Origin of the sequence: Actinomadura parmotrematis (assembly GCF_019458805.1) — a bacterium.
GTDB classification, from domain to species: domain Bacteria; phylum Actinomycetota; class Actinomycetes; order Streptosporangiales; family Streptosporangiaceae; genus Spirillospora; species Spirillospora parmotrematis.
The window spans coordinates 112,250-167,830 of sequence record NZ_JAIBOA010000013.1; the positions used below are offsets into that span (position 1 = coordinate 112,250).

A 55,581-nucleotide genomic window follows, 5' to 3' on the forward strand; every position below is an offset into this window, starting at 1 on the left:
GCGACGCGCCCTCGCGTGCGCCGTCACGATCGGCGGTGTGCTGCTGACGACGGCGCCCGCCGGCCACGCCGACCCCTACGCGGCCCCCGGCCCGGCGCCGTCCTTCTCCGCGGCGACGCTCGGCGCCCGCTACCAGGCCGAGCGCGCGGCCATCCGCGAGGCCCTGCGCACCGCCGGCGAGGTCGGCGACACCGGCCGCGCCAGAGCGCTCACCTCCTTCCTCGGCCCCTCCCGCCACTTCCTGTACTTCGACGCGCGCGGCCGCGGCCAGGCCGTCGAGGTCATCGGCGACCTCGCGCACGCCCGCCGCATCGCCGTCCTCGTGCCCGGCGCCGACTCCACCCTCGCAGACTTCGACCGCCGCGCCGGCACCGCCTACGCCACGCCCGGCGGCGGCGCCCGCGCCGTCTACGCGCAGGCCGCCCGCGACGGCGCGGCCGGCGGCCTCGCCGTCGTCGCCTGGCTCGGCTACGCCGCCCCGAAGACGATCAGCAGCGAGGTCCTCACCGCCGAGCGCGCCGACCAGGGCGCCGTCCAGCTCCAGCGGTTCCTGGCCAAGGTGCACCGCGCCAACGCCGGCGCCGGCATCGCCCTGCTCTGCCACAGCTACGGCTCGGTCGTCTGCGGCCGCACCGCCCTCGCCGCGGCGGGCGCGGCGGGGGCGGACGCCGCCGGCTGGCGCGCCGTCACCGACATCGCCCTGTTCGGCAGCCCCGGCACCACCGCCTGGTCGGCCGCCGCGCTCGGCGGCGGCGCCCGCGTCTGGGCGGGCCGCGGCGCCACCGACTGGATGGAGGACGTCCCGCACGTCCGCATCCTCGGCCTCGGCCTCGGCCCCGACCCGGTGTCGCGCCGCTTCGGCGCCCGCGTCTTCGACGCCGGGCACGGCGGGCACAGCGACTACCTGAAGCCCGGATCGGTGCCGCTGCGCAACCTGACCGGCATCGCCCTCGGACATGACTCGGCGGTCACGTCCGCCTGACCCCGCCCCCGGCCGCTAGTGGCCGTTTCCGGCGCCCCTACCAGCGGGTACGCGGCGGGGGGACGGTCCGGGCACCGCCGCCGGGGTGGCACCCTGGTCGGGTGGACACCCCGAGCGACGCCGAGCTCCGCGAGCAGACGACCGAGCGCCTGGAGAAGGCGATGGGCACCTTCGGGACGGCGGCGCTCGCCTCCATGGAGGAGCAGCTCCCCTGGTTCCGGCGGATGCCGCCCGACCAGCGCTCGTGGATCGGGCTGGTCGCCCAGGCCGGGATCGCCGCGTTCGTGGAGTGGTTCAAGAGCGCCGAGCAGTCCAGGCCCGCCATCGCCGGGGAGGTGTTCGGCACCGCGCCCCGCGAGCTGCTGCGCGCGATCAAGCTGCGGCACACCATCGACATGGTCCGGGTGATCATCGATGTGGTGGAGACCCGGCTGGACGAGCTCGCCGCGCCCGGCGGCGTCCCCCAGCTCCGCGAGGCGATCCTGCGCTACACCCGCGACGTGGCGTTCGGCGCCGCGCAGGTCTACGCGCAGGCCGCCGAGACCCGCGCCGCCTGGGACGCCCGGCTGGAGGCCCTGGTCGTCAACGCCGTCATGCGCGGCGAGGTCGACGACGGCATGCACTCGTGGGCGGCCGCGCTCGGCTGGACGTCCAAGCCCGTCACGGTCATCGCCGGCTACCAGCCCGAGGACGAGGACCCCGAGGTCACCATCGACCAGATGCAGCTCGCCGCCCGCCGCGCCCGCGTGGACGTGCTCGCCGGCGTGCAGGGCACCCGCGTCATCGTGATCGTCGGCGGCGCCGAGGACCCGCTGGAGGCGGCCCGCCCGATCGCCGCCAAGTGCGGCCCCGGCCCCGTCGTCATCGGCCCGCCCGTCGACGACCTGTACGACTCCACGACCTCGGCGCGCGCCGCCCTCGCCGGGCTGCGCGCCGCGGCGGGCTGGCCGGACGCCCCCCGCCCCGTGCAGGCGATCGAGCTGCTGCCCGAGCGGGCCCTGGACGGCGACGACGCGGCCCGCCGCCACCTCACCGAGCAGGTCTACAACCCGATGCTGGCGGCGGGCGCGCCGCTGCTGGACACCCTCGCCACCTACCTGGAGCAGGGCTCCTCGCTGGAGGCGACCGCGCGGCTGCTGTTCGTCCACCCCAACACCGTCCGCTACCGGCTGCGGCGCGTCACCGAGCTGACCGGCCTCGCCCCGACCGACGGCCGCAACGCCTTCACCCTGCGCATCGCGCTCGTCCTCGGCCGCTTCAGCGCCCGCTCCGCGCGGCTCTGAACGCGGGGACGCCCGTTATCGGGCCTTGTGGCCCTTGTAGGTGTCGTACAAACCCCCACGACCAAACTTCGTGCCGATCCGCATCGGCAGGCGATACCCGCAGCGGGCAGGCTTGGCGTGTGATTCTCCTCGCATCGCCCGGCCAGGGCGCCCAGTCCCCCGGATTCCTGCGGCCATGGCTCGAGGTCCCCGGTGTCGCTGACCGCCTGGCCTGGTGGTCGGCCGTCACGGGCCTGGACCTGGTCCGCTACGGGACCACCGCCGACGCCGAGGAGATCCGCGACACCGCCGTCGCCCAACCGCTGCTGGTCGCCGCGGCGCTCGCCGCCTACGAGGCCCTGTACGAGGTGTCCCCCGACGGCGGCGCCCCCGCCCGCCCCGCCGCCGTCGCCGGGCACAGCGTCGGCGAGCTCGCCGCCGCCGCGATCGCCGGCGCCCTGACCCCCGAGACCGCCCTCGTGCTGGTCCGCGAGCGCGGCCGCGCCATGGCCGACGCCGCCGCCGTCACCGAGACCGGCATGACCGCCGTCCTCGGCGGCGACCGCGACGAGGTGCTCGCCGCCATCGAGGCCGCCGGCCTCACCCCCGCCAACGTCAACGGCGCCGGCCAGATCGTCGCGGCCGGCACCGCCGAGCGGCTCGCCGCCTTCGCCGAGCAGCCGCCCGCCAAGGCCCGGCTGCGGCCCCTCGCGGTCGCCGGCGCCTTCCACACCGAGCACATGGCGCCCGCCGCCGACGTGCTGCGCCGCCTCGCGCAGGGCGCGCCCGTCACCGACCCGGCCGCCCGGCTGCTGTCCAACAAGGACGGCGCGGTCGTCGACTCCGGCCGCGAGTACCTGGCGCGCCTCGCCGAGCAGGTGAGCGCCCCCGTCCGCTGGGACGCCTGCATGGACACCATGCGGGAGCTCGGCGTCACCGCGATCATCGAGCTGCCGCCGGCCGGGACGCTGACGGGCCTCGCCCGCCGCGAGCTGAAGGGGATCGAGCTGCTCTCCCTGAAGACCCCCGACGACCTCGCCCAGGCCCGCGAGCTCATCAAGGCGCACGCGTGAGCGGGCCGGTCGCGCTGCGCCTGCCGCCGCTCGTCGCCGGGTCGCGCGTCCTGGCGTTCGGCGACTACCAGCCCGCGCGCGTCGTCACCAACGACGAGATCGCCGAGACCGTCGACACCGACGACGAGTGGATCCGCAGCCGCGTCGGCATCGTCGAGCGCCGCATCGCCGCGCCGGACGAGACCATCGTCGACATGGCCGCGCACGCCGGCGGCAAGGCCCTCGCCGCGAGCGGCCTCGCCCCCGGCGACATCGACCTGGTGATCGTGGCGACCTGCTCGGCGGAGACGCCGATGCCCGCGCACGCCGCGTCCGTCGCGCACCGCCTCGGCATCGCCGCCCCCGGCGCCTACGACCTGAACGCCGCCTGCTCGGGGTTCTGCTACGCCCTCGCCAGCGCCGACGCGGCGGTGCGGACCGGCATGGCCCGCCACGTCCTCGTCGTCGGCGCCGAGAAGATGTCGCAGTGGATCGACTGGACCGACCGCTCCACCTGCATCATCTTCGCCGACGGCGCGGGCGCCGCGGTCGTCGGCCCGAGCGAGGCCCCCGGCATCGGCCCGGTGGTGTGGGGCAGCGACGGCGGCGCCGCCGACCACATCATGATCGAGGACCGGCGGTCGTTCATCCGCCAGGAGGGCCAGTCGGTGTTCCGCTGGGCGACCAGCGCGGTCGCGCCGGTGGCGCTGGCGGCCTGCGAGCGCGCCGGGGTCCGCCCCGACGAGCTCGCCGCGGTCGTCCCGCACCAGGCCAACCTGCGGATCATCGACGCGATCGCCCGGAAGGTGAAGGCGACCAACGCCGTCGTCGCGCACGACATCACCCACACGGGCAACACCTCGGGCGCCTCGATCCCGCTGGCCCTGTCCCACATGCTGGGCCGCGGCGACCTGCCGTCCGGTGCCCCGGCCCTGCTCATCGGGTTCGGCGCCGGATTGGCCTACGCTGCCCAAGTCATCCAGATCCCGTAGGCAGGTTCTGCCCGCCCGCACGTTCTGGACCAACCCACGAAGGAGATCCACACCACCATGGCTGAAGTCGCCACCGAGCAGCAGATCCTCGACGGCCTCGCCGAGATCATCGACGACATCGTCGGCATCGACAAGTCCGAGGTGACCCCGGAGAAGAACTTCATCGACGACCTCGACATCGACTCGCTGTCGATGGTAGAGATCGCGGTGGCCGCCCAGGACCAGTTCGGCGTCGAGATCCCCGACGACGAGCTGCGCAACCTGAAGACGGTCAAGGACGTGATCAACTTCGTCCAGAACCTTCAGCAGCAGCAGGGCTGAGCAGCCGGCCGCGGCGCGCCGCCGTCCCCCGCCACGGCACGGCGGCGCGCCGCATCGCCACCCCCACTCGCGAGGAGCACTCGATCATGAGTAAGAGCCAGACCACCGTCGTCGTGACCGGGCTCGGCGCGACGACACCGCTCGGCGGCGACGTCGCGTCGACCTGGTCCGCGCTGCTCGCCGGCGAATCCGGGGTGCGCAGGCTGGACTGGGACAACGTGGACGAGCTGCCGGTGCAGTTCGCCGCGCAGGTCGCCGTCGACCCGGCCGAGGTGCTGCCGAAGCAGCGGCTGCGCCGGCTGGACCGCAACCAGGCGCTCGCGCTGATCGCCGCGCGCGAGGCGTGGCTGCACGCGGGCTACGCGCCGCCGCTGGAGAAGGGCGACGACCCCGGCGCCGAGCGCGCCGGCGACGTCGTGGACGGCGACCGCCTCGGCGTGGTGCTGTCCAGCGGCATCGGCGGCCTGCACACCGCGCTGAACAGCTACGACGTGTTCCGCGAGAAGGGCTGGAAGCGCGTCTCGCCGTTCACCGTGCCGATGCTGATGCCGAACGGCGCCTCCGGGCACGTCGGCATCGAGTACGGCGCGATGGCCGGCTCGCACGCCCTGGTCAGCGCGTGCGCGTCGAGCGGCGAGGCCGTCGGCTACGCCATCGACATGATCCGCGCGGGCCGCGCCGACGTCGTCATCTGCGGCGGCACCGAGTCGTGCATCCACCCGCTGCAGATGGCCTCCTTCGGGTCGATGCGGGCGATGTCGACCCGCAACGACGAGCCCGAGCGCGCGTCCCGCCCCTACGACAAGAACCGCGACGGGTTCGTGCTCGGCGAGGGCTCCGCCGTCATGATCCTGGAGTCGGAGGAGCACGCCCGCGCCCGCGGCGCGCGCATCCACGCCATCGCGTCCGGCGCCGGGTACTCCGGCGACGCCTACGACATCGTGCTGCCCGACCCGTCGGGCGGCGGCCAGGCCAAGGCGATGCGCCGCGCGCTCGCCGACGCCGGGCTGGAGCCGGCCGACATCGTGCACGTCAACGCGCACGCCACCTCGACGCCCGCCGGCGACGTCGCCGAGCTGAACTCGATCAAGGTGGCGCTCGGCGAGGACGTCGCCCGCCGGCTCACCGTCACCGCGACCAAGTCGATGACCGGCCACCTGCTCGGCGGCGCCGGCGCGCTGGAGTCGGTGATCACCATCCTGACGCTGCGGGAGGGCCTCGTCCCGCCCGTCGCCAACCTGGAGGACCCCGACGACGACGTCGACCTCGACATCGTCCGCGGCGAGCCGCGCAAGCTGGCGGACGGCCCGGCCGCCGCCATCAACAACTCGTTCGGCTTCGGCGGCCACAACGTGTCCGTCATCTTCCAGCGCGCCGAGTAGCGCGCGCCCGCGCGGTGCGGGGCGGGACCGGGTCGCCGGTCCCGCCCCGCCGCGCGTTCAGGGCAGGAGGGTGTCGAGGAAGGTGTTGCTGAAGACCCGGTAGGGGTCGTAGGCGTCGAGCTTGGCGACGCCCGCGTCGAAGTCGTCGCCGGCGGGCTGGCCGGCGTTCATCGCGGCGCGGTAGGCCGCCATCCGGGCGGTGTCGGTCCACACGCCGCCGGGCGCGCAGGCCCAGCCCTTGGACCACTCGGGCCGGACGGTGGCGTAGGAGCCGGTGTAGTTGGCCAGGATCCACGCCTCCATCTCGGCGTAGAATTCGTCGCAGTGCGGGGTGCCGGGGACGGTGCCCATGTCGAGCCAGACGCAGGTGTCCCACTCGGGGTGGTCGGGGCGGGGCCGGAGCGAGGAGAGCTGCGGGCTGACGGCGCCCGCGACGCCGTCCACCTCGCCCGGCTTGTCGAGGCCGTTCACGCGGATCTCGAACGGCATGTTCATCGGGTAGTTCCCGTTCGCCTTGTAGGCGTTGATCGTCGCCATGTACCGGGTGTAGAACTCGCTGACGACGCGCTGGACGTTCGCGCGGGCGGTGATGACGGCGAAACCGGTCTCCACGATCCGCAGCGTCGACCGCTCGACCCACAGCCACACGTTCTTGGACTTGCCCCAGATGTCCCAGGTGCCGGTCGCGATGAGGCCGGAGCCGATGACGGCCATCTGCCCGTTGGTGTAGGTCGGGGTGCCGGACACGTTGCCGCGCACGATCTGCGAGACGAAGTCCGACTGGTCCTGGTTCACGAAGTTGACGAAGTCGAAGTTGTAGGGCGCGGTGACCTTCTTCGACAGCAGCGGCTTGCTCGGCGCCACCGACCACATCTTGATCCACGGGACCGTGGTGAACGGGAAGTACAGCACCTCGATCCGCCCGTACCTGTCGACGAGCCTGGCGAAGGACGAGGAGCCCGCGCTCGCCGGGGGCGCGAACACGTCCGTCACCTGCGTGCTGTACCAGGACTGGCAGCGCACGTTCTGGTTCGCGCCGACCTGGAGCGTCACGTCGGTGACGAACGCCCGCCCGAGGTGCGACAGGAACGGCGCGATGTCGGGGTCGGTGCGCTGGAAGGTCTTCAGGACGTAGGCGCCGCCGTTCCACACGACGGCGGTGAGCGCCCGGATGCTGTTGCTCATCGACCCGTAGGACATCCCGGCGGGGCGGCTCTCCCCCGTCGCCGGGACGCACGAGCCGTGCGCGTTGATCGCCAGGACGCCGCCGACGGTGATGCCGCCGGGGAAGGGGATGCTGAGGAAGCCGAGGCCGGCGTCCTCCAGCGTCTGCACGAGGCTGTCCATGAGGCAGCCGGTCTGCACGGTGACGGTGCGGGGGCTGCCCGCGTTGACGGTCGCCCTGGTGAGGTGCTGGGTGGTGTCGACGAAGATCATCTTGTCGACGTTCGCGCCGTCCGGCACGAGCAGCGGCGACCAGTTGTGCCCCATGCCGCGGGCCCGGACGCGGTAGCCGTTCGCGCGCGCCCAGTTGGCGACGGTGACGACGTCGGCGGGGGTCTGCGGCGCGCAGGTCCAGGCCGCCTCGATCCTGATCTCCTCGGACCAGTTCTCGAACGCCTGCTGGTAGAGGGCGAGGCCGGCCGGGAAGCCGGGCGGGGCGGGCAGCGTCGCGGCGGCCGAGGCGGCCGGGACGCGGAACGCCGGGGTCCAGCCGAGCGCGGCGCCGAGGGCGCCGGCGCTCGCGGCGGCGAGCAGGCCGCGGCGGGACAGGCCGGCGGGGGCGCGCTCGCCGGGGTGGTTCTCGGCGGGCCGGTCGGGGTGGTGGTCGGGGTGGTGCGTCGACGGGTTCGTCATACCCGGTTCCCTGCTTTCGTGCTGACAGGGTCCGGGGTGGCTCGCGCCTTGAAATGCCGCCCAGGACGTGACGAGACATCGGTTCGGCAGGGCGCGCCGGCGCGCCGTGCGGGGGGTGGGACGGCCGCGCCGCGGGCGCGGCCGCAGGATGCTGCGACGTCTAGGAGGGTTATATGACCTGTCTCACATCCGGTCAAGCATTTGCTTGGCCGACCCGTCCCGCACCGGCCGCGGGCGGGCGGCGGCGCGGCCGGGCGGGGCGGTCGGACGGCGCGGGCGGGCGGGCGGGGCGGTCAGACGGCGGCGTGCAGCCAGCGGACGGGGGCGCCGTCGCCGGCCCGGCGGAAGGGCTCGAGCTCGTTGTCCCAGGGCGTGCCGAGCAGCCGGTCGAGCTCGATCTCCAGGGTGGTCTTGCCGACGGCGGCGTTGGCCATGACGGCGCGCAGCCGATCCTCAGGGATCATGATGTCGCCGCTGGCGCCGATGACGCCGCTGAACACCCCGAGGGTGGGCGTGAAGCTGTACCGGACGCCGTCGCACCCGGGGGTCGGGTCCTCGGTGACCTCGAACCGGGCGAGCTTCCAGTTGCGCAGCGCGGAAGTGATCCCGGCGGCGACACCGGCCCGGCCCTCCCAGTGCAGCTCGGCGCGGAGCGTCCCCGGAGCGGCCGGCTGATCGGCCCATTCCAGGGAGACGGGCACGCCGAGGACACCTGCGGCCGCCCACTCGATGTGCGGGCTCAGCGCAGGTGGCGCGGAGTGGACGTAAAAAACGCCACGTGCGGTCACCGGACCTCCAGGATCTGTACTGAGGCTCGTCTTCCCCTACGGCCTCGTACGCCTCAAGGCAGCGTCCGCGTGACTCATTCTGCATCATCGACACGGAACGCACCACTGCGCGAGCGCTGTTTGCCGAACCATTGCCCCGGCGCCCTACCCCCTGCGGGCGCCTTTCGTGCCGCCCGACAATGATCTTTGTAGATTTCGACGAACCCGGCGAAGCGGGAATTCCACCTCCGGTGGGGGGCGAGCCGACCTGCCGGAACGTCCGGGCCGGGGACGCGCGGCGGACCCGCCGTCCCGATTGCGCGATTGTCCGGCCGCCCCTTCGCGGGACCTACCCGATCCCCTTTTCCGGGCCGAACAGAACCCGTCAGGTGCGGACGCCGGCGCGCCGGGCCGGTCCCCCGCCGCCCGCCGGGGCGGCCCGTCCGCGCGTCCGGCGGGGCTCCGGAAATGGCTTTGCCGCTCGCGCCCTCTGGGGCGCGAGCGGCAAAGGTGCTCAAGGGGGGCGGCGGGGCCCTGTCTGTGCAGCGGGGTTCGTTGTCAGGATTCCCAGGGTCGGCGTCCCGTAATCATCAGGGATCGGAAACAACCTGGACGCGAACGGGTAACCGCGCCTTCACGTTCCGTGCCCGGAGCGCTAGTTTGCAGGTGGCGGGGCCCGCGAAGGAGACTTCGTTGGCCGAAGAAGGACGGGACTCCGGCGAGCTGGTGCGCCGGGCGCGCGCCGGCGACGGCGGCGCCTGGACCGAGCTCGTCGAGCGGTACAGCGCGCTGCTCTGGTCGATCGCGCGCGGGCACGGGCTGCGCGACGCCGACTGCGGCGACGTCGTGCAGATCACCTGGCTGCGGCTGGTGGAGCGGCTGGACGCGCTCGACGCCCCGGCCGCCGTCGGCGGCTGGCTCGCGACGACGGCGCGCCGCGAGAGCCTCCGGCAGGCGCGGCTCGGCGACCGCGAGGCGCCGGGCCCGGCGCCGGACGCGGCGGGCGCGTCGTCCGCCGCGCCGGTCGAGCAGGTCGTCGCCGGGCGCGAGCGGCTCTGCCGGGTCGGGGCCGCCCTCCAGGACCTTCCCCGCCGCTGCCAGCACCTGCTGCGCCTGGTCGCGCTCGCGCCGGGCCAGGCGGAGCTGGCGGCGGCCCTGGACATGCCCGTCGGCAGCCTCGGCCCGACCCGCGTGCGCTGCCTGGCCCACCTGCGGCGGAGGCTCGCCCCGTGAGCGGGCCCGCGGACGAGGCCGAGCTGGCCGCCGGCATCCGCGCCGCGTTCCTCGCCGCCGACCCGGTGCCCGAGGGGGTGCTGGCGGCGGCGCGGGCCGCGCTCGCCCTCCGGCTGCCCGGCGCGGCTCTCGCCGGCCTCGCCGCCGACGACGCGTCCGCGCCCGCCGGCGCCCGCGCGACAACCGCCACGCGCACGCTGACCTTCACCGGCGGCGGCGTGACGGTGGAGCTGGAGGCGTCCGGCGACGGGGAGGTCACCGGACGGCTGACCCCGCCGTCGCCCGCCCGGGTCCGGCTGCGGCGCCCCGCGCACGCCGACCGCACCGCCCTCGCCGACGAGGAGGGCTGCTTCGCCCTGCCCTGCGTGGGCGAGGGCCCGGTCAGCCTGGTGGTCGAGCCACCGGGCGGAGACGCGGTGGTGACGAGCTGGATCCGGCTCTGACGCGCGCGGCGCTCGCCGACCCCGGCGCCGTCCACCGCCGCTGCCGTCCGGGCGGCGCCGCACCCGACCCGTTCGCGGCCGGCCTGGCCGCCCGCGAACTGGCCCGCCCGGCCGAAGCCGCCGCCCTCCTACGGGCGGCGGCCGAGAACACGCCGTCCGCAGCCCCGCATCTGGCGGCCGCGCTCGCCGACCTGGGCGAGGTCGATGAGGCACTGCGGGTCGCGGACGCCGCCCGCGCCGCCCTCACCGGCCATGATGCTGACCGGCTGGTGGCTGTGGTGGCGCGGGTTCATGCTCGTGCTGGGCGGCTTGTGGAGGCGCGGAGGGTTGCCGAGCGTGTTCTGCCTCGCCTGCGCGACGACCCGGCCGCGCTCGCCGACCTCGCTGACGCCTACCGGGGCGCCGCCGCCGCCCGGGTTCTGCGGCGGGCGATCGAGGTGGCCGACGGTGCCGGACTGCGGCACCTCGCGGCGTCCTGCCGGGCGCGGCTCGCCGCCGTTCTTGCGGCGGAGGGCGACGTCCCGGGCGCGCTCGCGCTGTACGCCGAGGCCGAGCGCGGCCTGGCGGGCGAGCGCCGCGCGCTCTGCCGGACGGGACGCGCCGGGGCGCTCCTCGCCGCCGGGCTCCCCCGCGAGGCCCGCGACCTGCTCACCACGGCGGACGGAGGTGACGACCTGCTGCTCCTCGCGCACGCCGAGTTCGCCGACGACGAACCGCTGCGGGCGGCGTCCACCGCCGAACGCGCCCGTGCGGTCTTCGCCGGCCAGGGACGCGCCGGCTGGGCCCTCGCCGCGTCCGCGCTGGCCGTGCGCGGCCGCTGGGCCGGCGGGGAGCGCTCGCCGGAGCTGGCCGGCGCCGCCCGCGCCCTGATCGGACCGCTGGAAGGCGCGGGCTGGGACGCCGCCGAGGCGCGCATCGTCGCGGCCCGGCTCGCCCTGCACCTGGGGCATCCCGCCGGGCCGCTCCTCGCCCCCGTCCTCGCGGCGCGCGGGCCGGGCGCGCGGCGGGCGGCGGCCTTCCACGCCCTCGCCCTCGACCGGCTGGCGTCCGGCGACCGGCGGGGCGCGCTCGCCGCCGTCTGGCTCGGCCTGGAGGTCCTGCACGAGCACGCCGAGACGATCGGCGCGGCCGAGCTGCGCGCCCGCACCGCCGGCCTCGGCGCCGACCTCGCCGACCTCGGGCTGGCCCTCGCCCGCTCGGCCCGCGAGCTGCTGCGCGCCGACGAGCGCCGCCGCGCGATCCTGCGCCGTCCCGCCGCCCTGCGGCCGCCGCCCGACCCCGAACGGGCCGCCGCCCTCGCCGAGCTGCGGACGCTGAGCGCCGAGCAGACCACCGCGACCCTGCGCGGCGGCGCCTGCCCCGTGCTCGCCCGGCGCCTCACCCGCCTGGAGCGCACCGTCCGCGCGGCCGCGCTCCGCCGCCCCGGCGCCGCCGACGGGCGGCCCGGCGTCGACCTGCACGCCCTCGCCGACGCCCTGGACGGCCGCGAGCTCGTGCAGCTCATCCGCGTCGGCGCCGAGCTGCACGCCGTCACCGTCCACGACGGCCGCGTCCGGCGGCGCGTCGCCGCCGATCACCCGGCGGCGGTCCGCGACGCCGCCCTGCTGCGGGCCGCGCACCGGCGGCTGCTGGACGGCCGGGACGCCGAGCGGTCCCGCGCCGACCTGGACCGGACGGCCGCGCGCCTCGCCGGGCTCGTCCCCGGCGACCGCGAAGTGGTGATCGTCCCGACGGGCGCGCTGCACGGGCTGCCCTGGGCGGCGCTGCCGTCCCTGGCGGGCCGCCCGTTCAGCCTCGCGCCGTCGGCCGCCGCCTGGCTGCGCGCCGCGCGGGCCGAGCCGGGGCGCGGCGGGACCGTCCTCGTCGCCGGCCCGCACCTCGCCCACGCCGCCCGCGAGGTCCGCGCGCTGCACCGCCTGCATCCGGGCGCGCGCGTCCTCACCGGCCCGCACGCCCGGCCCGAGGCCGTCCGCGACGCCCTGGACGGCGCCCGCCTCGCGCACCTGGCCGCCCACGGCGCGCACCGGCCGGGCAACCCGCTGTTCTCCCGCCTCACCCTCGCCGGCGGCGCCCTCCTCGCCCACGACCTGGACGACCTGCGCGCGCCGCCGCACCGCGTGGTGCTGTCGGCCTGCGACGTCGGGCAGGGCGGGCCGGGCGACGCCGCCGCCGGCATGGCGGGCGCGCTCCTCGCGCTCGGCACCGCCACCGTGATCGCCAGCGCCGCGCCCGTCGCGGACGCCGACGTCCCCGCGTTCATGGGCGCCGTCCACCGGCGCCTCGCGGCGGGGGACGGCCCCGCCGCCGCGCTCGCCGCCGCCCTCCGCAGCCCCGGCACCCTCGGCTTCGCCGCGATGGGCGCCGGGTGAGGACCCGTCAGTTCTCGCCGGTCGCGACCGGGTTGGACGGGTCGGCGACCCAGTTCGACCACGACCCCACGTACAGGGCCGCGGGCACGCCCGCGATGGTGAGCGCGAGGATCTCGTGCGCGGCCGTGACTCCCGAGCCGCAGTAGGCGCCGACGTCCAGCGCGTCGGTCGCGCCGAGCTTGGCGAACCGCTCGCGCAGCAGCTCGGGCGGCAGGAACCGGCCGTCGACGCCGACGTTGCCGGACGTCGGCGCGTTCACGGCGCCCGGGATGTGCCCGGCGACCGGGTCGACCGGCTCGTTCTCGCCGCGGTAGCGCTCGGCGGCGCGGGCGTCCAGCAGCACCCCGTCCCCGGCGAGCGCGGCCGCGCCCGCCGCGTCCAGGACGGGCAGCCGCCCGGGGCGCGCGACGAAGTCGCCCGGCGCGGGCGCGGGCACGTCGGTGGTGACCTCGCGGCCGCCCTCGACCCAGCCGTGGTAGCCGCCGTCGAGGACGCGGACCTGCTCGTGCCCGAAGTAGCGGAGCGTCCACCAGAGGCGGGCCGCCGCGGTCGAGTCCGCGTCGTCGTACACGATCACCTGGGCCGCGCCGGACACCCCGGCGCGGCGCATCGCCGCCTCGAACGCCTCCGGCTCGGGCAGCGGGTGGCGGCCGGCGGGGCCGGGCGGGCCGGCGAGGTCGCGGTCCAGGTCGACGAAGACCGCGCCGGGCAGGTGCCCCTTGCGGTAGGACTCGGCGCCCGGCGGCCCGGCCAGGTGCCAGCGGACGTCCAGCAGGATCGGGGGCGGGTCCCGGCGCAGCAGGCGCTCCAGGGCGGGCGCGTCCACGAGTGGGTGCACCCCGCCAGTCTGACCCGAGATGCCGCCGTGCGGGAGGGGCGTGCGCTCGTCGTTCATATCGACGCAGCTTACGTGCGGGCGGCCGTCAGCAGCGGGACCAGCAGCTCGGCCGGCACCAGCGACCCGTGCATGCCGACCATGGACTCCAGCCACGGCTCGCGCTCGGACGCCACCAGCGCGAGGCCGGTGAAGGGGACGGCGACCACGTCGCCGATCCGCTCGGCCATGCCGGGACCGACCGTCCCGAACCAGCCCGCCGCGATCGCCTCGTCCCGCCCCGCGACCCAGCAGCGGTCGCCGAGGACCTCACGCCAGGCGTCCAGCAGGTCGGCGGCGGCGCCGCCGGCGGCGTAGGCGTAGCGGGCGCGGGCGTCGCCGCCGAGCAGCGCCAGGCCCGCGGTGAGGGCGGGCGTGGCGTCCACGTCGAGGCGCTCGTCGGGGTCGACCATGCCGTGGTCGGCGGTGACGTGCAGGGCCGCGCCGTCCGGCAGGGCGGCGGCGAGGCGCTCGGCGAGCAGGTCGACGAACCGCAGCTGCTCGCGCCAGGATTCCGAGCCGCACCCGAACCGGTGGCCGGTGGAGTCCAGGTCGGAGTGGTAGACGGTGACGAACGCCCGGTCGCCCTCGCGCAGCGCCGTCCGGGCGCGCCCGACGAGCTGGCCGAGGCCGACCGCGCCGAGGTAGTCGGCGCCGCGCGCGGTCGCGACGGTGAGGCTGCTGCGGCGGAACGCGGGCGAGCCGATGTAGGCGGTGCGGACGCCGTCGGCGGCGGCGCGCTCGTAGACGGTGGGGACGGGCTGGAACTCCATGGGCTCGACCTGCCCGTCCCAGCGCAGGCAGTTGAGCAGCCGGCCGGTGCCCGGGACCGCGACCTGCACGCCCAGCAGGCCGTGCTCGCCGGGCGTCGCGGCGGTGCCGAGCGAGCCGAGGCTCGTGACGGTGGTCGACGGGAAGCCCGCCGTGAGCGGCCCGCCGGGCAGCGACGCCAGGAACGGCGCCTCCTCGGGGTGGGCGCGCAGCAGCTCCCAGCCGAGCCCGTCCACGATCAGCACGCAGGCGCGCGGCAGCTCCGGCAGGTCCAGGACGGCCGCCGCGCCGGGCACGCCGAGCGAGGCCAGCACCGAGCCGGCCAGATCGGCGAGGGCGCCGGCCCCGTAGCGCGGGACCGGCGCGCTCACCGGGCGGTCGCCGCCGACAGCGCCTCGGCGAACACCAGGACGTGCGCGACGGCGTCGGCTCCGTCGGCGGCCTCGCTGACCCGCAGGGACAGGTCGTCGGCGGTCACGCTGCCGGTGTAGCCGTGGTCGGCCTCGCAGTTCTCGTCGCCGCAGGTGGCGGGCTCCAGGTCGATGTGCGCGATCGCGCCCCAGCCGATGGTGAGGACGACCTCGGTCGGCGCGACGCCCGGCACGTAGGACGCCGGGTCGGGGACGACCCGGGTCACCGCGACCGACTGGACGCGGTCCAGCTTGACGGCCTCGGTGGTGGTGGAGGCGTGCGGCTGCGCCATCCCCTCCCCCGGCGGGTGCTCGTCGGTGTGGCACACCAGCAGCCGGGTCGGCGACAGCACGAGCACCGTGACGTGCCTGCGGACCTCCATCGCGGGGTCGAAGGCGGCCTCGTGGTGGACCACGAAGGCGTTCACGCGCTCCTCGCCTATCGCGGACTCGACCGCGTCCGCGACCAGTGCCGGGTAGTAACCGCTGCGCTCGATCGCCGTGCGCAACCCGTGAGCCGTCGCTCGGGTTTCCCTCATGGCCCCATCCTGCCCTGTCCGGGGCGGCCTCCGCACACGCGGCCCGCGAACACGGTCATAACGTCGCGCCGCGGGTAGGGGTGGGGGCATGGACGACACAGATCCGCTCCCGCCCGATCCGGGGCCGGTCACGCCGCCGGGCCCGTCGCCCGAGCCGCCGCGCCCGCCCGTCCCGCCGGGACCGGGCCCGCAGCCGCCCAGCCCGCAGCCGCCCGGCCCGTCACCGGTGCCGCCGGGCCCCGCGCCCGACCCCATCCCGCCGGTCCCGGTCGAGCCCGCCCCCGGCCCACCGAGCTGACCACCCGGTCACCGACCGTCGAGATGCGGCGTGTTGGGCATTTGGCACGTTCCAACAGCCCAACACGCCGCATCTCGACGGGGAGTGACCGGGTGGTCGGGGTCAGCGGAGGCGGCGGGGGGCGTACTCGGGGCGGGGGCCGAGAGGGCGCTGCAGGCGCAGCGCCGCCCGCCGGACGGTGGCGCCCGCGGCGTCCACCGCGACGGGGTTCAGCTCCAGCCGCGCGACCTCCGGCAGGTCGTGGCCGAGGCGGGAGACGCGCAGCAGCAGGTCCTCCAGCGCCGCGACGTCCACCGGCTCGGTCCCGCGGTGGCCGAGCAGCAGCGGGGCGGTGCGGACGGCCCGCACCGTCCCGGCGGCCTCCACGTCCGTCAGCGGCGCGAGCCGGTAGGCGCGGTCGTCCAGCAGGGCGGCGGTCTCGCTCGCCAGGCCGAAGGACACGACCGCGCCGAACGAGGCGTCCTCGCTGGTCACCACGCGCACCGCGACGCCGCCGCCGTCCCGGTCGGCGACCGGAACGCCGTAGCAGGCCAGCAGCTCGGCGGCCTGCTCCGGCGTCGCGGTGACGGGGCCGGTCCCGTCGCCGAGCCACTCCTCGACGAGCGCGCGCGCCCGCGCGCGGTCGGCGCCGACCTCGGGCAGCCGGCCCGGCGGGCGGCGCCGCCACTGCGCGTAGCGGGTGACGTAGGCCAGGGCGCGGACGGCGTCCTCGGGCGCGGGGTAGGACGGCACCGAGCCCTCCCCCGGCATCCCGTCGGGGCCGGCGACCCGCAGCTCGGCCGGCATGCCCTTGGCGCCGAGGTAGGTCGCCACGATCGGCTTGTCGCTCGCGGCGGCCAGCCGCAGGATCCGCTCGGGGACGCTGACGTCGAAGCCGCCGATCGTCGGCGGGGTGAACAGGGCGACGACCGAGTCCACCGCCTCGTCGGCGAGCGCGGCGGCGAGCGCGTCCTCGTACTCGGCGGCGGTCGCGAGCGGCCCGAGGTTCACCGGCGGGTTCACGTGCAGGCCCTGCGCGGTCGCGGCGTCCTCGGCGAGCAGGCCGAGCGAGTCGGAGTTGTCGATGATCGCGACGCGGTCGCCGGCCGGCAGCGGCTGGTAGGCCAGCAGCTGGGCCACGTCGAACAGCTCCGACAGGTCCTCGACGCGGATCACCCCGGCCTGCTCCAGCAGCGCGCTGACCGCGTGGTCGGGCAGGCTGAGCGCCGTCGCGGCGTGGCCGAGCGGGACGCCCTGGGTGCTGCGGCCGCTCTTGACCACGACGAGCGGCTTGCTGCGCGACAGCCGCCGCGCGAGGCGGGTGAACTTGCGCGGGTTGCCGAGCGACTCCAGGTAGAGCAGGACGGCCTTGGTGGCGGGGTCCTCCTCCCAGTACTGCATGAGGTCGTTGCCGGACACGTCGGCGCGGTTGCCCGCCGACACGAACGTCGACAGGCCGAGGCCCCGCTCGGCGGTGCGCTGCAGGATCGCGATGCCGAGCGCGCCCGACTGCGAGAAGAACCCGACCGGGCCGCGGCCCGGCATCGTCGGGGCGAGGGTGGCGTTCAGCCGCACCTCGGGGTCGGTGTTGGCGACGCCGAGGCAGTTGGGGCCGACGACGCGCATCCCGTAGGCGCGGGCGAGCCGGACCAGCTCCTCCTGCCGCGCCTGGCCCTCCGGGCCGGTCTCCCCGAACCCCGACGACACCACGATCAGCCCCCGCACGCCCTTGGCGGCGCACTGCTCCACGACCTCGTGGACGGCGCCCGCGCGGACGGCGACGACCGCCAGGTCCACGTCGTCGGGGATGTCGAGGATCGAGGCGTACGCGCGGACGCCCGCGACCGCCTTCGCCTCGGGGTGCACCGGATAGACGGGGCCGGTGAAGTCGCCGCCGAGCAGGTTGCGCAGGACCGTCTGGCCGACGCTGTGCTCGGCCCGGCTCGCGCCGATCACCGCGACGGAGGCGGGGAACAGGAGCCGCTGGATCGAGCGGGACTCGGCGCGGTGCTCGCGGGCCGCCATGACCTCCACGGACGTCTCGGTCGGCTCCAGGTCGAGGACGAGCTCGATGACGCCGTCCTCGAAGCGCTGCTCGGCGCGGTAGCCGGCCTCCCGGAACACCCGCGTCATCCGCCGGTTGTCGGGCAGCACGCTCGCCACGAACCGCTGGAGGCCGCGCTCGCGGGCGGCGGCGGCGATGTGCTCCAGCAGGACGGGCCCGACGCCGCGGCCCTGGTGGGCGTCCTCGACCAGGAACGCGACCTCGGCGGTCCCGGGCCGCTTCGGGAGCCGGTCGTAGCGCACCACCGCGATCATCTCCTCGCCGACGGTGGCGATGAGCGCCACCCGCCGGTCGTAGTCGACGGTGGTGAAGTGGGCGATCTCACGCTCGCTCAGCGTCGGGCGCGGCGAGAAGAACCGGTAGTAGATCGTCTCGGCGGACAGCCGGGCGTAGAACACCCGCAGCAGCTCGGCGTCCGCGGGCCGGATCGGGCGCAGGTGGGCGGTGCCGCCGTCGGTGAGGACGACGTCGGCCTCCCACTGGTCCGGATAACCCTCGGTCACCTACCCGAGGGTAGGGCACGCCGCCGGGCGGCCCGGACGCGGGAGGAGATCGGGAAAAGGGCGGCCTTCCGCGGTTTCGCTGCGCGTTCGAGACCTCTTCGAGGGTCAAGAGCTGTTACCTTCGGTCTTACGCCCAGTATGCCGCTCACGCGGGCCGTGTTGATCGAGGTGATGACTCCCATGACGCGCGTGGTCGTGGTCGGCGACTTGATGACCGACACCGTGGCTCGTGCCGCGTTCCCCCTCGCCAAGGGAAGCGACACCCCGGCCGCCGTGTCGTCCCACGGGGGCGGCTCGGGTGCCAACGTCGCCTCCTGGCTCGCCCTGAACGGCGTCGACGTCGCGTTCGTCGGCCGCCGCGGCTCCGACATCGCGGGCCGCAACCGCGACATGGAGCTCATGGGGTACGGCGTCGACGCCCGCCTGGTGATGGACTCCGAGCGCCCCACCGGCACCTGCGTGGTGCTGGTCACCCACAAGGGCGACCGCACGATGCTGTCGGACCCCGGCGCCAACGCCGCGCTGCTGATCGAGGACATCGACCGCTGCCGGGACCTGTTCCACCAGGGCGTCCACCTGCACCTGTCGGGCTACTCGCTGATCAACGAGGGGTCGCGCAAGGCCGCCATCCACACCCTGGACCTGGCCCGCAAGGCGCAGATGTCCATCTCGGTGGACGGCGGCTCGTCGTCGCCGCTGAAGCGGATGGGCGCCGAGCCGTTCCTGGAGTGGACCCAGGGCGCCCGGCTGCTCGTCCTGAACGCCGCCGAGGCCGAGGTGCTGACCGGCCGCGAGCAGCCCGACCAGGCCGCCAAGGTGCTGACCGCCTGGTACCCCCAGGTCGTGATCAAGTGCGGTGCCGACGGCGCCCTCTGGTACACCAACGGCCGCCCCGAGCCGATCGCGGTCCCCGCCGAGCCCGTCGACAAGATCGTCGACGGGACGGGCGCGGGCGACGCGTTCGTCGCCGGGTTCCTGCCGGTCTGGCTGGACGGCAAGCCCCCGGCGGAGGCCCTCACGGCCGGCTGCCAGCTCGCCGTCCAGGCCCTCCAGCACCTGGGCGCCCGCCCGTCCCTCGACGTGATGGACAACCCCATCAAGAACTGACGCCCCGCCGGGCCGCGCCGCCGAACCGCCCCGCACCGGGCGGCCCGGTCACCTGCTGAGCAGCAGGTACAGCACGACGGTCACGACGACGCTGGCGGCGAGCGAGGCCAGGCACCCGAGCCGGCTCGAAAAGAAGAAGAACATGCCGGCCGCCTACCCCCCACCCCCCGATCATGCATCCCCGCGCGGTTCGCGTGCGGCGCGCACGGTGACGTGCCCGCCCTCGGACCCGATCGAGCCGCCCGGACCGCGGCGCCCGGTCCGCCCGCTCGTACCGCCCCGCGTAGGCCCCGCGTAGGCCCCGCGCTCCGAACGCCGCGCCGGGGCGGGCGCCCCGTCCGGCCGTGCCCCCGGCCGTCCCCGGTCAGTTGGGGACGGCGAGGACGAGGGGGAGGACGGCGGGGGCGCCGGCCTCGCGGAGGAGGCGGGCGGCGACGGTGGCGGTCCAGCCGGTGTCGATGCGGTCGTCGATCAGGAGGACGGGGCCGCCGGCGGACGCGACGGCGGCGGCGACGTCGTCGGGGAGGGCCAGGGAGTGCCAGACCGAGCGGAGGCGCTGGGCGCTGTTGTGGCGGCGCGGGGCGGGTTCGCCGAGGGGGATCAGGTCGCCCAGGTGGGGCAGGCGGCCGATCTCGGCGATGCGGCGGGCCAGGCTGCCGACGAGGAGGGGGCGGGTGCGGGAGCCGACGGCGACGACGCCGGCGGGGCGCTCGGCCCAGTCCCAGGCGGCCAGGACCTTCACGACGGCCTGGAACATGTCGTCGGGGATCTCGGTGTCGGGGGCGGAGTCGGCGAGCAGGGCGCGCAGCCGGTTGCCCCAGCCGATGTCGGTGAGGCGGCCGAGGGCGCGGCCCGTCTCGGCCATGGCTCCGGCGGCGATGCGGCCGGAGACGCCGGGGTCGTCCTTGACGCCGGTCGGCCACATGCGGCGGGGCGCGACGTCGACGCCGGGGCGGGCGAGGCGGTCGCGGGCGGCGGCGGCGAACTCGGCGCTGACGGCGGCCGGGCGGTGCGCGCCGGTGCAGTTGTCGCAGCGGCCGCAGGGTGCGGCGGCCGGGTCGTCCAGTTGGCTGCGCAGGAACTCCTCACGGCAGCCGGTGGTGGCGATGTAGTCGAGCATCGCCTGCTGCTCGCGGGCGCGTTCGGCCGAGACGCGCCGGTAGCGCTCGCGGTCGTAGGCCCAGGGCTGCCCGGTGGCCGTCCAGCCGCCCTTGACGCGGCGGACGGCGCCGTCGACGTCCAGGACCTTCAGCATCATCTCCAGCCGCGCCCGGTTGAGGTCGACCTGCGGCTCCAGCGCGCTGGTGGACAGCGGCCGGCCGGCCGCCTCCAGCACGCCGAGGGTGGTGCGGACGACCGGCTCGGGCGGGAACGCCAGGCTGGCGAAGTAGGCCCAGATGTCGCGGTCCTCGCGGCCGGGCAGCAGGACGACCTCGGCGCGGTCGACGCCGCGGCCGGCGCGGCCGATCTGCTGGTAGTAGGCGACGGGCGAGGCGGGGGCGCCCAGGTGGACGATGAAGCCGAGGTCGGGCTTGTCGAAGCCCATGCCGAGGGCGCTGGTGGCGACGAGCGCCTTGAGGGCGTTGTCCTGGAGGTCGCGCTCGGCCTGGAGCCGCTCGGCGGGCTCGGTCTGGCCCGAGTAGGCGGCGACGGCGTGGCCGCGGTCGCGCAGGTAGGCGGTGAGCTCGTGGGCGGCGGCGACGGTGAGGGTGTAGACGATGCCCGAGCCCGGCAGGGCGTCCAGGTGCTCGCCGAGCCAGGCGACGCGCTGCTCGGCGGAGGGCAGCTCGACGACCGACAGGTGCAGCGAGTCGCGTTCCAGGGCGCCGCGCAGGACGAGGGTGTCGTCCTCGGCGAGCTGCTCGGCGACGTCGTCGGTGACGCGGGCGTTGGCGGTGGCGGTGGTGGCGAGGACGGGGATGCCGGGCGGCAGGTCGGCGAGCAGGGTGCGCAGCCGCCGGTAGTCGGGGCGGAAGTCGTGGCCCCAGTCGGAGATGCAGTGCGCCTCGTCGACGACGACGAGGCCGGCGCCGGCGGCGAGCTTGGGCAGGACGAGGTCGCGGAAGTCGGGGTTGTTGAGCCGCTCGGGGCTGACCAGCAGGACGTCGACCGCGCCCTGCTCGACCTCGGCGAAGACCCGCTCCCAGTCGTCGGTGTTGGCGGAGTTGATCGTGCGGGCGGTGATGCCGGCCCGCTCGGCGGAGGCGATCTGGTTGCGCATGAGCGCGAGCAGCGGCGAGACGATCACGGTGGGGCCGGCGCCGCGGGCGCGCAGCAGCCGGGTGGCGACGAAGTAGACCGCCGACTTGCCCCAGCCGGTGCGCTGGACGACGAGGGCGCGGCGGCGCTCGACCACCAGGGCGCGGATCGCCGTCCACTGGTCGTCGCGCAGGCGGGCGTGGTCGCCCGCGAGGGCGCGGAGGCACGCCTCGGCCTCGTCGCGGAGGCCGGCGGCGGTGGGATCGGTGGCGCGCTCGTCGGTGGTGGTCACCCCTCCTTGCTATCAGCCGCCGCCGACACCCCGCACCCGAACCCCGTTCTGTGGATAAGTCCGCCCGGAGCCTGGAATAGGGACAAGTCGGATAAAGGTAACCTCAAGCGCGATCTTGACGGGACGGGACGAGGGGGACGCGTTCGGCCATGGGGCGGGCGATGGAGCGGGTGCGGCACGGCTGGACGGCCCTCATGGACGGCCCGGACCCCGAACCGCCCGAGGACGAGCCGGGCGAGGCGTTCGACCCGCGGGCGATCGACCTCGTGCTGCGGGTCGGCGAGCTGCTGCTCGCCTCCGGGGAGTCCACCGAGCGGGTGAACGAGGCCATGCTGAGCCTCGCCCTGGCCTACGAGCTGCCGCGCGCGGAGGTGCAGGTCTCCTTCACCAGCATCCTGGTGTCGGTGCATCCCGGGGGCGGCGCCCCGCCCGTCACCGGGACCCGCGCGATCCGCCGCCGGACGCCCGCCTACTGGCGGCTGACCGCGCTGCACGACCTGGTGCGGCGGGCGTCCGTCGGGATGCTGGCGCCGGCCGCCGCCCGCGAGCGCCTGCGCGAGATCAAGCACGGCCGCGCGCCCTACCCGCCCTGGCTGATGGTCGTGTCGCTCGGGCTGATCGCCGCGTTCGCGGGCGTCCTCGGCGGCGGCGGGGCGATCGTCGCGGCCACCGCGTTCGTCGCCACGCTGCTCGGCGACCGCGCGGCGGCGGCGCTCGCCCGGCGCGGCGTCGCCGAGTTCTTCCAGCTCGCGCTCGCGGCCGCGATCGGTGCGACGGCGGCGGTGGTCGTGGTCGCGATGGGCAACCCCGGGCGCGCGTCCACCATCGTCACCGGCGCGATCCTGGCGCTGCTGCCGGGGCGGCCGCTCGTCGCGAGCGTCCAGGACGGCATCACCGGCGACCTCGTGAGCGCGGGCGCCCGCCTGCTGGAGGTGTTCTTCATCATCGCCGCGATCGTCGCCGGGCTCGGCGCGGTCGTGTACCTGGCGATGCAGGTCGGCGTCGACGTCAACGTCGGCGAGCTGCCGAGCGCGCCCGCGCTGCTGCGGCCGCTGCCGGTGCTCTCGGCGGCGGGCGTCGCGGTCACCTTCGCCGTATGTCTGGCGGTGCCGCGCGACGTGCTGCTCCCGGCGGCGGCGGGCGGCGCCCTCATCTGGACGGTGTACGCGCTGCTGCTGAACGCGCGCGTGACGCCGGTGCTGGCGTCGGCGGTGTCGGCGGTGTTCATCGGCCTCGCCGGCAACCTGTACGCGCGCCGCCGGCACGCGCCCGCGCTGCCCTACGTCGTCCCGTCGATCGCGCCGCTGCTGCCCGGCCTGCTGCTGTACCGGGGCATGGTCGAGCTGAACACCCGCGACGGCGCCGCCGAGGGCGCGCTCAGCCTGGTGTCGGCGCTGTCGGTGGCGCTCGCGCTCGGCGCCGGGGTGAACCTCGGCGGCGAGCTGGTGCGCGCCTTCCAGCGCGTCGGGCTGAGCGCCTCGGGCCGCTGGGCGCGCCCCGCCGCCCGCCGGACCAGGGGTTTCTGAGGGGCGCCCGGGACTGTCGGTGGCGCCGGTTAGCGTGCCCGGCATGTACCGACAGGGAGACATCCTCATCGTGCCGGTCGCGGAGGACGCCGTGCCGGCCTCCGTCCGCGCCCTTCCGCCCGCCCCCCGCGACGGCCGGGGCCGCATGGTCCTCGCGCTCGGCGAGGCGACGGGCCACGCGCACGCGCTCGCCGCCCCCGGCGAGCTGCGCCGCTCCCCCGACCCCCTCGCCGCCGACCACCTGCATCTGCCCGACGGCGGGCGGCTCGGCCACGAGGAGCACGCCGCGATCTCCCTGCCGAAGGGCTGGTACCGGGTGGTCCGGCAGCGCGAGTACGTGCCCGGCGCGGTCCGGGTGGTGGCCGACTGATGGACGCCCTCACCCGCGCCGCGCTGGTGCTGACCTGGCAGGACGCCGCGTTCGCCACCGGTCCCGCCGACCGCCCCCGCGCCGAGGCCGGCGTCCGCGCCGCCTACGCCGCCGCCGGCCTGCCCGCCCCCGAGCACTTCGTCTGGACGGACTCGCCCGCCGAGGCAGCCCGCGCCGCCACCACCATCGGCGCGGGCGACCTGGGCGCGAGCGTCCGCGACGCCGTCCGCACCGCCCCCTGGGAGGCCGTCCGCGCGGACGCCTACGCCGAGCTCGGCCCGCAGGGCTGGGCCGAGGCGTGGGCCGCGACCGGCGGGCCGCTCTGGGAGCAGACGAGCACCCTCGTCACCCGCATCCGCCAGGGCATCGGCGACGACGACGGCGGCGACGACGAGACGCGGGCCGCGCAGCGCGCCGCGACGCTGGACGCCGTCCTCGGCCAGCACGAGGCGGCCTGGCTCGCGCTGTTCGACTCCCTCGGCCTCCTCGACCCGCTCGCCGGGCTCGCCGAGGTCGCCCGGTCGGCCGGCTGGTGGTGGCCGTTCGAGCGCATCGCGATCCTGTCGGAGCGGCCGACCGAGCTGCACCGCGACGAGCCGGGCCGGCTGCACAACGGCGCCGGCCCCGCCCTCGCCTACCCCGACGGGTTCGCCCTGCACGCCTGGCGCGGCATGCCGATCCCGGCCGACTTCGTCGCCTCCCTCGGCGGCCTCACGACCGCGCGCATCGACGCCGAGGGCAACGCCGAGCTGCGCCGCGTCATGCTGGAGATCTTCGGCTACGACCGGTACCTCGCCGAGACCGGCGCCCGCCCGCTGCACCGCGACGCGACCGGCGTCCTCTGGCGGATCGACCTGCCCGGCGACGAGCCGGTCGTCATGGTCGAGGTGGTCAACTCCACGCCCGAGCCCGACGGCACGTCCCGCGTCTACCACCTGCGCGTCCCGCCCGGCACCCGCACCGCCCGCGAGGGCGTCGCGTGGACGTTCGGGCTCGGCGAGGAGGAGTACCGCCCGCTCCGCGAGACGTGAGCCCCGGCGCCCTGACGGCCCCTTCCCCCCGCCGTCAGGGCGCCGCGCCGCCGGGGACGATGCCGCGCAGCAGCCGTCCCGCCCCGGCCGGACCGGCCTCCGCCAGGGTCAGCGACCAGCGGGCGCGCGGCGGCACGTCCACGCAGACCAGGCCGGGGCCGGGCAGCGTCAGGCCGAACATGCGCGGCCCGCTGCCCGCCAGGGCCGGTTCGCCCCGGCGGCAGGCGGGCCGGTGCGCGTGGGCGCGCCCGCACTGGTAGGCGACCCGCCACGGCCCGTCGGTGTCGAGGTGCACGTTGAGGGCGGTGCGGGCGGCGGCGCGCACCGCCAGCACGTCCGCGCCCAGGCCGTGGTGCTCGGCGGTCAGCTCGGCGGCGTCGCGGGCGGATTCCAGGCGCAGCGTCCAGGTGTTGTGGGCGGCGCTCGGCCAGTCGTCGGCCGGCACTCGCAGGTGGGTGGCGCCGGCCGGGTACACCGGGTTGGTCCAGCCTCCGATGAGGAAGCGCCCTTCGGCAGGCCCCCACAGGAACGCGACCCGCCCGGCCTCCTCGCGGCCGTCCGCGATCGCCACCGCCTCCAGCCGGGCCTCGCCGTCCGCGCCCTGCCGGGCGAAGTGGACGATCGCCGGGGCGCCCGGCTCGGGCCAGTCGATCGCGAAGAGGTGGTCGGCGTCCGAGCGCCCCTGGTAGCGGAAGCGGTCGCCGCTGTAGGCGGGCGCGGGACGGTGCGCGGCGATCCGCTCGGGATCGGCCGGCACCGGGCGCCCCGCCTCCCGCGCCTGGATGCGGATCAGCGCCGTCCGGCCCGCCTCCAGCGCCCGCCGGGTGGGGACGGGGTCGCCCGGGTCCGCCGTCCGCGCCTGCTTGGCCTCCTCGTAGGCGTCCAGGGCGCGGCCGTAGTCGGCGAGCGACTCGGCGTGGACGCGGGGCGCCGCCGGGTCGATGTCGAGGGCGGCGAGCTCCTCGCCGAACCCGGTGATCGCCCGATCGGTCTCGTCGGGGCCGGCGGGCACCGCGGGCGGGGCCGGCGCGCGTCGCCGTAGCCGCCCCGTCAGCAGGCCGAGCGCGTAGGCGACGGCGATGAGTGCGAGTGCCGGCCCGAGGCCCATGACCGCCTCCACGGTTCGTCCCCGGTGATCGTAACCGCGGGGCGGGGCGGTGTCCGCCGCTCAGGTGAGGCGGACGAGCATCTTGCCGGTGTTGGCGCCGCGCAGCATGCCGGTGAACGCGCCCACCGCGCTGTCGATGCCCTCCACGACGGTCTCCTCGTACGACAGCGACCCGTCGGCGAGCCAGCCCGCGGCGAGGCGCGCGTACTCCTCGGCGAGGTCGTTGTGGTCGCCGACGATGAAGCCGCGCAGGGTGAGGCGCTTGCCGACGATGAGGAACAGGTTGTCGGGGCCGGGCACGGGCTTGTCGGCGTTGTAGGCCGACACCGCGCCGCACATCGCGAACCGGCCGCCGGTGTTGGCCGCGGCGATCGCGGCGCGCAGGTGGTCGCCGCCGACGTTGTCGAAGTACACGTCCACGCCGTCCGGCGCCGCCGCCGCGAGCTGCCCCTCCAGGTCGCCCCGGCGGTAGTCGACGGCGGCGTCGTAGCCGAACTCCTCGGTGAGGCGGCGGGCCTTCTCCGGGCCGCCCGCCGAGCCGACGACGCGGGCGGCGCCGAGGTGGCGGGCGACGCGCCCGGCGATGATGCCGACGGCGCCGGCCGCGCCGGAGATGAAGACGGTGTCGCCCTTCTCCACCGGCGCGATGCGGACGAGGCCCGCGTACGCGGTGAGGCCCACCATGCCGAGCGCGCCGAGGTAGGACTGCGGCGGCGCGATCGAGGTGTCCACGACCCGCGCCCACTTCGCGTCCAGCACCGCGTACTCGCGCCAGCCCGCCATGTGCAGGACGGTCGCGCCCTCGGGCACGCCGTCCGCGCGGGACGCGACGACGGTGCCGACGGCGCCGCCCTGCATCACCTCGTCCAGCTTGAACGGCGGCACGTAGGACTTGGTGTCGTTCATGCGGCCCCGCATGTACGGGTCCACCGACATCCAGTCGTTGCGGACGAGGATCTGGCCCTCGCCCGGTTCGCCCACCGGCACGTCCACGGCGGCGAAGTCGGACTCCTTCGGCTCGCCCTTCGGCCGGGCGACGAGGTGGATCTCTCGGCTCGTGCTGGTCCCCGTGGTGTCGTTCACAGCGGTACTCCTTCGGTGTGCGAATAGCCTTCGAGCAGGGCCTCCACGGCCTGCGGCAGCAGCCTGGCGGTGCCGGGCGCGGCCTCGAAGCCGCGGGCGAGCGCCAGGCAGACGTCGGCGGCGTCGGCGGGCGCGGGCAGCCCCGCGGTGGTGAAGATGTCGATCAGCAGCGCGCGCAGCCGGGCGGTGAAGCCCTCGCAGATGCCGCCGAACAGGCGGGCGCGCTCGTCCAGCAGCTCGGCGGTGTGCGGCGAGCCGCCGGGCGGCAGCAGCGCGAGCTTGGCGGCCAGGACGCCGCGCACCCGCTCGCGGGGCGCGGCGCCGGGCCGGGACGCGGCGCCGGCCGCCGCGCCGAGGGCTTGCTCGTGCAGGCGCTCGGCGAGGCGGCGGAACGCGTCGTCCTTGTTGCGGACGTACTGGTAGACCGCCGACCGCGACATGCCGGCGCGCCGCGCGATGTCGTCCATGGTGGTGCGCCGCGCGCCGTACAGCTCCAGGCAGGCGTACGCGGCGTCCAGCACCTCGTCCAGGCGGTCGGCCATGGGTCAGAGCCGGGCGAGGATCTCGTCCGCGAGCGGGCCGGACGAGGCGGGGTTCTGGCCGGTGACCAGGTTGCGGTCGGCGACCACGTGGGGCTGCCAGGGCTCGCCCTCCTGGAAGTCGGCGCCGAGGGCGGCCAGGCGGTCCTGGAGCAGCCAGAGCGCCCGGTCGGCGAGGCCGGCCTGGGTCTCCTCGGCGTTGGTGAAGCCGGTGAGGCGGTAGCCGGTGAAGGCGTTGCCGCCGTCCGCGCGGTCGGCGGCGAGCAGCGCGGCCGGGGCGTGGCAGACGACGCCGAGCGGCTTGCCGGAGTCCAGCGCCGCCGCGAGCAGGCGGCCGGAGTCGGCGTCCACCGCGAGGTCCTCCATGGGGCCGTGGCCGCCGGGGTAGAACACCGCGTCGTAGTCGGCGAGGTCGATCTCGGCGAGCTTCAGCGGGTGCGCCAGGCCCGCGATGGCGTCCAGCGCGGGCCGGACGTCGCGGCCGCCGTTGTTCTCGGGCGCGAGGCTGCCGCCGTCGGCGACCGGCGCGACGCCGCCCGGGGTGGCGAAGACCACCTCGTGGCCCGCGCCGGTGAAGGTCTCGTAAGGGGTGAGCAGCTCCTCGGCCCAGTAGCCGGTGGGGTGCTCGGTGCCGTCCTTCAGCGTCCAGTGGCGGGCGCCGGTCACCACGAAGAGAATCCTGGACATGCGTCCTCCTTGACGTCTGGCCTGGTCGTCCTGACGTTCCGTGCGTTGATCGTCACTTCGTCGTCGGTGCCCACGCTATGCGCGACCGCCGCCGAGCCCAAATGATCTTTTCCTCGCCGGGACGCTGCGCGAGGCGGCCCGCTCCCGGTGAGCCCTGGACGGCGCCGCCAGGCAACCGCTAGCAGAGCGCGTCGTCGGCGCGGATCTCGCCCGCCTGGCGGGTGATGCCGCCCCCGGCGTCCTTGGGGACGGTGAACCCGGGCCCGATGACCAGGTCGAGGACGCCCGGCGCGGCGCTCGCGGTCGGGGTGAGCGTGGCGCGGGGCACCACCTTGGCGAGGGCCTCCGCAGCCGCGCGGTCGCCGGCACCGTAGCGGATGCGGGTGAAGGACGCGGTCTTCAGGTTGCCGACCTTGGTGATGGTGTAGCCGCGGGTGCGCAGCGCGTCGGCGGCGGCCTTGGCCTGCCCCTCGTTCCCGGAGGCGTTGAGGACGCGCAGTCGCCCGGCCTGGGCGGTCGGCTTCGGCGCCGTCTTCGGGACGGTGCGGTCGGCGCGGACGGCGGCGAAGAACGGCGCGGCGGCAGGAGTCAGCGCGACCCGGTCGCGGTTCTGCGACCAAGGACCGCTGGGCACGGTCACGAACCGCAGGTCGCTCGCCTTGAGGCCACGGACGCCTTGCAGGATGGCCAGCATTTTCACCGTGCTGAGGCCCGAGTCGGTCTTCAGCGATTTGGCGACCGAGTTCAACAGCGCGTTCAGCCGGACGGGGTTGGCGAGGACGTCGCCGCGCATCGCCTGCTGGGCGAGCGAGCCGAGGAACTTCTGCTGCCGCTTGATGCGCCCGGTGTCGGTGCCGTCCCCGAAGGCGTGCCGCGACCGGACGTAGGCGAGGGCCTGCGCGCCCTTGACGGTGTGCGTCCCCCGGGTCATGTAGAGCCCGGCCTGCGGGTCGCGCACGTCGTGCGGCAGGCAGATCGGGACGCCGCCGACCGCCTTGGTCACGCCCTCGAACCCGACGAAGTCCACCTGCACGAAGTGGTCGATCTTGATGCTCGAGACCTGCTCGATCGTCTTCACCGTGCAGGACGGCCCGGCCAGCGCCATCGCCACGTTGATCTGCTGCAGTGCGTACGCCGGCGTGCGGCCGCCGCCCGGCTTGGTGCAGGCCGGGATCGGCACCATCAGGTCGCGCGGGAAGCTGATGCCCATGGCCTGCTCGCCGCCGGGCGACAGGTGCAGCAGGATCATGGTGTCGGAGGCCGGCGCCTTGTTCCGCAGGCCCCGCCCGAACCTGGCGTTCGCGCCGTTCCGCCCGTCGGAGCCGATGAGCAGGATGTTCAGCGCGCCGTTCAGCTTCTTCGGGCGGCCGCCGCCGATGAGGCCGTCGGTGTCCTCGTGCTCGATGCTGCCCTGGAGCCGGTAGTAGTAGCCGTAGGCGGACAGGCTGCCGGTCACCAGCACCGCGGCGAGCGCGATCGAGGACCAGGCGGGCAGGCCGTGCGGGCGCGACCGGCGGCGGCGCGGTTCGTCCATCCGGGAAGACCCTTTCGAGAGGCTTGTCGGTGTTGTATCGCCGCACCGCCCCCGAAAGGTTCATTCCATGATCTTCTAAGGCGCGCCGTGCGGAATCCGCTCCAGCAGGCCGCCGCGGAACACGTCGTACAGGCCCGTCGCTTCCAGGTGGACGTAGCCGATGTGGCAGTCGCACTCCGCCAGCGGGCAGCCGCGCGGACGCAGCGCCTCCCGGAAGCTGCCGTCGTAGAGGTTGCCGAGCACGGCCGGGACGAAGTGGCAGCGCCGCACCGTCCCGTCGCCGTCCACCGACACGACCGTATCGCCGGTCCGGCACGGCAGGCCGCGGCTCGGGTGGGGGCGCCGGCTGTAGGAGAACAGCGGGTCGAGGGCCTGCCAGCCGGCGGCCTCGGCGTCGGTGTAGGTGCGGCCCTCGGCGGCGTTCACCCACAGGTAGACGCCCTCGGGCAGGTCGGCGCGCAGGCGGCGGGCGGCGTCCAGGTGCTCGGGCTGCCCGACGACGCCGACGCTGAACCGGACGCCGCGCGCGGCGAGGTCGCGGCATTTGGCGGCGAACCGCTCGTGCTCGACCTGGCCGGGGTGGTAGGTCGTCCAGAGCGCGAGGGTGTCCAGGTCGGCGTCCGCCGTCCAGGACGTGCGGTGGCTGAGGTTGGTCTGGATGGCGGCGCGCTCGACGTGCGGCAGGTGGCTGAGGCGGACGAGCGCCCGCCGGTACCAGGACCGGACGAGGCCCTCGCCCCACGGCGTGAACAGCACCGACACCGGGTGGTCCTGCGCGGCGACCCATTCGGTGAAGCGCTCCAGGGCGGTGCGGTCGGCGCGCAGCTGCTCGGGGGTGTCGCGGCGCTTGGCGAACGGGCAGTAGGGGCAGTCGTAGTCGCAGCTCGCCAGCGGCCCCCGGTACAGGATCGTCAGGTGCCGCATCAGCGCGCCTCGTAGGCGTCCATCAGGGCGCGGGCGTTCGGCGAGAACAGCGCCGGGCCGACCGCGTCGGAATGGGCGAGTCCCTCGGGAGTCAGGCGGAGGCGTCCGGGCGTCTCGTCCAGCCAGCCGCGCTCGCGGAACGTCCCGAGGTCGAAATCGGCGGCGGGCGCGGTGCCGAAGCGGGTCGTGTAAGAGGCGGTGTCGAGCCCTTCGGCTTGCAGGAGCGATTGCAGCAGGTGCCGGCGGCGGCGCTCGTCGTCGTCCAGGCGGAACCCGACGCGGGCGGTGGAGAAGTCGTCGGCCTTCACGTAGTCGTCGATGATGGCCCGCACCTGGCTCGCGCCGACCGCGTACTCGAAGGAGTAGTGCAGGTCGGCGGTGTAGGAGCGGGCGCCGCAGCCGAGGCCGACCATGCCGTCGGTCTGGCAGCAGTACTCGGTGCCGCCGCCCGCGCCGCCGGGCAGCCGGAACATGCGCATGGACACCTGCTCGTAGCCCTGGGCGAGCAGGTGGTCGCGGCCGAGGCGGTACAGCTCCAGCCGGTGGTCGTCCCAGTCGGCGCGGCGGGCGAGGCCGGTGAGCGGCCGCACGTACAGCGGGTACAGGTAGATCTCCTCGGGCCGCCAGGCGAGCGCGGCGTCCAGGGAGTGCAGCCAGGTGACGGCGGTCTGCCCGTCGATGCCGTAGATCAGGTCGATGTTGAGGACGGGGAACCCGACCGCGCGGATGCGGTCGAGGGCCGCCTCGACCTCGGCGCGCTTCTGCGGGCGGACGGCGGCGCGGGCCTCGGCGTCGACGAAGCTCTGCACGCCGATGGAGATCCGCGTCGTGCCGTGGTCGGCGAGGACCTGGAGGCGGTCGGCGGTCGCGGTCGCCGGGGACGTCTCGACGCCGAGCGGGATCGCGCCGACGCCCGCGATGGCGCAGAGCCGCTCCAGCTCGGCGGCGGTGAGGTAGGTGGGGGTGCCGCCGCCGAACGCGGCGGTGGCGAACCGGGCGTCGCCGAGCGCGTCGCGGACGGTGCGCGCCTGCCGCTCCAGGGCGTCCAGGTAGGCGCCGGTCAGCTCCTCGGGGGCGCCGGTGCGGGTGAACAGGTTGCAGAACCCGCACCGCATCTCGCAGAACGGGACGTGCAGGTAGAGGAACAGCGCGCTGCGGTCCTCGTCCCGCCACACGTCCGCGAGGGCGGGCTCGGGGTCGAGGGGCCGATAGGCGGTCTTGTGCGGGTAGGCGTAGACGTATCCCTGGTAGGGACTTCCCTGGTGGGGGCCGTTCATCGCAGCAGGAACTCTCCGTAGGGGACCGTCCACACGACCTCGTGCCCGAGGCGGTGGCCGGAGTGGCCGTCCTCCCCATAGGCGGTGCCGTGGTCGGAGCAGACGATGACGAAACAGGGGCGGCGCATCAGGTCGAACAACCGCCCTATATGGGCGTCGACGTGGCGGAGCGCGGCGGCGTGACTCTCGCGGGTGTCGCCGTGCTCGCGGCTCGCACCCTCCAGGTGGAACCAGTTGGGCTGGTGCAGGGCGGCGACGTTGAGCAGCAGGAACAGCCGCCGGTCCGCCGGCAGCCGTCCGACGATCTCGGCGGCGCGGTCGATCTGGTTCGGCAGCGACGCGGGGTCGGTGACGCCGAACTCCGGCTCCCAGTGACTCTCGGCGAACATCGACGGCAGCGCCGACCCGAGGGGCGTGCGCTTGTTGAAAAAGCCGACGCCGCCGACGCAGGCGGTGTGGTAGCCCGCTTCGGCGAGGCCGGTCGGCAGGTCGGCGGCGTGGAACCGCCAGGTGCCGTCGGCGGTCGTCTCGCTGCCGGGGAACTCCGCGGCGAACAGCCGTGGGTGCGGGCCGGGCGCGGCGGGCGTCGGCAGGAACCCGGCGAGGATCGCGGCGTGAGCGGCGTAGGTGAAGCTGCCGGGGCTGTGCCGCCGCTCCCACCGCCCGCCCGGCAGCAGCCCGGCGAGCGTCGGGAGGCCGCCGCCGGCCGCCAGCTCGGCGGCCACGTCGTAGCGCAGGGTGTCCAGCGTCACCAGCAGCACGTCGTGGCTGCCGATGATCTCGTTCATGTCGTGCACGGGACGCCCCGGAGCGCGGCGCGGACCTGCGCCGCGTAGGTGTCGAGGTGCGCGGCGGGGCCGCCGGGCAGGCCGGTGAGGCCGGGCAGCAGGTCGCCGAACGCGTTGACCTCGCCGACCGCGACGCGCCGCCACCCGGCTCCGACGAGCAGGTCCACGCCGGCCATGAGGCTGCCGGGGAAGCAGGCGGCCGCGGCCGCGCAGGCGTCCAGCGCCCGCGCCCAGCCGCCGGCGCCGAGCGCCTCGCGGACAGCGCCGAGGTCGCCGCGCGCCCCGCCGAGGTGCAGGTTCGTCATCGGCGAGCGGCTGGTGCGGACGACGGCGTGCGTCGGCTCGCCGCCGACGACCACGACCCGCAGGTCCAGGGTGCGGCCGCCCAGGGCGGCCTTCGGCATCCAGCGCTCGACGTGCAGGCCGTCGGGGGCGAGCGCGCCGACCAGCGCGGCGACCTCGGCCTCGGTGTCGTAGGACCGGACCCGCAGCGAGTTCACGTAGCCGCCGCCCGGGGCGGGCGCGGCCGAGGTGACGGCCTTGATCCGGCCGCCGGGGGCGGTCTGGAGCGCGATCACGCCCGACGCCGACGAGCCGTGCGCGGGCTTGACGAACACCCGCCGCTCCCCCGCCGCCGCCATCCGCTCCCGCAGCTCGCCGTACCCGGTGACCTGCGGCAGCGCGGCCGGGACGGGCACGCCGGCGGCGTCCAGCCGGGCGTGGCAGAGCCGCTTGTCGAACATGACCGCGATGTCGCCGGCGTCGCTGGTGGACGGCGCGGCGGGCAGGCGGCGGAGCGCCGCGGTGAAGCGGGCGTACCAGGCGGCGCCGCCGCCGACGCGCGCCGGGTCGCCGGGGCCGCGCAGCAGGGCGTCGGCCTCGGGGTCCTCGCCGGGCGAGTCGATCCGCAGGACGGTGCCGTCCGGGACGCGCGGCGCGGCGCCGCGCAGCAGGTCCGTCCAGGCGATCACGTGCGGGTCGTCCAGGCCGGCGGACCGGCAGGCGGCGGCGAACAGCGCCACCCGCCGGTCGCCGGGCGTCCCGAGGACGGTGAAGCCCCTCATTCCGCGACCGCGATGTAGATGAACCCGGGTCGGGCGTCGTCGCGCAGCGGCTCGCCGGCGTCGATCTCGGTGTCCGGCAGCGCGGCGCGCAGCCGCTCCACCATTCCCTCGGACAGGAAGTGGTGGTGCAGGTCGAGGCGCCGCAGGTGGGTGAGCGGCTGCCCCGACAGCAGCGCCTCGGCGCCCGCGTCGGACAGCGTCCCGAGGGCGAGGCTGAGCGACTCCAGCCGCGCGACGACGGGCGCGGCCGCGAGGGCGGCGGCGACCCGGTCGGTGAACTCGCAGTTCTCCACGCCGAGGTGGCGGAGCGCGGGGAACCTCGCGCCGTCCAGGAACGGCGCGAGGTCGTCCAGTTCGGTGTCGCCGCCGTACCCGCTGTCGCCGAGCATCAGGGCGAGGCTCTCCAGCGCGGGCAGGTCGCTGGCCGCGACGCCGCGCACGACCTCGACGGGCAGCCCGCCCGACTCGAACCGCAGCTCGCGCAGCACGCCGCTCTCCACCGGCGGCCACTGCACGTCCGCGCCCCGCACCGCGAGCACCTCCAGGCGCGGGAACGCCTCCAGCAGCGGCGTCACGTCGCCCTGGACGATCCAGGAGACCTCGCACTCCTCGCCGAGGACGTCCCCGAGCATGAGGGCGCGGAGGGCCGGGTAGGACGCGGCCCGCTCCAGCAGGATCTCCAGGGGGTGGCGGTCCTGCCACCACGATCCGACGACGAGGGTGGTGACGCGGGCGGCGTCGATCTCGGCCTCGAACAGGTCGAGGCAGCCCTCCCAGTCCTCCGCCTGCCCCTCGGACGTGATCCGCCACGCGACGGCGTCCGCGGCGGGCGGGGGGCCGGCGCCGTCCGCGCCGTGAGTGACGACGGGCAGGCCGGCGAACTCCGCCAGATGCTCGGTGAAGGTCACTGCGGGCTCACTCCGAGACCGCGATGAAGCGCCACTCGCCCTCGGCCTTCTGCTGGTCGTCGAGGTCGACCTCGACGTCCGGCAGCGCGGCGCGGATCCGCTCCATCATCGCGTCGCTGAGGAAGTGGTGGGACAGGTCCAGCTCGTCCAGGTGGGTGAGGGGCTGCCCGGACAGCAGCGCCTCGGCGCCCGCGTCGGTGAGCGCGCCGAGCGCGAGGCTGAGCGTCGACAGGCGCGCGACGATCGGGGCGGCGGCGAGCGCGGCCGCGACCTCGTCGGCGATCTCGCTGTTCTCCAGGCCGAGGTGGCGGAGCGCGGGCAGCTTCTCGCCGCTGAGGATCGGCGCGAGGTCGGCGGTGGTGGCGTCGCCGCCGTAGTTGTCGGTGCCGAGCCAGAGGTCGAGCTGCTCCAGGTTCGGCAGGTCGGCGGCGGCGACCGCCCGCACGACGGCGGCGGGCAGCCCGCCGGTCTCGAACCGCAGGACGCGGAGCGCGCCGCTGCTCGGCGGCTCCAGCACCAGGCCCTCGCTGCCGCGCACCTCCAGCCGCTCCAGCTCGGGGAACGCGCCGAACAGCGGGGTGATGTCGCCGTGCTCGATCCAGGAGACCTCCGACTCCTCCATGACGATGTCGCCGACGAACAGCGCCTTGAGGTTCGGGAAGCGGCGGGCGTTCTCGACCAGCAGCTTCACCGGGTCGGCGGCGCCGTCGTCGTAGGAGGCGCCCCAGTAGCCGAAGATCAGCGCGGTGACCTGCGTCGTGTCGACCCGCTCGACGAAGCGCGCGAAGACGTCGGCGAAACCGGCCTCGTCGAACTCGGTCCGCACCCGCCAGGCGTGCCCCCCGACCGCGGGCAGCTCGGCGTCCGCGCCGGTGTCGTGGGTGAAGTCGGCCACCGGCAGGCCGGCGTACTCGGTCAGGTGCTCGTTGATCGTCACTGCGGTCCCTTCCGGATCATCGGTCGGGACCTGTCCTATCAGCCCGCCCCGACATCCCGGGAGACAACGGGCGGAACCGGCCGGGCGCGGGCGCGCCCGGCCGGTTCCGGCGGGTCAGGAGCCGGTGGCCGGGAGGACCGAGCCCTGGTACTTGTCCTCGATGAACTTCTTCACCTCGGGGCCCTGCAGCAGCTGGACGAGCTTCTTGACGCGCGGGTCGCCCGCCTTCTCCGGCAGCGTCACGATGCCGTTGGCGTAGGGGTTGCCCTCGGCCTTCTCCAGGACGAGCGCGTCCTTGGCGGGGGTGAGGCCGGTCTTCAGCGCGTAGTTGCCGTTGATGACGGCGAGGTCCAGCTCGTCGAGGGAGCGCGGGAGCTGGGCCGGCTGGAGCGCCTTGAACTTGAGGTTCTTGGGGTTGGTCGCGATGTCCTTCGGGGTGGCGGAGGTCGGCGCGCCCGGCTTCAGGGTGATGAGGCCGTTGTCGGCGAGCAGCTTCAGGCCGCGGCCCTGGTTCGCCGGGTCGTTGGAGACGCCGACGGTCGCGCCGGCCGGCACGTCCTGGAGGCTCTTCAGCTTCTTGGAGTAGACGCCGAGCGGCTCCAGGTGGACGGGCGCGACGAAGGTGAGCTTCTTGCCCTTGGCCTTCTCGAACTCCTGCATGAACGGCACGTGCTGGAAGTAGTTGGCCTGCACCTGGTTCTCCACCAGGGCGGTGTTCGGCTGCACGTAGTCGTCGAACTCGACGATCTTGAGCTTGAGGCCGGCCTTGGCGGCGAGGTTGTCCTTGACGTACTTCAGGATCTCGCCGTGCGGGACGGGGTTGACGGCGACCTTGAGCTCGCCGTCGGCCTTGTCGGCGGAGTCGGACGAGCCGCAGGCGGTGGTGAGGCCCGCCAGGAGTCCGAGCGAGGCGACGGCCAGGGTGATCTTGCGGAGCACGAAGAGTGCCTTTCTACTTGTGGGTGAGCCGGCGCGTGACGAGGTCGCCGACCATCTGGACGAGCTGCACGAGGACGATGAGCACCACGACGGTGGCGACCATGACCTTGGTCTCGAAGCGTTCGTAGCCGTAGCTGATGGCGAGGTAGCCGAGGCCGCCCGCGCCGACGGTGCCGGCCATGGCGGTGTAGCCGAGCAGCGCGATGACCGTGACGGTGAGGCCGGCGACCAGGCCCGGCCGGGCCTCGCGGAGCAGCACCTTGACGACGAGCTCGCGTCGCGAGGCGCCCATCGCGCGGGCCGCCGCGACGACGCCGGGGTCGACCTCGCGGAGGGCGGTCTCCACGAGCCGGGCGTAGAAGGGCGCCGCGCCGACGGTCAGCGGCACGATCATGGCGGTGTTGCCGTAGGAGCTGCCCGCCACGAACCGGGTGAAGGGGATCAGCGCCACCATGAGGATGAGGTAGGGCAGCGACCGGCCGATGTTGACGACGAAGCCGAGCCCCTTGTTCAGCGCCGGCGCGGGCAGCAGCCCGCCGCGGTCGCTCAGCACCAGCAGCACGCCGAGCAGCAGCCCGAGGACGCCGGCGAGGGCGGCCGACGCGCCGGTCATGTAGAGCGTCTCGCCGGTGGCGGTGCGCAGCAGCGGCCAGATCTCGTCCCAGGTCACGGGGCGACCTCCACGGTGAGGCCCTGCGCGCGCAGGTGCGCGAGGCGGGCGGCGTTCTCCTCGGGGCCGCCGGGCAGCTCGACGCGGAGCCGCCCGACGCGGGCGCCGCCGACCTCCTCGACGGCGCCGCCGAGGATGTTGACGTCGATGCCGAACTCGCGGGCGAGCGCCGACACGAACGGCCGGTCGGCGCTGTCGCCCTCGAAGGTGACGTCGACGACGGTGCTGCCGGGGCGCGGCGCGTGCGCGGGCAGCGGGAACAGGTCGCGGGCGAGCTCGGAGCCCGGCGCGGTCAAAAGGTCGCGGACCGGGCCCGCCTCGGTGATCCGCCCGTCCCGCATGATCGCGACCGAGTCGCAGATCCGCTTGACCACCTCCATCTCGTGGGTGATCAGCAGGACGGTGAGGCCGAGCCGCCGGTTGAGGTCGCGCAGCAGCGCGAGGATCGAGGCGGTGGTCTCGGGGTCCAGCGCCGACGTCGCCTCGTCCGACAGCAGCACCTTCGGGCGGCCGGCGAGGGCGCGGGCGATGCCGACGCGCTGCTTCTGGCCGCCGGAGATCTGCGCCGGGTGGGCGCCGGCGTGGTCGGCGAGGCCGACGAGGTCCAGCAGCTCGGCGACGCGCTCGCCGCGCTCGGCCCGCGGCACGCCCATGACCTCCAGCGGGAACGCCACGTTCCCGGCGACGGTGCGGCTGGACAGCAGCCCGAAGTGCTGGTGGATCATCCCGATGCGCTGCCGCGCCCGCCGCAGCTCGCCGCCGGACAGCGCCAGCAGGTCCTGGCCCGCGACGGTGACGCGCCCGGAGTCGGGGCGCTCCAGCAGGTTCACGCAGCGCAGCAGGGTGCTCTTGCCGGCGCCCGAGCGGCCGAGGACGCCGAAGACCTCGCCGTCGGCGACGGTCAGGTCGACGTCGTCGACGGCGGTCACGGCGCGGCCGCGGTCGCGGTAGACCTTCCGAAGTTTCTCTATCTGGATCACAGGGAATCGTCCGTGCGGAGATCGCCGCCGGGCGGGCGGCATGGGGATGGGCGTGCTCGGGACGGGCGGTACGGCGCGGGCGGCCTAGGAGAGGCCGGGCGGGTACGGCGCGTGGCCGAGGAGATGGCGCTCGATGGCGTGGCGTCCGGAGATCATGTGTGCGTTCGTCCTAGCGGAGCCGTCCGGGGACGGGGGTTCGCTCGCTTCGGGGCGCGAGGCTCGGAGAGACGGGGGCCCTCAGCGGGCACACATTCGCGGGACGCACATCATGGTCAGCAGTAAACCGGCAAGTGGCGAATGGCGTCAAATCGCCTCTATGTCCCTGACCTGCCGCTATACGCCAGTGTGACGCTTCCCGCACCGGTGCGCGCGTCGACCGTCCCGGCCGCGGCCGGGTCGCCGAGCGCCGGGTCGACGCTCCGGTCGCCCGTCCCGCTCTCGACGGCGAGGCGGTAGCGGGTGCCGGGCGGGAAGGCCAGGTCCACCTCGCCCGCGCCGGTCCGCGCCCGCACGCGGGCGGGCGCCGCGGCGAACCCGACGGCCACACCGCCCGAGCCGGTCTCGGCGTCCACGTGCGCGGCGGCGGACGCCTCGGCGCGCAGCTCGCCGGACCCGGCGCGGAAGGAGATGTCGCCGCGCCCCCCGCCGACGTACAGGTTCCCGCTGCGGGTTCGCACGTCCAGCGGCCCGTCCAGGCCGCGCGCGGTGATCTCGGCGGAGGTCGCCTCCACCGACACGGGCGTGCCCGGCGGGACGGTGAGGTCCAGGTCGATGCCGCAGCCCTCGGGGAGCACCGACCAGACGGCGTCCCCGCAGGCCGCCGTGACGGTCAGCACCGTCCCCGCCCAGGACGCGCGGACGCGCGGCTTGGCGGCGGTCCAGCCGAGGTGGCGGCGCAGCAGCACCCGGCCCGCCGCTCCCTGCCCGAGCGACACCTCCGCGCCGCCGACGTCGAGCCGGACCCGCGAGACCGGCCGGTCCCAGGGGACGGCGGCGGTCTCCTCGCGCCGCAGGCTCTCCCCCGCGAGCCGCAGCCCGAACGAGGCGGCGACGGCGAGCGCGGTGAGGGCCGCCAGCAGGTACCAGACGCCCTTGCGGCGGGGGCGGGCGGTCACGTCCCGCCCTCCAGGAAGCGCAGCACCGCGAGGACGCGCCGGTGGTCGCCCTCGGCGTGCGGCAGGTCGAGCTTGGCGAAGATCCCGTTGATGTGCTTGGCGACGGCGCTCTCGCTGACGACGAGCGCGGCGGCGATGCCGGCGTTGGAGCGGCCCTCGGCCATGAGCGCGAGCACCTCGCGCTCGCGCGGGGTGAGCCGGTCCAGCGGGTCGCTCTGGCGGCGCAGCAGGAGCTGCGACACCACCTCGGGGTCGAGGGCGGTGCCGCCCGCGGCGACGCGGCGGAGCGCGTCCAGGAACGCCGCGACGTCGGCGACGCGGTCCTTCAGCAGGTAGCCGACGCCGCTCGTGTGCGCGGACAGCAGGTCGGCGGCGTAGCGCTCCTCGACGTACTGCGACAGCAGCAGCACCCCGACGCCGGGATGCTCGCGGCGCAGCACGAGCGCGGCCCGCACGCCCTCGTCGGTGTGGCCGGGCGGCATCCGCACGTCCACGATCGCGAGATCGGGGCGGTGCCGGTCCACGGCGGCGAGCAGCCCGGCCGCCTCGCCGACCGCCTCGGCGACCTCGAACCCCGAGGTCTCCAGCAGCTTGATCAGCCCGGCCCGCAGCAGGACCGAGTCCTCGGCGATCACAACGCGCACGGCAGCTCCACGGTGAGGGTGGTCGGCCCCCCGGCGGGGCTGACGATGCGGAAGGTGCCGTCCACCGACCGGACGCGCCGGGCGAGGCCGGCGAGGCCGGTGCCGCGCGCCGGGTCGGCGCCGCCCGCGCCGTCGTCGGCGACGGTGACCAGCAGGCGCGCGCCGTCCCGCCGGACCGCGACGTCCACGACGCTCGCGCCGGCGTGCCGGACGACGTTGGTGAGCGCCTCCGACACCACGAAGTAGGCGACGGCCTCGACGGTGGACGACGCCCGCTCGGGCACGTCCACCGCGAGCCGCACCTTGACCGGGACGCGGGCGGCGACGCCCGACAGGGCCGCGTCCAGGCCGCGGTCCTCCAGCACCGCCGGGTGCAGGCCGCGGATGAGGTCGCGCAGCTCGGCGAGGGCCTCCTTGGCCTCCTCGTGCGCGTCGACGATCGCCCGCATGGCGTCGTCGGGGACGCCGGTCAGCGTGGCGCGGGCGATCCCGAGGTTCAGGGCGAGCGAGACGAGCCGCTGCTGCGCGCCGTCGTGCAGGTCGCGCTCGATGCGGCGGCGCTCCAGGTCGGCGGCGTCCACGACGTCGGCGCGCTTGCCGGCGAGGTCGGCGACGCGGGCGGCGAGCGCGGCGGCCGGGTCGGGGCCGAGCAGCCGCACCGCCGCGCGGGCGTCGAGCGCCCGGACGCCCGCCGCGAGCCAGGGCGCGGCGAGGAGCAGCAGCGCGCCGGCGGCGGTGAGCAGGCCGAGCCGGACGGCGTGCCCGCCGGCGGCGAGCGGCCCCCCGGGCGGCAGCGCCCAGGCGTAGGCGTGCACGGCCGCCAGGGCGGCGCCGGCGGTCCAGGCGAGCAGGACGCCGACCGCCCCGCAGGCGAGCAGCGGCCCGACGACCAGGTGGTAGCGGACCTCGCGCCACAGGTCCTCGGTGCGCAGCGCCCGCAGCGGGCCGCGCAGCGGGCCGCCGGGGCGGGGCGCGGGCGCCGGGACGTCCAGGCCGAGCATCGCCCACATCCGCTCGCGCTGCGCGTGCGTCGCCGGGCGCAGCAGCACGAGGACGAGCAGCGCGGGCAGCAGCAGGGCGGCGGTGACCGGGAGCGTGCTGACCGGCGTCCACACCAGCCAGGGCGCCGCCATGATCGTCCAGCCGGCGAGCTGGAGCGGCGCCCCCGAGGCGGCGTGCGCGGTGTCCCGCCACGCGCCCGGCGACCACGGGGCGCGCGCGAGCACCCGCCCGGGGAGCGTGTCGGAGGCCATGCCGGAACCGTAGGGGCGCCGGTCCCGCCGCGCACATCCGGCCCGCTCCAGTCCGGGGGTGTACCTGGTGCCACCCCCGGTCGGAAAGCGGCGCTACTGCCTCTCGCCGCGCCCCGGAGCAGGGTGGTGATCAAGCCCGGAGCCGCCGGGCCGCCACCGCGAGGAGCCCCCCATGGTCACCGTCACGAGCCCGGCCCGCCCCGTCCCCGCGATCCCGGCGATCCCCGCCCCGTCGCGGGCCGCCGCCCGCCGGTGGACGGCCCGCGCGCTCGTCGCGGCGGGCGCGGCGATGGTGCCGTGGGTGGCGGTGCTGATGACCGAGCTGCCGTCCACCACGCAGGTGTCGCACTGGGGCGCGGCGTGGGCGGGCCTGGACCTGGCCTTGGCCGCCGGCCTCGCGGCCACCGGCGTCCTGCTGGCCCGGCGCGATCACCGGTATGCCCTCACCGCCGCCGCCACCGGCGCCCTGCTGCTGCTGGACGCCTGGTTCGACACGATGCTGTCGCCCGCCGGGCCCGAGCACACCCTCGCGATCGTCCTGGCGTTCGCCGCGGAGCTGCCGATGGCCGCGGTCTGCGGCGCCCTCGCGGTGCGCGGGCTGCGCCCTGTCCCGGGTTCACCGGGAATCCGGGTGATCGAAACCCATCCGAAATGACCACGTCGACAGGATGAAACCTCTGGAGCTGGGCGTTTAGAGTGAAGGCCGCCAACGGGAGGCCGTCGCGCCCCCGGCCCTTCCGCCGCACGCCCGCGTCACCACGAGGTCCCCATATGAACGTCGAGAAGGCGACCGAAGCCTGCCTCCGGTTCCTGCACGCCGGGTCGATCGCCCCCGAGGCGACCGCCGAGGACGACTTCGGCTTCCTGCCGCTCGCCATGGACATCGACGGCGACGTCGCGGTGATCATGCTGATGGCGACCGGCGCCGACGTCCCCGAGGACCACCTGACGGTCGAGGAGTGGACCTTCCACCGGCGGCACGGCGGCGACTGGATCCCGCTCGGCTCCTACGGCGGCCTCGCGCTGCCCGCCGCGCTGACCCGCCGCCCGGCCGCCGAGCTCGGCGGCCGGCACCTGCGCCGCGACTGCTACGGCCGCTCGGTCCGCAACGGCGACCGGCTGCTGCCCTGGGGCGCCAAGTACGTGAGCGAGGCGCGGCTGACCGTCGCCGCCGAGACCGCCCGCCTCCGCGTCGGCAAGCGCACCCTGGACGTCCCCGAGCACGGGCAGGCCGTGGTGGTCTGGGGCGCCCGGCGCGGCCCGGTGATCGAGGCCCTGAACGCCGACGGCGCGGTGCTCGACAAGCTCGACCTGAGCTGACCCCCCTTTCTTGACCGTTCGTTCTCGATAGCTCTAGGGTCGCGCCCATGGCACGGACCAAGGAGTTCGATCCCGACGCCGCCCTGCAGCGCGCCCTGGAGCTGTTCTGGGAGCGCGGCTACGCGGCGACGTCCATGGCCGACCTCGTCGAGCGGCTCGGCGTCGCGCGGGCCAGCCTCTACGCCACCTTCGGCGACAAGCACGCGCTCTACCTGGCCGCGCTGGACCGCTACCTCCAGCTCCGCGACCCGGCGATCATGGAGGCGCTGTCGCGGCCGGGCCCGGTCCTGCCGGCGGTGCGCGCGCTGATCGAGCGCTACGCCGCCGAGTCCGCCGGGGACGGGCGCCGGCTCGGCTGCCTGGTCGTCAACAGCGCGGTCGAGCGCGGCCCGTCCGACGCCGAGGCCGCCCGCCGCGTCGAGGCGAGCTGGACCGTCCTGGAGACCGCCCTCACCACCGCGCTCACCCGCGCCAGGGCGCAGGGCGAGCTGGCGGCGGGCCGCGACCCGCGCTCCCTCGCGCGGCTGTTGCTCGTGCTGTTCCAGGGGATGCGCGTCCTCGGGCGCGCCCCCGCCTCCCCCGACCGGCTGCGCGACGCCGCGGCCGAGGCCGTCGCCCTGCTCGGCTGACTCCCCGCCCCGCTCGCCGGCGGGGTCTTTTTCCACCCTCATTCAAGACCGATCATTCTCGAATTCCTCCCCGGGAGCCCCCATGTCCCCGCGCTTCACCGGCAAGGTCGTCCTCGTCACCGGCGGCTCGTCCGGCATCGGCCTCGCCACCGCCCGCGCCTTCGCCGGCGAGGGCGCCACCGTCGTCCTCGCCGGCCGCGACGAGGCCCGCCTGAAGGCGGCCGCCGCCGAGATCGGCGCCGACCACGTGACCGCCGACGTCGCCGACCCCGCCTCCGCCGCCCGCATGGTCGCCGCCACGGTCGAGCGGCACGGCGGCCTGCACGTGGCGTTCAACAACGCCGGCGTGCTCGGCCCGTTCGGCCCGCTCGCCGACCTGCCCGAGGACGCCTGGGACGCCACCCTCGCCACCAACGTGACGGGGGTGTTCCTGTCCATGAAGCACGAGATCGCCCACATGGCCGCGCACGGCGGCGGCGCCATCGTCAACACCGCCTCCAACATCGGCGCGCACGTCCGCCGCCCCGGCCTCGCCGCCTACGCCGCGACCAAGGCCGCCGTCAGCGCCCTCACCCGCGGGGCGGCGCTCGACCACATCGGCGCCGGGGTGCGGATCAACGCGGTGAGCCCCGGCGCGACCGACACGGCCATGACCTTCCGGCCCGGCGAGACGCGCGCCGGCCGCGACGCGCGGATCGGCGCGGCCACCCCGGCGGGCCGGATCGGCGGCCCCGCCGAGGTCGCGGCCGCCGTGCTGTGGCTCGCCTCCGAGGCGGCGTCCTACCTGGTCGGACACGATCTTGTGGTGGACGGGGGCGCGTCGGCTTGACGTGCCCACCTCTTGATTACAAAGAGTCACTTCCGTGAACCGCTGCGTGTTACCTTTCCGGTCCTGATACGGACGATCGGAGGAGGTGATCACGTGGGCTGGCGCGCCCAGCTGTCCACGAACCCCTTCGCCAGCATGGTCGCGGCGACCGCGATCCTGCTCGGCGGGCTCGGCATGGTCATCGGGGACCGGGCGAGCCGGGGCATGTCCATCAGCCTGGCCGGCCACGCGAACGTGATCGCCCACCTGTGGGGCGCGATGTTCGCCGTGGGCGGCGTGCTGACGCTGTTCGGAATCTACCGGCCGCGCCTCACCGTCGAGCTGCCCGGCCTGTACCTGCTGGCCGGCGGCTACGGGTTCTACTGCCTGACGGTGCTGACCGGGCTGCGCACGCACGGCCTCGCGGCCGGGCTGATCTCGGGCGCCCTCACCCTCGGCAGCCTGCTGAAGGCGCGCGCGATCACCGCGCGCGCCCGCCACGTGCGGCCGGAACCGCCGGTGGAGCCGCCGGTGGACGCGCCGGCGGTCGAGGGGCGCGTCCCCGAGCCCCGGGGCGGGGGTGCGGGATGACGACGTCGGACATCGTGGTGTCGATCGCGCAGCTCGCGGCGGGCGGCACCATCGTGCAGGCGCTGGTGGCGGTCATGCGGCGGCGCGGCGAGCTGCGCCAGCTCGACCGGCAGACCGAGTCGGTCGCGGTGAGCACCGCCGACCAGCTCGTCACCATGCTGCGCCGCGAGCTGATGGACGCGAAGGCCGAGGTGAGCGGCCTCCGCCAGGACCGCTCGTCGCTGGCCGAGCAGGTCGAGCGGCTCTCCCGCCAGGTCTCGGAGATCAACGCCGACCTGGCGGAGGCCCGCGCCGTCTCCTCCCGCCTGCACAAGCCCGCCCCCTGAGCGCCGCTCACAGCCAGCCGCGGTCCCGGGCGGCCTGGACGGCGGCGTGCCGGTTGGCGGCGCCGAGCTTGGTGACGGCCGCCGACAGGTAGTTGCGGACCGTCCCCTCCGACAGCCCGAGGCCGCGCGCGATGCGCGCCACCGGCGCGCCGTCCGCGGCGGCCCGCAGCGCGTCCAGCTCGCGCGGGGTGAGCGGGCACTCCTCGGCGGCCAGGGCGTCGGCGGCGAGCTGCGGGTCGATGTAGCGCGCGCCCGCGGCGACCTGCCGGATCACCTCGGCGAGCCGGGCGCCGGGGGCGTCCTTGCCGAGGAACCCGCGGACGCCCGCGGCCATGGCGCGGCGCAGGTTGCCGGGCCGCCCGTGCGCGGTGACGATCACCAGCCGGCAGCCGGGCAGGTCGCGGGCCAGCCGCTCGGCGGCGGCGAGCCCGTCCAGGCCGGGCATGTCGATGTCGAGGACGGCGACGTCGGGCTTGCGCTCCAGCGCCCGCGCGACGGCCTCGTCGCCGCGGCCGACGTCGGCGACGACCTCGATGCCGTCCTCGGTCTCCAGCAGCAGCACCAGCGCCTCGCGGATCAGCAGGTGGTCGTCGGCCAGCAGCACCCTGATCACGGTTCTCCCCTCGGCACGGCCGCCACGACCCGGAACGTCCCGCCCCCGGCCGGCCCGGCGGCGAGGGCCCCGCCGACGGCGGCGAGCCGCTCGGCGAGGCCGGCGAGGCCGCTGCCGGCCTCGTCCCCGCGGCGCCCCGCCCCGTCGTTGACGATCTCCAGCTCGATCCGGCCGGCCGCGTCCCGCACCATGATCTCGCAGCGGGTGGCGGCGGAGTGCCGCAGCACGTTGGTGGCGGCCTCCCGCGCCACCCAGCCGAGCGGCTCGTGCACGTGCGCGGGGAGGTCGCCCGCGACGTCGGGGGTCGCGCAGGCGATCCCGGCGGCGCGCAGCACCGCCGACATGCCGTCCAGCTCGGTGCGGAGCGAGGTGCGCCGGTACCCGCGGACGACCTCGCGGACGTCGCCGACGGCGTCGCGCGCCATCGCCTGCACCTCCGTGAGCTCCTTGCGGACGCGCCCGGGGTCGCGGTCCAGGTACCGCTCGGCGACCTCGGCGCGCAGCGCGATCGCCTGGAGGCTGTGGCCGAGGACGTCGTGCAGGTCGCGCGCGAACCGCAGCCGCTCCTCCCCCACCGCCGACCGGGCGAGCTCGGCGCGCGCCTCGCTGAGCTCCTGCACGACGTGGAAGAACCAGACCGTCACGTAGCCGGAGAAGGTGTACAGCGGGATCGCGGCGGCGGTGTAGAGCGCCGACGGCACCGGCAGCCCGAGCGCCAGCCCGTACAGCGGCGCGGCGACGGCCGCGACCGGCGTCACGATCATGGACTCGCGGAGGGGCAGCACCACCGCGAACAGCCCGGCGGGCACGATCAGCGCGTTCCCCCAGCCGTGCGCGACGCCGAGGACCGCGGGCAGCGCCCAGCAGACCGCGGTGATCGCGGCGAGCGCCCAGCGGTGCGCGGGCGCCGTCCGCCGCATCAGGTTCAGCCAGAGCAGCCGCCCGTGCAGGGCGAGGACGCCGCCGGCGCAGGCCGCCGCGAGCAGCGCGCGCCCCGCCTCTGACCGCTCGACCGCCTCGTACCAGAGCGCCGGCACGAGCAGCCCGGCCAGGCTGAGCGCCGTCATCGCCACGATGATCGCGGCGATGACGGTCGGCCGGGGGATCCGTGGCTGCACCGGGCGCACCGCCTCGCTCACTGCGGAAGGGAGGTCTCAGCGTATGTCACGGCATGTCAGGCGGCGGCCGGTCCGGCGAGCCGCCCGGCGAGGCGCCCCCGGGCCAGCACCCCGACGCGGTCGGCGCGGGCCGCCTCGGCGGGGTCGCCGGTGGCGACGAGGACGGCGGTCCCGTGCGCGGCGATCAGCCGCAGCACGTCCCAGACGCGGGCCGCGTCCGCCCCGCCGAGACCGGCGGTGGGGCCGTCCAGGTACAGCACGTCCGAGCGGGCGACGAGGGCGAGCGCCACGTCCAGCAGGCGCCGCTCCCCCGGCCCGAGCCGCTCGAACCGCACGTCGGCCAGCCCGGCGAGGCCGGTGAGCGCCAGCGCCTCGTCGCGGGTCAGCGGGTCGAGCGTCCAGCGCCGCCAGGCGTCCACGACCTCGGCGACGGTGAGGCCCGGGAACAGGCCGCCCTCGCGCCACACCGCGCCCGACCGGACGGCGTCGCGGTGCTCGTAGGGGTCGGCGCCGCCGACCCGGACGGTGCCCGACACCGGGCGGCGCAGCCCGGCGACGGCCTCCAGCAGCGTGGTCGCGCCGGACCCGGCGACCGCCTCCAGCACCGCGTACACCTCGCCCCGGGAGAGGGTGAACGAGACGCCGCGGACGGTCTCGCCCTCGCCGGCGCGGACGTACAGGTCGCGTACCTCGATCAGTGGTGCCCTCATGCGTCCATGCTCGCCGCCGACCGCGCGGACGTGCAGTCACGTGCGTCAGCAACCGCCCGTGAGGTTCGCAGGGGCGGCCCGTGACAAACGTCAGCGGTCGCGCACGAGGACGTCGAGGTCGATCTCGCTCGGGCGGGTGAGGCCCGACAGCGCCATGTTCAGTTCCAGGTCGGCTTGCAGGCAGCGCAGCACGTGCCGGACGCCCGCCTCGCCGCCGAGCGCGAGCCCGTAGGCGTAGGCGCGGCCGATGAGGACGGCGTCGGCGCCGAGCGCGAGGGCCTTCACCACGTCCGAGCCGGTGCGGATCCCGCTGTCGAACAGGACGGCGGCGCGGCCCTTGACGGCGTCGGCGACGGCGGGCAGCGCGTCCAGCGACGCGATCGCGCCGTCCACCTGGCGGCCGCCGTGGTTGGAGACGATCACGCCGTCCATGCCGGCGTCCACGGCCTTGCGGGCGTCGTCGGGGTGCTGGATGCCCTTCAGGGCGATCGGGCCGTCCCACCGCTCGCGCAGCCACGCCAGGTCGTCCCAGGTCAGCGAGGGGTTGCCGAAGTTGGCGACCCAGTGCAGCAGCGCGGCGTCCCTGTTCTCCTCGGTGACGGGGCCGCCGACGGCGCGCTGGAACACCGGGTCGGTGTAGTAGTTGGCGACGCCGATGCCGCGCAGGAACGGCAGGTACGCCTGGTCGAGGTCGCGGGGCCGCCAGGCGAGCGTGAACGTGTCGAGCGTTACGACCAGGGCGCTGTACCCGGCGGCCTTCGCGCGGGCGAGGAAGCTGGCGGCGAGCTCGCGGTCCTTCGGCCAGTACAGCTGGTACCAGCGGGGGCCGTCCCCGGCGGCCTCGGCGACCTTCTCGATCTCGTACGAGGCGGCGGTGCTGACGATCTGCGTCACGCCGGCCGCGGCGGCCGCGCGGGCCGTCGCCAGCTCCCCGTCGGGGTGCAGGATCGACTGGACGCCGACGGGCGCCAGCAGGACGGGCGACGGCATCGCGGTGCCGAGGACCTCCACCGACAGGTCGCGGTCCGCGACGTCGCGCAGCATCCGCGGGACGATCCGCCACCGGTCGAACGCCGCCCGGTTCGCGCGGGCCGTCGCCTCCGAGCCCGCCGAGCCCGCGACGTAGCCGTGCGCCTGCGCCGACAGCTTCGCGCCCGCCAGCTCCTCCAGCCGCGTCAGGTCCGTCGGCAGGGCGGGGAGCGCGTCGCCGAGCCCGTTCAGGTAGATCTCGTTCTGGAAATCGGCCAGTGAGCTCACGAAAGCCTCCCCGGAATCGGCGCGCCGCGCCGGTACGGTGCGAATCTGTCGTTGGGACCGGCAACAATGTCCCACATGGCACGACGTGGATCCCAAGCCCCTCCCCCGCCGCCGGACTTCGAAGAGAACATCATCGACGTCGATGTCTCCGAGGAGATGCGCGGCAGCTACCTGGAGTACGCCTACTCGGTCATCTACTCGCGCGCGCTCCCGGACGCGCGCGACGGGCTGAAGCCGGTGCAGCGGCGCATCCTGTACTCGATGAACGACATGGGGCTCCGCCCCGACCGCGGGCACGTCAAGTGCGCCCGCGTCGTCGGGGAGGTGATGGGCAAGCTCCACCCGCACGGCGACAGCGCGATCTACGACGCGATGGTCCGCCTCGCCCAGCCGTGGGCCATGCGGATGCCGCTGGTCGACGGCCACGGCAACTTCGGGTCGCTCGGCGGCGACGACATGCCCGCCGCGATGCGCTACACCGAGGCGCGCCTGTCCCGCGAGGCGATGCAGCTCGTCGCCACCATCGACGAGGACACCGTCGACTTCCGGCCCAACTACGACGGCCAGGAGCAGGAGCCCGAGGTCCTGCCGGCGGCGTTCCCGAACCTGCTGGTCAACGGCGCGTCCGGCATCGCGGTCGGCATGGCCACCAACATGGCGCCGCACAACCTCGGCGAGGTCGTCGCCGCCGCCCGGCACCTGCTGGAGCGCCCCGACGCCACCCTCGACGACCTCATGCGCTTCGTGCCCGGCCCCGACCTCCCCACCGGCGGCAAGATCGTCGGCTTGGACGGCATCCGCGACGCCTACGCCACCGGCCGCGGCACCTTCCGCACCCGCGCCACCACCCACATCGAGGACGTCTCGGCGCGCCGCAAGGGCATCGTCGTCACCGAGCTGCCGTACGCGGTCGGCCCCGAGCGGGTCAAGGCGAAGATCAAGGAACTGGTCAACGCCAAGAAGCTCAACGGCATCGCCGACCTCAAGGACCTCACCGACCGCAACGTCGGGCTCCGCCTCGTCATCGAGATCAAGAACGGGTTCCACCCCGAGGCCGTCCTCGCCCAGCTCTACAAGCTGACGCCGATGGAGGAGACCTTCGGCATCAACAACGTGACGCTGGTCGACGGGCAGCCCCGCACGCTCGGCCTCCGCGAGCTGCTCCAGGTCTACGTCGACCACCGGCTGAACGTGGTGCGGCGCCGCTCGGCGTTCCGCCGCCGCAAGCGCGAGGAGCGCCTGCACCTGGTCGACGGCCTGCTCGTCGCGCTGCTGAACATCGACGCCGTCATCGCCGTCATCCGCGAGTCCGACGACTCGTCCGCCGCCAAGCAGGCGCTCATCGACCGGTTCGAGCTGTCGGAGATCCAGGCCCAGTACATCCTGGACACCCCGCTGCGCCGCCTCACCCGCTTCGACAAGCTGGAGCTGGAGAAGGAGCAGGACCAGCTCCGCCGCGAGATCGCCGAGCTGACCGCGCTGCTGGAGTCCGACGCCAAGCTGCGCAGGCTGGTGGCCAAGGAGCTCGCCGCCGTCGCCAAGGAGTTCGCGACGCCGCGCCGCACCGTCCTCATCGAGGACAACGGCGAGACCAAGTCGGCCGCCGCCGTCCCGCTGGAGGTCCCCGACGACCCGACGCTCGTGCTGCTGTCGTCCACCGGCCTGCTCGCCCGCACCCCCGACGCCTCCCCGCTGTCGGCCGAGGGCGGCCGCTCCGCGCACGACGTGCTCGTCGCGGTCGTCCCGTCCACGGCGCGCGGCCAGGTCGGCGCGGTCACCTCGGACGGCCGGATGATCCGCGTCGAGGTCATCGACCTGCCGATCCTGCCGCCGTCGGCGTCGCCGCCGTCCCTGGCGGGCGGCGCCCCGATCACCGAGTACATCGAGCTGGCGGCGGGCGAGCGCGTCGTCGGGCTCGGCGCCATCGCCGACACCGGCGGCGGCCTCGCGCTCGGCACCGAGCAGGGCGTGGTGAAGCGCGTCGTGCCCGAGTTCCCCGGCAACCGCGACGACTTCGAGGTGATCACCCTCAAGGACGGCGACCGGGTCGTCGGCGCCGTCCAGCTCGGGTCCGAGGACGAGCACCTGGTCTTCATGACCACCGACGCGCAGCTGCTGCACTTCCCGGCGTCGATCGTCCGGCCGCAGGGCCGCCCGGCGGGCGGCATGGCGGGCATCAAGCTCGCGGCGGACGCCCGCGTCCTCTGGTTCGGCGCGGTCGACCCGTCCCGCACCTCCCGCGTCATCACCGTCTCGGGCAGCGCCGCGGCGCTGGACGGCACCCAGACCGGCGCCCTGAAGATCGCCGACTTCGCCGAGTACCCGGCGAAGGGCCGCGCCACCGGCGGCGTCCGCTCGCACCGGTTCCTCAAGGGCGAGGACACCCTGATCCTCGCCTGGGCCGGCCCCGCCCCCGTCAAGGCGACCGCCCCCAACGGCCAGTCGATCACCCTGCCGGAGGACCTCGGCCGCCGCGACGGCTCGGGCGAGAAGCTGCACCGCGCCATCGCCACCGTCGGCGGCCCCATCGGCCCGACCGCCGACCCCGGCGAGGCCGACGCCGACGCCGCGGGCGAGGCCGCCGAGCTGGGCGGCAAGGTGGAGTGACGGTGCGACCTGCCGTGCCTCACGTGCCAGGGGCACGGCAGGTCAGCCCGCTCCCAGCTCCCCGTCGCACCGCACGATGGCCTCGGTCACCTCGGCGACCTCGCCGAGCGGATACCGGACGGTCCCCGTCCCCGGCTGCGTCAGCAGGATCCCGTGCCGCCGCACCCACACCGTGATCTCGGGCCGCACCGACAGCACGGCCATGTTCCACCCCTCGCACCGATGCAGCCGCGCGAACCCCCGCGCCCGCAGCAGCCCCTCCAGCTCCCGCCCCACCGCCTGACAGTCCGGCTCTGGCCCGCTGCTCCACACCCCCGGCACAGGCACCGCGAAGTAGGCGACCTTCCCGGGCGCGGCCATCACCCCACGCCACGACCGCGACCGGTGCACGCCCCACTGCCCGCCGTGCTCGACGACCAGCGCGTTCACCATCTCCAGCCCCCGCCCACCCTCGGCGTCAGGCGGCGGCCGGAACGGCGCCCGCGGAAACTCCCCCCGCCACCCGCCCCCGTCGAACACCTTCACCACCAGCTCGGGCGCCGCACCCCGCCGGTAGGCGTACAGCTCGGGCGCCGCCACGTCCTTGCCGAGCGCATGCACGAAGGCGTTGGTCGCCAGCTCGGACACCATGGTCACCGCGTCCCGCGCGAGCCCGCCCGCGAGCCCCAGCTCCCGGGCCGTCCCCCGCACCCGCTCCCGCGCCACCGCCGCGCACGTCGCGTCACCCGGCAGCCCCCACACGGCGAACCCACCACCCCGGATCACCGCGGCCGCCACACCCGCATCAGGGGGATTCCACATACCGATCACCACCCAGGGAGAGATCGGCACCGTTGCCGATCGTGGTCGGATAGCTCCCCAGCGTGACAGTGATCCGAGAATCCGGCAACCAAATCACGAATCGAAAATCTAATCACTCGAAGTCGTCACCCACCGTGCGCGATCGTGGCACCCTGTCGCCATGACGGAGGTCCACCCCGCCGGCTACAGCCCGACGATCAAGAAGCGCGCCCTGAGCAAGAAGCTGGTCGCCGCCCGCAAAGAGGTCGGCATGACCACCACCGAGGTCTGCAAGCGCCTCCGCTGGAGCCCCTCGAAGCTGAACTACATCGAGAAGGCCAAGTGGATCGAGCCGAGCAGCGACTCCGTCGCCGACCTCTGCGAGCTCTACGGCATCGAGGGCACCGAACGCGACGGCCTGATCGCGCTGGCCCGCGAAGCCCGCCAACGCGGCTGGTGGACCCGCTACAACGACGTCTTCCGCAGCGAGTTCCCCGGCTTCGAGGCGGCCGCCTCGACCATCCTGACTTTTCAGAACGTCTTCCTGCCGGGCCTTCTCCAGACAGCGGCCTATACCGAGCAAGCCATCCGCGCTGACGGCACCGACGACCCGGCCGAGGTCAAGCGCTATCTCTCAGCTCGCCTCGAACGCCAACAGATCATCCAGCGCGCCGAGGACCCTTGCCGCCTCCATGCGATCATCGATGAGAACGTGATCGCGCGGCTCGGTTCCAGCGAGAAGCGCACGGCCCAACTGCAACACCTCGTGCAGATCGCCGAGTTGCCGAATGTCGAGCTCCAAGTGATCAGAACGAGCGTCGGGCTCTACCCGGGGACGGGTGAGCCGTTCACTTACTTGCAGTTCGCCGATCCAAGCGAGCGCGACATCGTCTTTCTGGAAACGACGGTCGATGCCCGGCTCCTAGAGGAGAAGATCGAACTTCAGCGCTATATGGTCAGGTTCGACACGCTACGCGCGAGCGCCCTCGACACCAGTGCGACGCGCGCCTTCCTGTTGGCCGAGCTGAAGGACGCGGGATGATTCCTTCCGACCCCTGCTGGCGCAAGAGCAGCCGCTCAATGGGCACCAATGACGACTGCGTGGAGGTTGCGGCCCTCGCCACCGCTCACGCCGTCCGCGACTCCAAGAACCCCACCGGCCCCACCCTCACCCTCCCCCACCCCGCCTGGCGCGCCCTCCTGCACCACATCAAGCAAGGCCGCCACGACCTCTGATCGCCCGGCGCACGGTTGGAAAGCAGACGACATGACCAAGCCGATCAGTGCAGGAGCGGGCTGGCGCAAGAGCCACCACAGCGACGGCGGGAACGGCTGCGTGGAGGTCGCGACCCTCGCCACCGCCCATGCCGTCCGCGACTCCAAGAACCCCACCGGCCCCATCCTCGCCCTCCCCCACCCCGCCTGGCGCACCCTCCTGCACCACATCAAGCAAGGCCGCCACGACCTCTGACCGCACGGCTCGCAGCCCCGCTCTCACGATGACCACCCGGTCGCCGTTCGTTGAGATGCGGCGTGTTGCGCACTTTGAAGATCGAAAGTGCGCAACACGCCGCATCTCAACATCGAGCGACCAGGCGGTCATGAGCAGCGGAGCGAGTGGACAGGACCTTGGGCGCGCCCTGCTAGCGGCCTCGCTGCCCTTCGCCAGGAGCAACGGCATTGACGACGCAGTGATCGAGCTGGAAGAAGGGAACGCGGCGGGGCGGCTGGCCAGCGAGTTCAGTGCCTGGCCAATGGCGCACCTTCCGGCCGAGCGGAGAGCTCGACAGCGTTATCTGCTGCCCACCGCCTGACGTCGGTGACACGGTTTGCGGGCCGGGACGCCGCGGTTAGCCTTCAAGGGTGATCGATTCGGCAGGGGAACGGCTGGGAGCGAGCGCCGCGCGGGAGCTCCGCAAGATCGGAAGGTACGCGTTCGGGCCGGGGCTCACCGATGCGGAGTTCACTCGCATCGAGGCCGAGTTCGGCATCGAGTTCGCCGACGATCACCGCGCCTTCCTCGCCGCCGGCCTGCCGCTCAACTCGGCGCGGGAACCCGGTGAGACATGGCTCCATCCCTGGCCGGACTGGCGCAACGGCGACCCCGAGGCCCTTCGGACCCACGTCGACTGGGCGGTCAACGGCGTGCTCTTCGATGTCGAGCACGGCTTCTGGAAGCAAGCGTGGGGTGACCGCCCCGACGATCTCGCGGAAGCGCTCGCGACCGCACGGATCCACCTCGATCAGGTGCCCAAGCTCGTCCCCGTCTTCGCCCACCGCTTTCTCCCCAGCGGCCACGGCACGTACGGGCACCCGGTCCTCTCAATCCACCAGACCGACATCATCTTCTACGGAACCGACCTCGTGAACTACGTCGCCAATGAGTTCCTCAACGAAGGCCACTGGTCCATCGACCCCGGCTGGACTCCGCCGCCCCTGGTCGCGTTCTGGGGCGACTTCCTCTAGGGGATCTCGGAACACGACTGCCGGGGTGCGTTGCGGCGGCCCAAGCGAAGGCCAGGGCGCCGGCGGTGAAGAGGACGTCCGTGCTGACGCTCGCGGTCACCGCCCAGAGGGACGGGTGCGGGGTGCCGGTGACCTGCGCCATCGTCATATCGGTGAAGCCCCGGGGCAGCAGGCCGGTCGCGCGGGCCAGGTCGTCGGCGACGCCGGACAGGCCCCGGAGGCCGAGCAGCGCGCAGCCCGTCCAGGCGGTCGCCAAGAGCAGCCGGTGCGGGATGTGGCGGCCCCACTGCTGGGCGAGCGCCAGGGGAAGGAGGATCCCGACCGCCACCATGCCGATCAGGACCACCCCGCCCACCTGCATGGCCACCCGCGAGGCCCCGTCGTGGTCCGCGGGCGACGGCGTCTTCAGGCCGGTGCGGACCCACACCACGTGCCAGGCCAGGAAGAGCATCACCCAGGCGAACGCCGTGTAGGCGGCGCGGCGGGCGGTGCGTGCGCGGTCGTCGTACGTCTGCATACCGACGAGGATCGCCGCGCGGGCAGGCAGCCGCCTCCCCCGGACGGGCGATTCACCCGGCCCGCGAGCGCTGCCCCGCCTCGTCCGGACGGACGAAGCGGGGCGGGGCACCTCACGGACGGGCGCGGCGACGTCCGGGGATCTCGGCGAGGCGGACGGCCGCCAGGGCGACCCCTGCGGCGGTCAGCCCTGCGACGACCACCTCGCTGGGATTCTGGAAGTAGAAGTCGGACAGGTGCGGGCCCGCGTATTGCAGGACCGGCGGCGCGCCGGGCAGCGCCAGCAGCACGACCGCGCGCCGCCCCGCCCCGCTGCGCCAGAGCGCGCCGGCGACGAGGACCGCGGCTCCGACGACGACCGTCCACACGGCCGCGGACCAGATCTCGATGACGTGCGACCAAGCGGTCCCCTCCGGCCGCGGCGTGCCGGCGGTCGGCGACGGGACGGACGGAAGGAGCACCAGGTACGTCGTCACGAACGCTGCGGCGCCGTTCAGGGCGAGCACGCCGGCGACGGCGCGGCGGCCCAGAAGCCGGGCTCCCTGCGCGGGGCCGGGCGACGCGGCCAGCGACAGGATCACGAGCAGGCCGAGCGGCAGCGAGACGTTGGCGTAGGCGTGCGTCGCGGCCCAGCCGCGATCGGGATCGGTCGTCCCGTAGAGCGCGATCGGTACCTGGACCGCGATGACCGCTCCTGCGGTGAGCAGCGCCGCCCGGCGCGCCCCGCGCCGGACGAGGACGGCGATGACGGCCCAGGCCGCCCAGA

At 75.2% G+C, this 55,581-nt stretch carries 57 protein-coding genes (2 of these 57 only partly in view); 25 read left to right on the forward strand and 32 right to left on the reverse strand.

Annotation, left to right across the window (positions count from 1 at the left end):
* From K1Y72_RS20830 to K1Y72_RS20855, 6 genes are all read left to right on the forward strand, one after another.
* Window positions 1-982: the 3' portion of an alpha/beta hydrolase gene (locus K1Y72_RS20830; protein WP_220168071.1), read on the forward strand. The gene continues 56 nt to the left of window position 1, outside the view; 982 of the gene's 1,038 nt are visible here — the last part of the coding sequence; the start codon falls outside the window, past its left edge; it ends in the stop codon at window positions 980-982.
* Between the two features lie 161 nt (window positions 983-1,143).
* Window positions 1,144-2,265 (forward strand): PucR family transcriptional regulator, encoded by a 1,122-nt coding sequence (locus K1Y72_RS20835; protein ID WP_220168191.1) that lies wholly within the window; start codon window positions 1,144-1,146, stop codon window positions 2,263-2,265.
* A gap of 119 nt (window positions 2,266-2,384) precedes the next feature.
* On the forward strand, window positions 2,385-3,317 hold the full coding sequence (locus K1Y72_RS20840; RefSeq protein ID WP_220168072.1) for an ACP S-malonyltransferase: 933 nt from the start codon (window positions 2,385-2,387) through the stop codon (window positions 3,315-3,317).
* A complete protein-coding gene (locus K1Y72_RS20845; protein WP_220168073.1) occupies window positions 3,314-4,288 on the forward strand; it encodes a beta-ketoacyl-ACP synthase III in 975 nt (324 codons plus the stop codon). The genes K1Y72_RS20840 and K1Y72_RS20845 overlap by 4 nt, the downstream gene beginning before the upstream one ends.
* 57 nt (window positions 4,289-4,345) lie before the next feature.
* A complete protein-coding gene (locus K1Y72_RS20850) occupies window positions 4,346-4,609 on the forward strand; it encodes an acyl carrier protein (protein WP_220168074.1) in 264 nt (87 codons plus the stop codon).
* An 86-nt stretch (window positions 4,610-4,695) separates the two neighbouring features.
* Complete coding sequence (locus tag K1Y72_RS20855) at window positions 4,696-5,991, forward strand: beta-ketoacyl-[acyl-carrier-protein] synthase family protein (protein ID WP_220168075.1); 1,296 nt, start codon at window positions 4,696-4,698, stop codon at window positions 5,989-5,991.
* Window positions 5,992-6,048: 57 nt separating this feature from the next.
* Here K1Y72_RS20855 and K1Y72_RS20860 read toward each other — a convergent pair whose 3' ends face one another.
* Window positions 6,049-7,848 carry a cholesterol oxidase substrate-binding domain-containing protein gene (locus K1Y72_RS20860; protein ID WP_220168076.1) on the reverse strand — a complete coding sequence of 600 codons (1,800 nt, stop codon included), beginning with the start codon at window positions 7,846-7,848 and terminating at the stop codon, window positions 6,049-6,051.
* 293 nt (window positions 7,849-8,141) lie between these two features.
* Window positions 8,142-8,636: a DUF3145 domain-containing protein gene (locus K1Y72_RS20865; protein ID WP_220168077.1), complete on the reverse strand. Its 495-nt coding sequence runs from the start codon at window positions 8,634-8,636 to the stop codon at window positions 8,142-8,144.
* 672 nt (window positions 8,637-9,308) lie between these two features.
* On the opposite strand from K1Y72_RS20865, the gene K1Y72_RS20870 reads away from it, so the two are divergent.
* Window positions 9,309-9,848 carry an RNA polymerase sigma factor gene (locus tag K1Y72_RS20870; RefSeq protein ID WP_258573057.1) on the forward strand — a complete coding sequence of 180 codons (540 nt, stop codon included), beginning with the start codon at window positions 9,309-9,311 and terminating at the stop codon, window positions 9,846-9,848.
* Window positions 9,845-10,291 carry a hypothetical protein gene (locus tag K1Y72_RS20875; RefSeq protein WP_220168079.1) on the forward strand — a complete coding sequence of 149 codons (447 nt, stop codon included), beginning with the start codon at window positions 9,845-9,847 and terminating at the stop codon, window positions 10,289-10,291. The genes K1Y72_RS20870 and K1Y72_RS20875 overlap by 4 nt, the downstream gene beginning before the upstream one ends.
* A gap of 128 nt (window positions 10,292-10,419) precedes the next feature.
* Here the strand turns inward: K1Y72_RS20875 and K1Y72_RS20880 are convergent, their stop codons facing one another.
* Window positions 10,420-10,755, reverse strand: a complete 336-nt coding sequence (locus tag K1Y72_RS20880) for a hypothetical protein (RefSeq protein WP_220168080.1) — start codon at window positions 10,753-10,755, stop codon at window positions 10,420-10,422.
* Between K1Y72_RS20880 and K1Y72_RS37260 the strand changes: the two genes are divergently transcribed.
* Window positions 10,729-12,660: a CHAT domain-containing protein gene (locus K1Y72_RS37260; RefSeq protein ID WP_220168081.1), complete on the forward strand. Its 1,932-nt coding sequence runs from the start codon at window positions 10,729-10,731 to the stop codon at window positions 12,658-12,660. The two genes, K1Y72_RS20880 and K1Y72_RS37260, sit on opposite strands and share 27 nt — an antisense overlap.
* Window positions 12,661-12,667: 7 nt before the next feature.
* Here K1Y72_RS37260 and K1Y72_RS20890 read toward each other — a convergent pair whose 3' ends face one another.
* From K1Y72_RS20890 to K1Y72_RS20905, 4 genes are all read right to left on the reverse strand, one after another.
* Complete coding sequence (locus K1Y72_RS20890; RefSeq protein WP_308287168.1) at window positions 12,668-13,498, reverse strand: sulfurtransferase; 831 nt, start codon at window positions 13,496-13,498, stop codon at window positions 12,668-12,670.
* A gap of 68 nt (window positions 13,499-13,566) precedes the next feature.
* Window positions 13,567-14,676, reverse strand: coding sequence for an alkaline phosphatase family protein (locus K1Y72_RS20895; RefSeq protein ID WP_220168083.1), 1,110 nt, complete (start codon window positions 14,674-14,676; stop codon window positions 13,567-13,569).
* Window positions 14,673-15,254 (reverse strand): DUF5998 family protein, encoded by a 582-nt coding sequence (locus tag K1Y72_RS20900; protein ID WP_220168084.1) that lies wholly within the window; start codon window positions 15,252-15,254, stop codon window positions 14,673-14,675. The genes K1Y72_RS20895 and K1Y72_RS20900 overlap by 4 nt, the downstream gene beginning before the upstream one ends.
* A 400-nt stretch (window positions 15,255-15,654) precedes the next feature.
* Window positions 15,655-18,099, reverse strand: coding sequence for a bifunctional acetate--CoA ligase family protein/GNAT family N-acetyltransferase (locus tag K1Y72_RS20905; protein ID WP_220168085.1), 2,445 nt, complete (start codon window positions 18,097-18,099; stop codon window positions 15,655-15,657).
* Between the two features lie 180 nt (window positions 18,100-18,279).
* Here K1Y72_RS20905 and K1Y72_RS20910 point away from each other — a divergent pair, with 180 nt between their 5' ends.
* Window positions 18,280-19,206, forward strand: a complete 927-nt coding sequence (locus tag K1Y72_RS20910; RefSeq protein WP_220168086.1) for a carbohydrate kinase family protein — start codon at window positions 18,280-18,282, stop codon at window positions 19,204-19,206.
* A 364-nt stretch (window positions 19,207-19,570) separates the two neighbouring features.
* Here K1Y72_RS20910 and K1Y72_RS20915 read toward each other — a convergent pair whose 3' ends face one another.
* Entirely contained in the window at window positions 19,571-21,697 is a 2,127-nt protein-coding gene (locus tag K1Y72_RS20915) for a RecQ family ATP-dependent DNA helicase (RefSeq protein WP_220168087.1), read from the reverse strand.
* A gap of 149 nt (window positions 21,698-21,846) precedes the next feature.
* Here K1Y72_RS20915 and K1Y72_RS20920 point away from each other — a divergent pair, with 149 nt between their 5' ends.
* Genes K1Y72_RS20920 through K1Y72_RS20930 form a run of 3 tightly spaced genes read left to right on the forward strand, consistent with a single transcriptional unit; the run spans window position 21,847 to window position 24,624 of the window.
* A complete protein-coding gene (locus K1Y72_RS20920; RefSeq protein WP_258573060.1) occupies window positions 21,847-23,223 on the forward strand; it encodes a threonine/serine exporter family protein in 1,377 nt (458 codons plus the stop codon).
* Between the two features lie 43 nt (window positions 23,224-23,266).
* The gene (locus K1Y72_RS20925) at window positions 23,267-23,593 is read left to right on the forward strand and encodes a DUF8820 family protein (protein WP_220168088.1); all 327 of its coding nucleotides are present in this window, start codon (window positions 23,267-23,269) and stop codon (window positions 23,591-23,593) included.
* A complete protein-coding gene (locus K1Y72_RS20930; protein WP_220168089.1) occupies window positions 23,593-24,624 on the forward strand; it encodes a DUF6745 domain-containing protein in 1,032 nt (343 codons plus the stop codon). Before K1Y72_RS20925 ends, K1Y72_RS20930 begins: the two co-directional genes overlap by 1 nt.
* Before the next feature lie 34 nt (window positions 24,625-24,658).
* Here the strand turns inward: K1Y72_RS20930 and K1Y72_RS20935 are convergent, their stop codons facing one another.
* From K1Y72_RS20935 to K1Y72_RS21015, 17 genes are all read right to left on the reverse strand, one after another.
* Complete coding sequence (locus K1Y72_RS20935) at window positions 24,659-25,732, reverse strand: hypothetical protein (protein ID WP_220168090.1); 1,074 nt, start codon at window positions 25,730-25,732, stop codon at window positions 24,659-24,661.
* A gap of 60 nt (window positions 25,733-25,792) precedes the next feature.
* Window positions 25,793-26,815: an NADP-dependent oxidoreductase gene (locus K1Y72_RS20940; RefSeq protein ID WP_220168091.1), complete on the reverse strand. Its 1,023-nt coding sequence runs from the start codon at window positions 26,813-26,815 to the stop codon at window positions 25,793-25,795.
* Entirely contained in the window at window positions 26,812-27,357 is a 546-nt protein-coding gene (locus K1Y72_RS20945; RefSeq protein ID WP_220168092.1) for a TetR/AcrR family transcriptional regulator, read from the reverse strand. The genes K1Y72_RS20940 and K1Y72_RS20945 overlap by 4 nt, the downstream gene beginning before the upstream one ends.
* A gap of 3 nt (window positions 27,358-27,360) precedes the next feature.
* A complete protein-coding gene (locus tag K1Y72_RS20950; RefSeq protein WP_220168093.1) occupies window positions 27,361-28,041 on the reverse strand; it encodes a type 1 glutamine amidotransferase domain-containing protein in 681 nt (226 codons plus the stop codon).
* 178 nt (window positions 28,042-28,219) lie between these two features.
* Entirely contained in the window at window positions 28,220-29,575 is a 1,356-nt protein-coding gene (locus K1Y72_RS20955) for an LCP family protein (protein WP_220168094.1), read from the reverse strand.
* A gap of 75 nt (window positions 29,576-29,650) precedes the next feature.
* Entirely contained in the window at window positions 29,651-30,499 is an 849-nt protein-coding gene (locus K1Y72_RS20960; protein WP_220168095.1) for an STM4011 family radical SAM protein, read from the reverse strand.
* On the reverse strand, window positions 30,499-31,776 hold the full coding sequence (locus K1Y72_RS20965) for an STM4012 family radical SAM protein (RefSeq protein ID WP_220168096.1): 1,278 nt from the start codon (window positions 31,774-31,776) through the stop codon (window positions 30,499-30,501). The genes K1Y72_RS20960 and K1Y72_RS20965 overlap by 1 nt, the downstream gene beginning before the upstream one ends.
* Entirely contained in the window at window positions 31,773-32,564 is a 792-nt protein-coding gene (locus tag K1Y72_RS20970) for an STM4013/SEN3800 family hydrolase (RefSeq protein ID WP_220168097.1), read from the reverse strand. Before K1Y72_RS20970 ends, K1Y72_RS20965 begins: the two co-directional genes overlap by 4 nt.
* Window positions 32,561-33,628: an STM4014 family protein gene (locus K1Y72_RS20975; protein WP_220168098.1), complete on the reverse strand. Its 1,068-nt coding sequence runs from the start codon at window positions 33,626-33,628 to the stop codon at window positions 32,561-32,563. The genes K1Y72_RS20970 and K1Y72_RS20975 overlap by 4 nt, the downstream gene beginning before the upstream one ends.
* Window positions 33,625-34,536 carry an STM4015 family protein gene (locus tag K1Y72_RS20980; RefSeq protein ID WP_220168099.1) on the reverse strand — a complete coding sequence of 304 codons (912 nt, stop codon included), beginning with the start codon at window positions 34,534-34,536 and terminating at the stop codon, window positions 33,625-33,627. Before K1Y72_RS20980 ends, K1Y72_RS20975 begins: the two co-directional genes overlap by 4 nt.
* A gap of 7 nt (window positions 34,537-34,543) precedes the next feature.
* Complete coding sequence (locus tag K1Y72_RS20985; protein ID WP_220168100.1) at window positions 34,544-35,473, reverse strand: STM4015 family protein; 930 nt, start codon at window positions 35,471-35,473, stop codon at window positions 34,544-34,546.
* A 114-nt stretch (window positions 35,474-35,587) separates the two neighbouring features.
* A complete protein-coding gene (locus K1Y72_RS20990; protein ID WP_220168101.1) occupies window positions 35,588-36,412 on the reverse strand; it encodes a MetQ/NlpA family ABC transporter substrate-binding protein in 825 nt (274 codons plus the stop codon).
* 13 nt (window positions 36,413-36,425) lie between these two features.
* Window positions 36,426-37,082 carry a methionine ABC transporter permease gene (locus tag K1Y72_RS20995; protein WP_220168102.1) on the reverse strand — a complete coding sequence of 219 codons (657 nt, stop codon included), beginning with the start codon at window positions 37,080-37,082 and terminating at the stop codon, window positions 36,426-36,428.
* Window positions 37,079-38,062: a methionine ABC transporter ATP-binding protein gene (locus K1Y72_RS21000; RefSeq protein ID WP_220168103.1), complete on the reverse strand. Its 984-nt coding sequence runs from the start codon at window positions 38,060-38,062 to the stop codon at window positions 37,079-37,081. The genes K1Y72_RS20995 and K1Y72_RS21000 overlap by 4 nt, the downstream gene beginning before the upstream one ends.
* 314 nt (window positions 38,063-38,376) lie before the next feature.
* Entirely contained in the window at window positions 38,377-39,177 is an 801-nt protein-coding gene (locus tag K1Y72_RS21005) for a DUF4097 family beta strand repeat-containing protein (protein ID WP_220168104.1), read from the reverse strand.
* Window positions 39,174-39,821: a response regulator gene (locus tag K1Y72_RS21010; protein WP_220168105.1), complete on the reverse strand. Its 648-nt coding sequence runs from the start codon at window positions 39,819-39,821 to the stop codon at window positions 39,174-39,176. The genes K1Y72_RS21005 and K1Y72_RS21010 overlap by 4 nt, the downstream gene beginning before the upstream one ends.
* Window positions 39,809-41,074, reverse strand: coding sequence for a sensor histidine kinase (locus K1Y72_RS21015; RefSeq protein ID WP_220168106.1), 1,266 nt, complete (start codon window positions 41,072-41,074; stop codon window positions 39,809-39,811). Before K1Y72_RS21015 ends, K1Y72_RS21010 begins: the two co-directional genes overlap by 13 nt.
* Window positions 41,075-41,246: 172 nt before the next feature.
* On the opposite strand from K1Y72_RS21015, the gene K1Y72_RS21020 reads away from it, so the two are divergent.
* The 6 genes from K1Y72_RS21020 to K1Y72_RS21045 all read left to right on the forward strand — a co-directional run bounded on the left by K1Y72_RS21020 (window position 41,247) and on the right by K1Y72_RS21045 (window position 44,748).
* Window positions 41,247-41,729 (forward strand): hypothetical protein, encoded by a 483-nt coding sequence (locus tag K1Y72_RS21020; protein WP_220168107.1) that lies wholly within the window; start codon window positions 41,247-41,249, stop codon window positions 41,727-41,729.
* Window positions 41,730-41,845: 116 nt separating this feature from the next.
* Window positions 41,846-42,394, forward strand: coding sequence for a hypothetical protein (locus K1Y72_RS21025; RefSeq protein WP_220168108.1), 549 nt, complete (start codon window positions 41,846-41,848; stop codon window positions 42,392-42,394).
* A 47-nt stretch (window positions 42,395-42,441) separates the two neighbouring features.
* Entirely contained in the window at window positions 42,442-43,023 is a 582-nt protein-coding gene (locus tag K1Y72_RS21030) for a TetR/AcrR family transcriptional regulator (protein ID WP_220168109.1), read from the forward strand.
* A gap of 82 nt (window positions 43,024-43,105) precedes the next feature.
* Window positions 43,106-43,852, forward strand: coding sequence for an SDR family NAD(P)-dependent oxidoreductase (locus K1Y72_RS21035; protein ID WP_220168110.1), 747 nt, complete (start codon window positions 43,106-43,108; stop codon window positions 43,850-43,852).
* 93 nt (window positions 43,853-43,945) lie between these two features.
* A complete protein-coding gene (locus tag K1Y72_RS21040) occupies window positions 43,946-44,422 on the forward strand; it encodes a hypothetical protein (RefSeq protein WP_220168111.1) in 477 nt (158 codons plus the stop codon).
* Window positions 44,419-44,748 carry a hypothetical protein gene (locus tag K1Y72_RS21045; RefSeq protein ID WP_220168112.1) on the forward strand — a complete coding sequence of 110 codons (330 nt, stop codon included), beginning with the start codon at window positions 44,419-44,421 and terminating at the stop codon, window positions 44,746-44,748. Before K1Y72_RS21040 ends, K1Y72_RS21045 begins: the two co-directional genes overlap by 4 nt.
* Window positions 44,749-44,755: 7 nt before the next feature.
* Here the strand turns inward: K1Y72_RS21045 and K1Y72_RS21050 are convergent, their stop codons facing one another.
* From K1Y72_RS21050 to K1Y72_RS21065, 4 genes are all read right to left on the reverse strand, one after another.
* A complete protein-coding gene (locus tag K1Y72_RS21050) occupies window positions 44,756-45,361 on the reverse strand; it encodes a response regulator transcription factor (RefSeq protein WP_220168113.1) in 606 nt (201 codons plus the stop codon).
* Window positions 45,358-46,479 carry a sensor histidine kinase gene (locus K1Y72_RS21055; RefSeq protein WP_220168114.1) on the reverse strand — a complete coding sequence of 374 codons (1,122 nt, stop codon included), beginning with the start codon at window positions 46,477-46,479 and terminating at the stop codon, window positions 45,358-45,360. The genes K1Y72_RS21050 and K1Y72_RS21055 overlap by 4 nt, the downstream gene beginning before the upstream one ends.
* Window positions 46,480-46,535: 56 nt before the next feature.
* Entirely contained in the window at window positions 46,536-47,189 is a 654-nt protein-coding gene (locus K1Y72_RS21060; RefSeq protein WP_220168115.1) for an ATP-binding cassette domain-containing protein, read from the reverse strand.
* 90 nt (window positions 47,190-47,279) lie between these two features.
* Window positions 47,280-48,446 (reverse strand): lactate 2-monooxygenase, encoded by a 1,167-nt coding sequence (locus K1Y72_RS21065; protein WP_220168116.1) that lies wholly within the window; start codon window positions 48,444-48,446, stop codon window positions 47,280-47,282.
* A 75-nt stretch (window positions 48,447-48,521) separates the two neighbouring features.
* On the opposite strand from K1Y72_RS21065, the gene K1Y72_RS21070 reads away from it, so the two are divergent.
* On the forward strand, window positions 48,522-51,053 hold the full coding sequence (locus tag K1Y72_RS21070; RefSeq protein WP_220168117.1) for a DNA gyrase/topoisomerase IV subunit A: 2,532 nt from the start codon (window positions 48,522-48,524) through the stop codon (window positions 51,051-51,053).
* Between the two features lie 42 nt (window positions 51,054-51,095).
* Here K1Y72_RS21070 and K1Y72_RS21075 read toward each other — a convergent pair whose 3' ends face one another.
* Window positions 51,096-51,830: an ATP-binding protein gene (locus tag K1Y72_RS21075; RefSeq protein ID WP_220168118.1), complete on the reverse strand. Its 735-nt coding sequence runs from the start codon at window positions 51,828-51,830 to the stop codon at window positions 51,096-51,098.
* A gap of 184 nt (window positions 51,831-52,014) precedes the next feature.
* On the opposite strand from K1Y72_RS21075, the gene K1Y72_RS21080 reads away from it, so the two are divergent.
* The 5 genes from K1Y72_RS21080 to K1Y72_RS21100 are packed head-to-tail and all read left to right on the forward strand — an operon-like array spanning window position 52,015 to window position 54,299.
* Entirely contained in the window at window positions 52,015-52,875 is an 861-nt protein-coding gene (locus tag K1Y72_RS21080) for a helix-turn-helix domain-containing protein (protein WP_220168119.1), read from the forward strand.
* Window positions 52,872-53,069: a DUF397 domain-containing protein gene (locus K1Y72_RS21085; RefSeq protein ID WP_220168120.1), complete on the forward strand. Its 198-nt coding sequence runs from the start codon at window positions 52,872-52,874 to the stop codon at window positions 53,067-53,069. Before K1Y72_RS21080 ends, K1Y72_RS21085 begins: the two co-directional genes overlap by 4 nt.
* 31 nt (window positions 53,070-53,100) lie before the next feature.
* Window positions 53,101-53,304 carry a DUF397 domain-containing protein gene (locus tag K1Y72_RS21090; RefSeq protein ID WP_220168121.1) on the forward strand — a complete coding sequence of 68 codons (204 nt, stop codon included), beginning with the start codon at window positions 53,101-53,103 and terminating at the stop codon, window positions 53,302-53,304.
* 28 nt (window positions 53,305-53,332) lie between these two features.
* Complete coding sequence (locus K1Y72_RS21095) at window positions 53,333-53,647, forward strand: hypothetical protein (RefSeq protein WP_220168122.1); 315 nt, start codon at window positions 53,333-53,335, stop codon at window positions 53,645-53,647.
* A gap of 49 nt (window positions 53,648-53,696) precedes the next feature.
* Window positions 53,697-54,299, forward strand: a complete 603-nt coding sequence (locus K1Y72_RS21100) for a hypothetical protein (protein ID WP_220168123.1) — start codon at window positions 53,697-53,699, stop codon at window positions 54,297-54,299.
* On the opposite strand, the gene K1Y72_RS21105 is transcribed toward K1Y72_RS21100, so the two are convergent.
* Window positions 54,223-54,816 carry a hypothetical protein gene (locus tag K1Y72_RS21105; protein ID WP_220168124.1) on the reverse strand — a complete coding sequence of 198 codons (594 nt, stop codon included), beginning with the start codon at window positions 54,814-54,816 and terminating at the stop codon, window positions 54,223-54,225. The two genes, K1Y72_RS21100 and K1Y72_RS21105, sit on opposite strands and share 77 nt — an antisense overlap.
* Window positions 54,817-54,928: 112 nt before the next feature.
* Window positions 54,929-55,581, reverse strand: the 3' portion of a protein-coding gene (locus K1Y72_RS21110; protein WP_220168125.1) for a hypothetical protein. Its footprint extends 379 nt past the window's final position; only the last 653 of its 1,032 coding nucleotides appear in the window; its start codon lies off the right edge, out of view — the gene reads right to left on this strand; its stop codon occupies window positions 54,929-54,931.

Coding starts and splice junctions, on each gene's coding strand:
- K1Y72_RS20835 (WP_220168191.1), top strand. CDS start 1,144: ATGGGCACCTTCGGGACGGCGGCGCTCGCCTCCATGGAGGAGCAGCTC.
- K1Y72_RS20850 (WP_220168074.1), top strand. CDS start 4,346: ATGGCTGAAGTCGCCACCGAGCAGCAGATCCTCGACGGCCTCGCCGAG.
- K1Y72_RS20855 (WP_220168075.1), top strand. CDS start 4,696: ATGAGTAAGAGCCAGACCACCGTCGTCGTGACCGGGCTCGGCGCGACG.
- K1Y72_RS20860 (WP_220168076.1), bottom strand. CDS start 7,848: ATGACGAACCCGTCGACGCACCACCCCGACCACCACCCCGACCGGCCC.
- K1Y72_RS20900 (WP_220168084.1), bottom strand. CDS start 15,254: ATGAGGGAAACCCGAGCGACGGCTCACGGGTTGCGCACGGCGATCGAG.
- K1Y72_RS20910 (WP_220168086.1), top strand. CDS start 18,280: ATGACGCGCGTGGTCGTGGTCGGCGACTTGATGACCGACACCGTGGCT.
- K1Y72_RS20920 (WP_258573060.1), top strand. CDS start 21,847: ATGGGGCGGGCGATGGAGCGGGTGCGGCACGGCTGGACGGCCCTCATG.
- K1Y72_RS20925 (WP_220168088.1), top strand. CDS start 23,267: ATGTACCGACAGGGAGACATCCTCATCGTGCCGGTCGCGGAGGACGCC.
- K1Y72_RS20930 (WP_220168089.1), top strand. CDS start 23,593: ATGGACGCCCTCACCCGCGCCGCGCTGGTGCTGACCTGGCAGGACGCC.
- K1Y72_RS20935 (WP_220168090.1), bottom strand. CDS start 25,732: ATGGGCCTCGGGCCGGCACTCGCACTCATCGCCGTCGCCTACGCGCTC.
- K1Y72_RS20945 (WP_220168092.1), bottom strand. CDS start 27,357: ATGGCCGACCGCCTGGACGAGGTGCTGGACGCCGCGTACGCCTGCCTG.
- K1Y72_RS20950 (WP_220168093.1), bottom strand. CDS start 28,041: ATGTCCAGGATTCTCTTCGTGGTGACCGGCGCCCGCCACTGGACGCTG.
- K1Y72_RS20955 (WP_220168094.1), bottom strand. CDS start 29,575: ATGGACGAACCGCGCCGCCGCCGGTCGCGCCCGCACGGCCTGCCCGCC.
- K1Y72_RS20960 (WP_220168095.1), bottom strand. CDS start 30,499: ATGCGGCACCTGACGATCCTGTACCGGGGGCCGCTGGCGAGCTGCGAC.
- K1Y72_RS20965 (WP_220168096.1), bottom strand. CDS start 31,776: ATGAACGGCCCCCACCAGGGAAGTCCCTACCAGGGATACGTCTACGCC.
- K1Y72_RS20970 (WP_220168097.1), bottom strand. CDS start 32,564: ATGAACGAGATCATCGGCAGCCACGACGTGCTGCTGGTGACGCTGGAC.
- K1Y72_RS20975 (WP_220168098.1), bottom strand. CDS start 33,628: ATGAGGGGCTTCACCGTCCTCGGGACGCCCGGCGACCGGCGGGTGGCG.
- K1Y72_RS21015 (WP_220168106.1), bottom strand. CDS start 41,074: ATGGCCTCCGACACGCTCCCCGGGCGGGTGCTCGCGCGCGCCCCGTGG.
- K1Y72_RS21020 (WP_220168107.1), top strand. CDS start 41,247: ATGGTCACCGTCACGAGCCCGGCCCGCCCCGTCCCCGCGATCCCGGCG.
- K1Y72_RS21025 (WP_220168108.1), top strand. CDS start 41,846: ATGAACGTCGAGAAGGCGACCGAAGCCTGCCTCCGGTTCCTGCACGCC.
- K1Y72_RS21030 (WP_220168109.1), top strand. CDS start 42,442: ATGGCACGGACCAAGGAGTTCGATCCCGACGCCGCCCTGCAGCGCGCC.
- K1Y72_RS21035 (WP_220168110.1), top strand. CDS start 43,106: ATGTCCCCGCGCTTCACCGGCAAGGTCGTCCTCGTCACCGGCGGCTCG.
- K1Y72_RS21045 (WP_220168112.1), top strand. CDS start 44,419: ATGACGACGTCGGACATCGTGGTGTCGATCGCGCAGCTCGCGGCGGGC.
- K1Y72_RS21060 (WP_220168115.1), bottom strand. CDS start 47,189: ATGAGGGCACCACTGATCGAGGTACGCGACCTGTACGTCCGCGCCGGC.
- K1Y72_RS21070 (WP_220168117.1), top strand. CDS start 48,522: ATGGCACGACGTGGATCCCAAGCCCCTCCCCCGCCGCCGGACTTCGAA.
- K1Y72_RS21080 (WP_220168119.1), top strand. CDS start 52,015: ATGACGGAGGTCCACCCCGCCGGCTACAGCCCGACGATCAAGAAGCGC.
- K1Y72_RS21085 (WP_220168120.1), top strand. CDS start 52,872: ATGATTCCTTCCGACCCCTGCTGGCGCAAGAGCAGCCGCTCAATGGGC.
- K1Y72_RS21090 (WP_220168121.1), top strand. CDS start 53,101: ATGACCAAGCCGATCAGTGCAGGAGCGGGCTGGCGCAAGAGCCACCAC.
- K1Y72_RS21095 (WP_220168122.1), top strand. CDS start 53,333: ATGACCACCCGGTCGCCGTTCGTTGAGATGCGGCGTGTTGCGCACTTT.
- K1Y72_RS21105 (WP_220168124.1), bottom strand. CDS start 54,816: ATGCAGACGTACGACGACCGCGCACGCACCGCCCGCCGCGCCGCCTAC.